Source organism: Pseudomonas rhodesiae (assembly GCF_007858255.1).
GTDB classification, from domain to species: Bacteria; Pseudomonadota; Gammaproteobacteria; order Pseudomonadales; family Pseudomonadaceae; genus Aquipseudomonas; species Aquipseudomonas rhodesiae.
In genome coordinates this window covers 57,672-111,821 of sequence record NZ_VFEU01000008.1, presented here as the reverse complement: position 1 = coordinate 111,821, position 54,150 = coordinate 57,672, and the positions used below count along the sequence as shown (strand labels likewise).

The window sequence follows — 54,150 nt, the reverse complement described above, 5'->3', positions numbered from 1 at the left end:
CGGTGCCTCGTCGATTTCCAGGCCCTGCTTGTTCAGCAGGCTGCCCAGCTCGACCATCACCCAGTTGGCCGCCAGTTTGGCGTCGCCGGCAATGCTCACGACTTTTTCGAAGTAGTTCGCTTGCTCGCGGCTGGAGGCCAGCACGCTGGCGTCGTAGACCGACAGGCCGAACTGCGCCTGGAAGCGCTCGCGCTTTTGCTGTGGTAATTCCGGCAGAGTGGCGCGGATGTCATTGAGGAACGAGTCCTCCAGCACCACCGGCAACAGGTCCGGGTCGGGGAAGTAACGGTAGTCGTTGGCTTCCTCTTTGCTGCGCATGGCGCGGGTTTCGTCTTTGTTCGGGTCGTACAGGCGCGTCTGCTGGATGACCTTGCCGCCGTCTTCGATCAGTTCGATCTGACGCCGCACTTCGCTGTTGATCGCTTTCTCGATGAAGCGGAACGAGTTGACGTTCTTGATCTCGCAGCGGGTGCCGAACTCGACCTGGCCCTTTGGCCGAATCGACACGTTGCAGTCGCAACGCAGCGAGCCTTCTGCCATGTTGCCGTCGCAGATGCCCAGGTAGCGCACCAGGGCGTGGATGGTCTTGACGTAGGCCACGGCTTCCTTGGCGCTGCGCATGTCCGGCTCGGAGACGATTTCCAGCAGCGGCGTACCGGCGCGGTTCAGGTCGATGCCGGTGGCGCCAGGGAATTCCTCGTGCAGGCTTTTGCCGGCGTCTTCCTCAAGGTGCGCGCGGGTCACTCCGACACGTTTGATGGTGCCGTCTTCCAGCGGGATATCCAGGTGGCCCTTGCCGACGATCGGCAACTCCATCTGGCTGATCTGGTAGCCCTTGGGCAGGTCCGGGTAAAAGTAGTTCTTGCGTGCAAATACGTTGTGTTGGCCGATTTCGGCGTCAATCGCCAGGCCGAACATCACCGCCATGCGCACCGCTTCTTCGTTCAGAACCGGCAACACGCCGGGCATACCCAGGTCCACCAGGCTGGCCTGGGTGTTGGGTTCGGCACCGAAAGTGGTGGCGCTACCGGAGAAAATCTTCGATTGGGTGGCGAGCTGGGTATGAATCTCCAGCCCGATCACGACTTCCCATTGCATAGTGTTCTCCTCAGAAGCCGGTAGGGGTGCGAGTGTGCCAGTCAGTCTGCAACTGGTACTGGTGCGCCACATTGAGCAGGCGGCCCTCCTGGAAATACGGGGCGAGCAATTGCACGCCTACCGGCAGACCGTCGACGAAACCGGCCGGCATGGACAAGCCTGGCAAGCCCGCGAGGTTGGCGGTGATGGTGTAGAGGTCTTCCAGGTACTCGGCGATCGGGTCGCCGGTCTTGGCGCCGATCTTCCAGGCCGGGTTCGGCGTGGTCGGACCGAGGATCACGTCGACTTCTTCGAAGGCGGCCATGAAGTCGTTCTTGATCAAACGACGGATTTTCTGCGCCTTGAGGTAGTACGCGTCGTAGTAGCCGGCCGACAGGGCATAGGCGCCGACCATGATGCGGCGCTGCACTTCGGCACCGAAGCCTTCGCCACGGGAGCGTTTGTACAGGTCGGTCAGATCCTTTGGATTCTCGCAGCGATAGCCGAAGCGCACGCCGTCGAAGCGCGACAGGTTGGAGGAGGCTTCCGCCGGCGCGATCACATAATAGGCAGGAATCGCGTGCTGGTTGTTCGGCAGGCTGATTTCCTTGATCACGGCGCCGAGTTTTTCCAGCTCCTTGATGCTGTTGTTCACCAGCTCGGCGATGCGCGGGTCGAGGCCGGCGCTGAAGTATTCCTTCGGCACGCCGATGCGCAAGCCCTTGATCGAAGTGTTGAGGCTGGCGCTGTAGTCCGGCACCGGTTCATTGATGCTGGTGGAATCCTGCGGGTCGAAGCCGGCCATGCCTTGCAGCAACAGTGCACAGTCTTCGGCGGTGCGTGCCAGCGGGCCGCCCTGATCGAGGCTGGAGGCGTAGGCGATCATGCCCCAGCGGGAAACGCGACCGTAGGTGGGCTTCAAACCGGTGAGGTTGGTGAACGCCGCCGGCTGGCGAATCGAGCCACCGGTGTCGGTGGCGGTGGCGGCCGGCAGGAAACGTGCGGCAACGGCGGCTGCCGAACCGCCGGAGGAGCCGCCCGGCACATGTTCCAGGTTCCACGGGTTTTTTACCGCGCCGAAGTAGCTGGACTCGTTGGCCGACCCCATGGCGAATTCGTCCATGTTGGTCTTGCCCAGGGTCACGGCCCCGGCTGTCGCCAGCTTGGACACCACGGTGGCGTCATAAGGCGCCTTGAAGTTGTCGAGCATCTTCGAGCCGCAGCTGGTGCGAATGCCCTGGGTGCAGAACAGGTCTTTGTGGGCGATCGGGGCGCCCAGCAGTACGCCGGTCTCACCGCTGGCGCGACGGGCGTCGGCGGCCTTGGCCTGGCTCAGGGCCAGTTCTTCGGTGAGGCTGATGAAGCTGTTGACCTTGGGGTCCAGCGCGGCGATACGCGCCAGCAGGGTCTTGGTCAGCTCTTCGGAGGAAAACTTTTTATCGGCGAGACCGCGGGCGATCTCGGCCAGAGTCATGTGATGCATGAAAGGCTCTTTCCCTTTAGTCGATGACTTTCGGAACCAGGTACAGGCCGTTTTCGACCGCTGGCGCGATGGACTGGTAGGCCTCGCGATTATTGCGCTCGGTCACCACGTCTGCGCGCAGGCGCTGGCTGGCTTCCAGCGGGTGAGCCAGGGGCTCGATGCCGTCGGTGTTTACGGCCTGCATTTGGTCAACCAGCCCGAGAATGCTGTTCAGGGCTGCGGTGGTCTGTGGAAGATCGGCTTCATTCAGGCCAAGCGAGGCCAGATGAGCGATTTTTTCCACGTCGGAGCGTTCAAGCGCCATGGGAATCTCCTGTGGAAAACAGAACGGAGGCTGTCCGTGTGTTAGATTGTCGGAACACTACCGCATTTCTACGGTCTTACGGCCGCGATTGTGGGGGTTGGTGCACAGAAAGTCGGCCAATTTAGCACATTGGCGCCTTGCCCAAAATCCCTGTCGTTGTTAGAGTTTGCCGCACTTTTTTACCCACGCGTTGCCTAGGGTCCCTTTCCCATGTTCAAGAAACTGCGTGGCATGTTTTCCAGCGATCTTTCCATTGACCTGGGCACTGCCAACACCCTTATTTACGTGCGCGAGCGCGGTATCGTTCTGAATGAGCCATCGGTTGTGGCCATTCGGACCCATGGTAATCAGAAAAGTGTCGTTGCCGTCGGCACCGAGGCCAAGCGCATGCTCGGCCGGACACCCGGCAATATTGCCGCCATTCGTCCGATGAAGGACGGCGTGATCGCCGACTTCAGCGTCTGCGAAAAGATGCTGCAGTACTTCATCAACAAAGTTCACGAAAACAGTTTTTTGCAGCCCAGCCCTCGTGTGCTGATCTGTGTGCCTTGCAAGTCCACCCAGGTGGAGCGTCGTGCCATCCGTGAATCGGCCCTCGGCGCCGGTGCCCGCGAAGTGTTCCTGATCGAAGAGCCTATGGCTGCCGCCATCGGTGCCGGCCTGCCGGTTGAGGAAGCGCGCGGTTCGATGGTGGTGGATATCGGTGGTGGTACTACCGAAATCGCCCTGATTTCCCTGAACGGAGTGGTGTACGCCGAATCCGTCCGCGTGGGCGGCGACCGTTTCGACGAAGCGATCATCACCTATGTGCGTCGTAACTACGGCAGCCTGATCGGCGAATCCACCGCCGAGCGCATCAAGCAGGAAATCGGTACGGCCTACCCGGGCGGCGAAGTGCGTGAAGTCGACGTTCGCGGTCGCAACCTGGCCGAAGGTGTTCCTCGCGCCTTCACCCTGAACTCCAATGAAGTGCTGGAAGCTCTGCAAGAGTCCCTGGCTACCATCGTTCAGGCGGTGAAAAGCGCCCTAGAGCAATCGCCGCCGGAATTGGCGTCCGATATCGCCGAGCGCGGCCTGGTCCTGACGGGTGGTGGCGCTTTGCTGCGCGACCTCGACAAGTTGCTGGCCCAGGAAACCGGCCTGCCGGTGATCGTTGCCGAAGACCCGCTGACCTGCGTTGCCCGGGGCGGTGGTCGTGCACTGGAAATGATGGATAAACACACCATGGACCTGCTCTCCAGCGAATAAGACATTGCTGGTTTGCCCATGCGTCGCCCGCAGGCAGCACTTTGCAGTGCTGCCTGTTGGCGTTTATCTTCTTCAATCTGCATCCAGGCCGGTTTGATGCCGTATGAATAAAGAGAATATTTGCCTGGGAGGAGCGGCCTATTAAACCGCTTTTCGCCAAAGGCCCCTCATTGGGCGTGCGCTTATTGGTGCTGGTCGTGCTTTCGGTCGCGCTGATGGTGGTGGATGCGCGCTTCGCACTGCTTAAGCCGGTGCGCAGTCAGATGTCGCTGGTGTTGATGCAGACTTACTGGATCACCGACCTGCCGCAACGTCTCTACCAAGGCGTGGCCAGCCAATTCGGCAGCCGCACCGAGCTGGTCGCCGAGAACGAAAAACTCAAGACTGAAAACCTGCTGCTGCAGGGGCGCATGCAAAAGCTCGCGGCCCTGACCGAGCAGAACGTTCGGCTGCGCGAGTTGCTCAATTCTTCTGCGCTGGTCAACGAAAAGGTCGAAGTGGCCGAGTTGATCGGCATGGACCCCAACCCCTTTACCCATCGCATCATCATCAACAAGGGTGAGCGCGACGGCGTGGTCCTGGGCCAGCCGGTGCTGGATGCGCGTGGCCTGATGGGCCAGGTGGTGGAGCTGATGCCCTACACCTCGCGGGTACTGTTGCTGACGGACACCACCCACAGCATCCCTGTGCAGGTCAACCGCAACGGGCTGCGCGCCATTGCCAGCGGCACCGGCAACCCCGAGCGCCTGGAGCTGCGTCACGTGGCCGATACCGCCGACATCAAGGAAGGCGACCTGTTGGTCAGTTCCGGCCTGGGTCAGCGCTTTCCGGCGGGTTACCCGGTGGCGACGGTCAAGGAAGTGATCCACGATTCCGGCCAGCCCTTCGCCATTGTGCGCGCCGTGCCCACCGCTGCCTTGAACCGCAGCCGCTACCTGTTGCTGGTATTCAGCGATAACCGCACCCCTGAAGAGCGCGCCAATGATGCCGCGCAGGCCCAGGAGGCGGAAGATCAAAAGAACGGCACCACGCCGATTGTCCCCGCAACGGTGCCCAAGCCCGCTTCGGCAACCCCCGCGGCTCCAGCAGCAGCCCCGGCAGCGACTGCCCCCGTGGCCACGCCGGCCAAGCCTGCGGCCCATGGCACGCATCCGGTCAAGCCCGCATCCACTAAAGTGCCCGCAACCGCCGCGCCGGCCGCCAAGCCCCCTGCGGCTCCAGCTACCACGCGGCAGAGGGAGGAATAATGGCCAGTCATCATTCGCGAAATGTGTGGATAGTGTGGTTGACCTTTGCCATTGGTTTGCTGCTCAGCGTGTCGCCGCTGCCTCAGTTCATGGAGATCCTGCGCCCGCTCTGGCTGGCGCTGTTGCTGGCGTTCTGGTCCCTGAACCTGCCGCATAAAGTGGGCATGGTCACCGCCATGTTTCTGGGCTTGGCGGAAGACGTGCTCTATGGCACCTTGCTGGGCCAGAACGCGTTGATCCTGACCCTGATTACGTTCCTGGTGTTGTCGTTGCAGCAGCGTCTGCGCATGTTTCCGATGTGGCAGCAATGCTTGGTGATTCTGGTGATTTTTGGCCTGGCGCAGTTGGTGCAGCTGTGGCTCAGTGCCCTGACCGGCAACCGTCAACCAACCCTGGCGCTGGTGTTGCCCGCGCTGGTCAGTGCCTTGCTGTGGCCGTGGATCAGTTTCGGTCTGCGCGGGTTACGTCGTCGCTACAAGATCAATTGAACGGATTGCGAGGCTCTGCCTGGTTATCGAACCCTACAGGGAGAGTCTGCAATGAATACCCTTTATCTGGCCTCCGGCTCTCCCCGGCGGCGTGAACTGCTGACTCAGATCGGTGTGCCTTTCACCGTCGTCAGTGCCGCTATCGATGAAACTCCCCATGCCAATGAATCCGCTGTTGCCTACGTCGAGCGTCTCGCGCGCGGCAAGGCCATGGCAGGTTTCGCCGCGCTTGGGCAAGCCTCGGCGGCCTGTGTATTGGGCGCCGATACCGCTGTGATCGTGGACGGCCTGATCCTCGGCAAGCCGGTGGATCAGGCCGACGCTTTGGCCATGTTGATGGCCTTGGCAGGGCGTGAGCATGAGGTTCTGACCGCGATTGCCCTGACTGACGGCCAGCGTTGTGAAACGCTATGTGTCAGCAGCCTGGTACGTTTTCGCGCAATTAGCGTGGAGGAGGCGACCGCCTATTGGCGCAGTGGCGAGCCCCAGGACAAGGCGGGCGGCTATGCTATTCAAGGGCTTGGATCGATTTTCGTCTCCGGGCTCAACGGCAGCTATTCCGCCGTGGTTGGCCTGCCGGTGTGCGAAACCGCACAACTGCTCGCCCAATTCGGCATACCCTGTTGGCAAAACCTTACTGTGCGCTGAACGCCTGACTCCAGCGCCCAGCCTTAAGCGATCGGTCACTATTGTGAAAACGCCTGAACGAGACCCAGCCATGAGTGAAGAGATTCTGATCAATATCACGCCGATGGAATCGCGCGTGGCGGTGGTAGAGAACGGTGTTCTGCAAGAAGTGCACGTCGAGCGTACTCAGAAACGCGGGATCGTAGGCAATATCTACAAGGGCAAAGTCGTGCGGGTATTGCCGGGGATGCAAGCGGCGTTCGTCGATATCGGCCTGGACCGTGCCGCGTTCATCCATGCCTCGGAGATCTCGCTGCGCGAGGGCCCGGCGGTCGAAAGCATCAGTGCCCTGGTGCACGAAGGGCAGAGCCTGGTGGTGCAAGTCACCAAGGACCCCATCGGCTCCAAAGGCGCACGCCTGACCACGCAACTGTCGATTCCGTCGCGCTACCTGGTGTATATGCCGCGTACCGCGCATGTCGGCATATCCCTGAAGATCGAAGACGAAGCCGAGCGTGAGCGCCTTAAAAAAGTGGTCAGCGACTGCGTGGCCGCCGAGGGCATCAAAGAAGCAGGTGGTTTTATCCTGCGCACTGCCGCCGAAGGGGCCGGCGCTGACGAGATCCTCATGGACATCCGTTACCTGCGGCGGTTGTGGGACCAGATCGGCGCACAGATCAAGACTATCGGCGCGCCCAGCGTGATCTATGAAGACTTGGGCCTGGCCCTGCGTACCCTGCGCGATTTGGTCAGCCCAAAAATTGAGAAAATTCGCATCGACTCGCGGGAAACCTTCCAGCGCACCACGCAATTCGTTGCAGAGCTGATGCCGGAAATCGCTGACCGCCTGGAGCACTACCCCGGTGAACGGCCGATTTTCGACCTGTATGGGGTCGAGGACGAAATCCAGAAAGCCTTGGAGCGCAAGGTGCCGCTCAAGTCCGGTGGCTATCTGGTGGTGGACCCGGCAGAGGCCATGACTACCATCGACGTCAACACCGGTGCGTTCGTCGGCCATCGCAACCTTGAAGAAACCATTTTCAAGACCAACCTCGAAGCGGCCACGGCTATCGCCCGCCAACTGCGCCTGCGCAACCTGGGCGGCATCATCATCATCGACTTCATCGACATGGAAGATGAAGAGCATCAGCGCCAGGTGTTGCGCACCCTCGAAAAACAGCTGGAACGCGATCACGCCAAGACCAATATCATCGGCATCACCGAGCTGGGCTTGGTGCAGATGACCCGCAAGCGCACCCGTGAGAGCCTGGAACAAGTGCTGTGCGAACCGTGCAGCAGTTGCCAGGGACGTGGAAAGCTGAAAACCCCTGAAACGGTTTGCTATGAGATTTTCCGGGAAATCTTACGAGAGGCGCGGGCTTACCAGGCCGAAGGTTATAGAGTGCTTGCCAATCAAAAAGTGGTCGACCGTTTGCTGGATGAAGAGTCCGGTAACGTCGCCGAACTTGAGGGGTTTATCGGTCGCACGATTCGCTTTCAGGTCGAAACCATGTATTCCCAGGAACAATACGACGTGGTGCTGCTCTGATCCCGCAATCGCTTCTTTTTAATGAGACCGGCGGCACTGGCCTGCCGCCCGACTACTGCCTTGAGGGTCGCCTGACATGGAGCGTCTGACACGCTTTTTTGCCGCCTTGACCCGTTGGGGCCTGGGCCTGTGCGCCTTGCTGCTGGTGTTGGCGGCGGTGTACGTAAGCCTTGGACGTGAATTGACCCCGCTGGTGGCCGAATATCGCGCCGAGGTCCAGGCCAAGGCCGAGGCCGCGCTGGGCATGTCCATGCACATCGGCAGCCTTGAAGGCCGCTGGAGCGGCTTCGCGCCCGTGCTGCTCGCCCATGACGTGATGGTGGGCGAGGGCAGCAGTGCCTTGCGCCTGGATCAGGTTGAAGTGGTGCCGGATATCTGGGCCAGCCTGACCGCCCGTGAAGTGCGAATCGCCCACCTGCAGCTCAGCGGGCTGCAACTGAGTGCCAAGGAAGACAAGGACGGCCATTGGGCCTTGCAGGGCTTGCCGCTACAAGACGATCAGCCCCTCGACCCGCAGCAACTGTTGACCCGCATGCAGATGGTCAAGCGTGTGTCGCTGCTCGACAGTCAGGTAACCTTGCAGCCGTTCGATCAGGCGCCGCTGACCCTGACTTACGTCGGTTTGAGCATACACACCGGCATGACCCGCCAGCGCCTCGACGCGCGCCTGACCCTGCCCGACGGCCAACCGCTGGCCATGAGCCTGCGCAGCCGCATCCGCGCCAGCCAGTGGAGGGATGCCGAGATCCAGGCGTACCTGAGCCTGCCTCAGAGCGACTGGGCCAAGTGGATTCCGGCTCGACTGACGCAGCAGTGGAAACTCACGCAATTGAAGGCCGGTGGCGAGTTCTGGCTGAACTGGGGCAACGGCACCGTGCAAAGCGCCGTCGCGCGCCTCAATTCGCCTCAGGTTAAAGGCAGCTACGCCGAACGCAAGCCGGTACATATCGAAAACCTTGCCCTTACCGCGTATCTGCAACGCAGCGAGACAGGCCTCAAAGTACTGTTCGATTCGCTGGCGATGAGCCTGGGGGAAACCCGCTGGGAATCGCGCCTGCAATTGCAGCAGACCTTGGCCACCGATAAGGACCAGGAAGTCTGGAAACTGCAGGCCGATCGGCTGGACCTGACCCCCATTACCCCGTTGCTCAACGCGCTGGCGCCGCTGCCGGAGGGTTTCGCCAAAACCGTCGAGCATCTCAAGGCGACGGGCTTGCTGCGTAATGTGCTGGTGGACTTCCGCCCCCAGGACAGCACCGATGAAAAAGTCAGTTTCGCCGCCAACCTCGAACGCGTGGGTTTCGATGCCTATTTCGGCGCGCCGGCCGCGCGCAATGTATCCGGCAGCATCAGCGGGAACCTGGGCCATGGCGAGCTACGCATGGACAGCAAGGATTTTTCCCTGCACCTGGACCCGATCTTCGCCAAGCCCTGGCAGTACATTCAGGCCAATGCGCGCCTCACATGGACCCTGGACAAGCAAGGTTTCACCCTGATTGCGCCTTACATCAAGGTGCTGGGGGAGGAAGGCAAGATCGCCGCCGACTTCCTGATCCGCCTGCATTTCGACCACAGCCAGGAAGACTACATGGACCTGCGCGTCGGCCTGGTGGACGGTGATGGACGCTTTACCCCCAAATACCTGCCGGCGGTGTTGAGCCCGGCCCTGGATGAATGGCTTCGCACGGCGATTCTCAAGGGGGCGGTGGACGAAGGCTTCTTCCAGTACCAGGGCTCGCTGAACCACGATGCGGTGCGGGCGGCGCGCAATATCAGCCTGTTTTTCAAAGTGCATGATGCGGAGCTGGCCTTCCAGCCGGGCTGGCCTCATGTGAGCAAGGTCGATGGCGAGGTGTTCGTCGAGGAGAGCGGCGTGCGCATTCTGGCCAGCAAGGGCCAGTTGCTCGACACTCAAGTCAAGGACATCTACGTCAGCATTCCTCACGCTCCGGCGGGCAAAGACAGCCACCTGCTGCTCACCGGCAATTTCGCCGGCGGCCTGGGCGACGGTTTGAAAATACTGCAAGAGGCGCCGATCGGCACGGCGTCGACATTCGCCGGCTGGAAGGGCGAGGGCGATCTGCAAGGTAAGCTCGACCTGGACATCCCCCTGGCCAAAGGCACCGAGCCCAAGATCGTGGTGGATTTCCAGACCGACAAGGCACGCCTGCAGTTGGCCGAGCCATCCCTGGACCTGACGCAGCTCAAGGGCGATTTCCGTTTCGACAGCGCCAAGGGGCTCAGTGGTCAGAACATCTCCGCCCAGGCGTTTGAGCGGCCGGTCACCGCGCAGATCTTCGCCGATGGCAAACCGGGCAATATCAGCACCCGCGTGGTTGCCAAGGGCCAGGTCACGGTCAAGCGGCTGACCGACTGGTTGAAAATCACTCAGCCGTTGCCCGTGTCCGGCGATATCCCCTACCAGTTGCAACTCAATCTGGATGGAGCCGACAGCCAACTGATGGTCAGTTCCAACCTCAAAGGGGTGGCGGTGGACTTGCCGGCACCGTTCGGCATGCCGGCCAGTCAGGGGCGTGACAGCACATTCCGCATGACCTTACAGGGCGCCGAGCGGCGTTACTGGTTCGACTACGGCGAGCTGGCGAACTTCACCTTCGCCGCGCCGCCGGACAAGTTCAGTGAGGGCCGCGGTGAGCTGTTCCTTGGTGACGGTGACGCGGTGCTGCCGGGTGGCAAGGGTTTACGAATTCGTGGCGTGCTCTCGGAGCTGGATATCGACCCTTGGAAAAAACTGGTCAATCAGTACGCCGGCAACGATCCAGGCGGCAGCGCCAAGCAACTACTGAGCAGTGTCGATTTCAAAATCGGCAAGCTCACCGGCCTGGGCACCCAGTTCGATCAGGTCAGTTTGCAATTGGACCGCAAACCCGCAGCCTGGGCCATGCAGCTCGACAGCCAGCAGGCCAAGGGCCGCGTGAGCCTGCCGGACGCCAAGGGCGCGCCGATTGTGGTCGACCTGCAGTACGTAAAACTGCCGGCCGTGGATCCGACCGTCCAGGCGGATGAAAATGCGCCGGACCCGTTGGCGAGCATCGATCCCAAGGATATTCCGGCGCTGGATATCAGCATCGATCAGTTGTTCCAGGGGCCTGACCTGATAGGGGCCTGGTCGCTGAAGATCCGGCCTACCGCCAAAGGCTTGGCCTTCAACAATCTGGATCTGGGCCTCAAGGGCATGCAGCTCAAGGGGGCCGGTGGTTGGGAAGGGGCGTCGGGCGATAGCAGCAGTTGGTATAAAGGCCGCTTGGACGGCAAAAACATCGCCGATGTGCTCAAGGGCTGGGGCTTTGCACCAACCGTGACCAGCGAGGACTTCCATCTGGATGTGGACGGTCGCTGGCCGGGTTCGCCGGCCTGGGTGGGGCCGAAGCGTTTCTCCGGCAGTCTGGACGCGACCTTCCGCAAAGGCCAGTTCGTCGAAGTGGAGGGCGGAGCCCAGGCCCTGCGAGTGTTTGGCCTGCTCAACTTCAACTCCATCGGCCGTCGACTGCGTCTGGACTTCTCCGACCTGCTCGGCAAGGGGTTGAGCTATGACCGCGTCAAAGGCCTGCTGGCGGCCAGCAATGGGGTATTCGTCACCCGTGAGCCGATCACCCTGACTGGGCCGTCGAGCAACCTGGAACTCAACGGCACGCTGGACCTGGTGGCCGATCGCGTCGACGCGAAGCTGCTGGTGACGTTACCGGTCACCAATAACCTTCCGATTGCCGCATTGATTGTCGGTGCGCCAGCGGTGGGCGGTGCCCTGTTCCTGATCGACAAGCTGATCGGCGACCGCGTGTCACGTTTCGCCAGCGTGCAATACAAGGTGGAAGGGCCCTGGAAGGACCCCAAAATCACCTTTGACAAGCCATTCGAAAAACCAAACTGAGTCCCTGCGCGGTAGCATGGGGCTCTATCTTCCTGGTGCATGTCCATTGCGGAGTAGGCCCCATGTCCTTTGCGGTAATTCAAATGGTCAGCCAGAGCGACGTGCTGGCCAACCTGGCGCAGGCTCGGCGCCTGCTTGAGCAAGCGGCGGCGGGCGGGGCGAAACTGGCGGTTTTGCCGGAAAACTTCGCTGCCATGGGCCGTCGCGATGTGGCGGACATCGGTCGCGCCGAGGCACTGGGCGAAGGCCCGATCCTGCCATGGTTGAAACAAGCCGCCCGCGACCTCACCTTATGGATAGTGGCCGGTACGTTGCCGTTGCCGCCGGAGGGCCAACCGCAGGCCAAGTCCAACGCCTGCTCGCTGTTGATCGATGACCATGGCGAAATCGTTGCCCGTTACGACAAGCTGCATCTGTTCGATGTGGACGTTGCCGATGCGCGAGGTCGCTATCGCGAGTCCGACGACTATGCTTTTGGGAGCAACGTGGTGGTGGCGGACACGCCGGTGGGGCGCTTGGGCTTGTCGGTGTGTTATGACCTGCGCTTCCCGGAGCTGTACAGCGAATTGCGTGCAGCGGGGGCCGAACTGATTACCGCGCCGTCGGCGTTTACCGCAGTGACCGGCGCTGCGCATTGGGATGTGCTGATTAGGGCACGGGCCATCGAGACCCAATGCTACCTGCTCGCGGCGGCTCAGGGCGGTATGCATCCGGGGCCACGGGAAACCTACGGCCACGCGGCGATTGTCGACCCGTGGGGACGGGTGCTGGCACAACAGGATCAAGGCGAAGCGGTGCTGTTAGCCGCTCGCGACAGCAGTGAACAAGCGTCGATTCGGGCGCGCATGCCGGTGGTCAACCACCGGCGCTTTTTCTCGCAGGGCGCACAGCGGCCTGCTTCGGAACGATGAATTTAAGGCCAAATCTATGAGCGAGTTGTTGTCCTCAGTCAGTGAACACCTCCTGGCACCCGGTGGCGTGACCATCGAAAACTTGCAGACGGTGCTGGGTGATCTGGCCGGGCCGGGCATCGACGCGGCCGACCTGTATTTCCAGGGGCAGATTTCCGAGTCCTGGTCCCTGGAAGACGGCATCGTCAAGGAAGGCAGTTTCAACCTTGACCAAGGCGTGGGCGTGCGTGCGCAGTCCGGTGAAAAAACCGGCTTTGCCTACAGCAACGCCATTACTCTGGAAGCCCTGGGTCTGGCGGCTCGCGCGGCGCGCTCGATTTCCCGCGCCGGCCAGCATGGCACGGTGCAGGCGTTCAGCACTCAGGACGTAGCCCAGCTATACGCACCGGATAACCCTTTGGAAGTGATCAGCCGTGCCGAGAAGGTCGAGCTGCTCAAGCGTGTCGACGCCGCCACTCGCGCCCTCGACCCGCGTATCCAGCAGGTCAGCGTCAGCATGGCCGGTGTGTGGGAGCGCATCTTGGTGGCGTCTACCGATGGCAGCCTGGCGGCGGATGTGCGGCCGCTGGTGCGCTTCAACGTCAGCGTGATCGTCGAGCAGAACGGCCGTCGCGAGCGCGGCGGCCATGGCGGTGGCGGGCGAACCGATTACCGTTATTTCCTCAGTGAGGATCGTGCCATGGGCTATGCCCGTGAAGCACTGCGTCAGGCATTGGTGAATCTGGAAGCCATTCCGGCGCCAGCGGGCACGTTGCCCGTAGTGCTGGGGTCGGGTTGGTCCGGGGTGTTGCTTCACGAAGCGGTGGGCCACGGCCTGGAAGGCGACTTCAACCGCAAGGGCAGCTCGGCCTACAGCGGGCGCATGGGCGAGCGCGTGGCGTCCACACTGTGCACCATCGTCGACGACGGTACCCTCGCCGGTCGCCGTGGTTCGCTGAGCGTGGACGACGAAGGCACCCCCACGGAGTGCACCACCCTGATCGAAAACGGCGTGCTCAAGGGCTATATGCAGGACAAGCTCAACGCGCGTCTGATGGGTGTGGCGCGCACCGGTAACGGTCGGCGCGAATCCTATGCGCACCTGCCGATGCCGCGCATGACCAACACCTACATGCTCGCAGGCGAAAGCGACCCGGCGGAGATCATCGCCTCGGTCAAACGCGGCATCTACTGCGCCAACCTTGGCGGCGGCCAGGTGGATATCACCAGCGGTAAGTTCGTGTTTTCCACCAGCGAGGCGTATTTGATCGAGGACGGCAAAATCACCGCACCGGTCAAAGGCGCCACGTTGATCGGCAACGGGCCGGAAGCCATGAGCAAGGTGTCCATGGTGGGTAACGATCTGTCCCTGGACAGCGGCGTGGGTACGTGCGGTAAAGATGGGCAGTCGGTGCCGGTGGGTGTCGGCCAGCCAACGCTGAAGATTGATGCGATCACCGTGGGGGGCACGGGCTCGTAAGCACGGGAGCTTCGGGTGGCGAGGCCGCCACCCGAGGAAGAGGATCAGCGCAGGCCGCGTTGAGTCTCGTCCAGCTCACGGATGTACTTGAAGATTTTACGGCTGGTGGCCGGCGCCTTGTTATGCGCCAGCTCGTGCTGGGCCTGACGGATCAGGGAGCGCAGTTGTTGGCGGTCCGCGTCCGGGTAGTCCAGCACGAACTTCTCCAGCACCGCGTCATCGCCCGTGATCAGGCGGTCACGCCAACGCTCCAGGTTATGGAAGCGTTCGTTGTACTGGCGAGTGGAGGCATCGGTTTGATCGAGCAAGGTGAGAATGGCGTCAATGTCCTGATCGCGCATCAGCTTGCCGATAAACGAGATATGCCGTTTGCGCGCGATATTCGAGGTGTGCTTGGGCGCATCCGCAAGCGCCCGGCGCATTTCGTCGGTCAGTGGCAATTTGGCAATCAAGTCTTTTTTGAGCGTTGTAAGGCGCTCGCCGAGGTCAACCAGAGCATGCAGCTCACGTTTGACCTGGGATTTGCTTTTCTCCCCATCGAGGGAGTCGTCGTAAGAATCAACCATGGTGGCAGTCCGCAAAGAAACGCCGCCATGATAACCAGTCGGGGGCCGCTTGTCCGGCCCGGTCGCTCGATGGCCTTAACCGAAAGCAGAATTTGAGTGGAGAAAACCATGAGTGCAGCCCAAAGCGTCGGTCCGCAAGCGTTACCGGCACTGCAGGAACAAGTCGAGCAGATTCTTGCCGAGGCCAAGCGCCAGGGGGCCAGTGCCTGTGAAGTCGCGGTGTCGCTGGAGCAGGGGCTGTCGACGTCGGTGCGTCAGCGGGAAGTGGAAACTGTTGAGTTCAATCGCGACCAGGGGTTTGGCATCACCTTGTATGTGGGGCAGCGCAAAGGTTCGGCGAGTACCTCGGCCAGTGGCGCGGAGGCTATCCGCGAGACGGTCGCCGCTGCATTGGCGATCGCCAAGCACACTTCCGAGGATGAAAGTTCGGGTCTGGCCGATAAAGCCCTGATGGCCAAGGATGTGAAGGACTTTGATCTGTTCCATGCCTGGGACATCACCCCGGAACGGGCCATCGAGCAGGCGCTGGTCTGTGAGGCCGCAGCGTTTGACGCCGATTCTCGGATCAAGAACGCCGATGGCACCACGCTCAATACCCACCAAGGCTGCCGTGTATACGGCAACAGCCACGGTTTTATCGGCGGTTACGCGTCCACTCGCCATAGTTTGAGCTGCGTGATGATCGCCGAGGCCAATGGCCAGATGCAGCGGGATTACTGGTATGACGTGAACCGTCAGGGCGAACTCCTGGCTGACCCTGTCAGCATCGGCCAGAAGGCCGCGCAGCGTGCCGCGAGCCGCCTGGGCGCGCGTCCGGTGCCGACCTGCGAAGTGCCGGTCCTGTTTTCTGCGGAACTGGCCGGCGGTTTGTTCGGCAGTTTCCTCGGGGCGATTTCCGGCGGCAATCTGTATCGCAAATCCTCGTTCCTGGAAGGGGCAATCGGCCAAACGCTGTTTCCAGAATGGCTGACCATCGATGAACGCCCGCACTTGATGCGTGCCATGGGCAGCACCTCGTTCGACGGTGATGGCCTGGCGACCTATGCCAAGCCGTTCGTCGAGAAAGGCGAGTTGGTGTCCTATGTGCTGGGTACTTATTCCGGTCGCAAGCTCGGTTTGCCCAGCACCGCGAATGCGGGGGGCGTGCATAACCTGTTCGTGACCCACGGCGATGAAGATCAGGCAGCGCTGTTGCGGCGTATGGGCCGTGGCCTGCTGGTCACCGAGTTGATGGGCCATGGCCTGAACATGGTCACCGGTGACTATTCGCGCGGCGCGGCGGGGTTCTGGGTGGAGAACGGCGAGATTCAGTTTGCCGTCCAGGAAGTCACCATTGCTGGCAATATGCGTGACATGTTCAAGCAAATCATTGCGGTGGGAAATGACGTAGAGCGGCGCAGCAACATCCACACCGGTTCGGTATTGATTGAGCGGATGACGGTCGCCGGCAGCTGATCCTTCCGACTGACCGCCCACAAAAAAGGCGCGCCATCTTAGAGATGGCGCGCCTTTTTTGTGGGCGGCTGAAAACTCGACTTAACGCTCGCGCTTGTTTTGATTCTCAATATCATTTAATAATAAATATCATTATCGAGCGAGCGTGGATCATGAATTCTGTCCTGCACGAGGATCCTTACCTGGAAAGTTGGCGCTGGATGAGCCGTCAGATCCGCTGCGGTCTGGACCCCAACGAGCCGCGGCTGATCGAACATTACCTCAGCGAGGGTCGATACCTGGCGTGCTGCACGGCAACGCACCCGTGGACCATCGCTGAAACCTCGTTTCGCCTGTTGATCGACACCGCCAGTGATATCGCCTTGCCCTGGCACTGGCGATCACTGTGTCTGGATCAAGCCTGGCGCCCGTTGCGCGACCTGGAAAAACTCTCTCATTGCGCCTGTCGCCTCAAGCGCTGGCAGGCCTTTGCCTGGCAGTTGGCAACGTGCCAGTTGCTGCCTTCCCTTTCTGTTTCTGACCTGGTGCAAGGATCTTCCGATGAGTAACACCCGTATCGAACGCGACAGCATGGGCGAACTGCATGTCCCCGCCGACGCCCTGTATGGCGCCCAGACCCAACGCGCGGTGAACAATTTCCCGATCAGCCATCAGCCAATGCCCGCGCAGTTCATTCGCGCGCTGATCCTGGCCAAAGCGGCGGCTGCCAAGGTGAACGTGGAGCTCAAGCAAATCAGCGAAGGGCAGGGCAAGGCCATCGTCGATGCCGCCCAGGGCTTGCTGGAAGGCGATTACATGCGCCATTTCCCGGTGGATATCTTCCAGACCGGCTCCGGCACCAGCTCCAATATGAATGCCAATGAAGTGATTGCAACCTTGGCCAGCCGTTTGCTGGGTGAGGCGGTCAACCCCAATGACCATGTGAACTGTGGCCAGAGCAGCAACGACATCATTCCCACCACCATCCACGTGAGTGCCGCGCTGGTCCTGCATGAGCAAACGCTGCCGGCCCTGCTGCATCTGGTGCAGGTGATCGAACACAAGGCTGAAGAGGTTCACCCCTTTATCAAGACCGGCCGTACGCACCTGATGGACGCTATGCCCGTGCGCATGAGCCAGGTACTCAACGGTTGGGCGCAGCAACTCAAGGCCAATATCGGCCACTTGCAGGATTTGCTGCCCAGCCTGCAAGCCTTGGCCCAAGGCGGGACTGCGGTGGGCACTGGCATCAACGCGCATCCGCAATTCGCGGCGCGCTTCAGCCAGCAACTCAGCAGCCTGACCGGCGTTAAGTTCACGCCGGGCAAGGACCTGTTTGCATTGATTGGCTCCCAGGACACCGCCGTCGCCGTTTCAGGCCAGTTGAAAGCCACTGCGGTGTCGCTGATGAAAATCGCCAATGACCTGCGCTGGATGAACTCCGGTCCGCTGGCAGGTCTGGGTGAGATCGAGTTGGAGGGGCTGCAACCGGGCTCGTCGATCATGCCGGGCAAGGTCAATCCGGTGATTCCGGAAGCAACCGCCATGGTCGCAGCGCAGGTGATCGGCAATGACACGGTAATCACCGTCGCCGGTCAGTCCGGCAATTTCGAGTTGAACGTTATGTTGCCGGTCATTGCCCAGAACCTGCTCAATAGCCTGCAACTGCTGGCCAACTCCAGCCGCCTGCTGGCCGATAAAGCCATCGCCAGCTTCAAGGTCAACGAAGCCAAGCTCAACGAGGCGTTATCGCGCAATCCCATTCTGGTGACAGCGCTCAACCCGATCATCGGTTACCAGAAAGCCGCTGAAATCGCCAAGAAGGCCTATCAGCAGGGGCGTCCGGTGCTCGATGTGGCGCTTGAACACACCGATTTGCCGCGCAGCCAATTGGAAACGCTGTTGGACCCGGAAAAACTCACCGCCGGCGGCGTGTAATCACCCGCCCTGCTTTGGAGGCTCACCATGGAGCACTGGAAACGCACGATCGAACGGGCTAATCGATGCTTCATGCAGGGCGAATGGGTGGACGCGCGCGAGGCGTATCTGCAGGCCCTTGCCCTGGCCCAGGTGCTGTTTGAACGCTGGGCGGACGCCGATGAGGCCGTGGCGGCCTGCGTGATTTCCCATCACAACCTCGCGGACCTGCACCTGCGCCTCAACCAGCCGGAAGAAAGCGCGGAGTATTTGTGCGCCATTCACCAACGCTTGCTGCAGACCATGCAGGACCCACGCCTCACCCCGCAACTGCGTGAGGCCGCAGCGCGCCAGAGCAGCAAAACCTACGTTGAACTGTTGAATTTCATCAGCGAGCACGGCGAGTACCCGCGTACCCATCGCTTGCTCGGAGGTGCCGCAGCCCAACCGACCACGCCTCACTACGGAGCACACTGATATGGCTTACACCTTGCCTGCCTTGCCTTATGCCTATGATGCCCTGGAGCCGCACATTGATGCGCAAACCATGGAAATTCACTACACCAAGCACCATCAGACTTATATCAATAACCTCAACGCAGCGGTGCAAAGTACTGAGTTCGCTGAATGGCCGGTAGAAAAACTGGTCGCCAGCGTACAACAACTGCCGGAAAAACTGCGTGCGGCTGTGATCAACCAAGGAGGCGGGCACGCCAACCATTCTTTGTTCTGGGAAGTGATGTCGCCCCAGGGCGGCGGCAAACCGGAGGGTGTGCTGGGTCAGGCAATTGACCAGCAGTTGGGCGGTTTCGAGCGTTTCAAAGAGGCGTTTACCAAAGCGGCGCTGACCCGCTTCGGCAGTGGCTGGGCCTGGTTGAGCGTCACCCCGCAGAAGACACTGGTGGTGGAAAGCAGCGGCAATCAGGACAGCCCGCTGATGAATGGCAACACGCCGATCCTTGGCCTGGACGTCTGGGAGCACGCGTATTACCTGCGCTATCAGAACCGCCGCCCGGAATACATCAATGCCTTCTACAGTGTTATCAACTGGCCAGAAGTCGCCGCCCGCTATCAGGCTGCCATGGCTTGATGCGTCTCTCCATGACAAGCACTAAGGCCGACTATGGGCACTGAAACTCTGGCGATCGGCAGCGTGCGATTGTTTCGTTATGCATTTGGCTCGCTGCTGCTGTTGGCAGGTACTGCATTGCTGGTGGCCCATGGTCTGGCCTGGCTCGACTTGGAACCGCGCATCCTGCGGGCGCTGCAGGGTGGTTCGATTTGCGCCCTGGGCACTGCACTGGGCGCGGTGCCGGTATTGGTGATAAAGCGCATGCCGGCTGCCTTGAACGATACGTTGCTAGGCTTCGGGGCGGGTGTGATGCTGGCTGCCACCGCGTTTTCGCTGGTGGTGCCGGGCATCGCGGCAGCTGAAAGCCTCGGGCTTTCGCCCTGGGGGGCCAGTGGCCTGGTCAGCTTCGGGATCATGCTGGGGGCATTCGGGCTTTATTTGGTTGACCGCAAGGTCTCAGGCGCCAGCCCGGAAATGCTGGTGGGTACGCCGGAGCACCCGGTGATTGCGCCACGCATCTGGCTGTTTGTGTTTGCGATCATTGCCCACAACATTCCGGAAGGCATGGCGGTGGGCGTATCGGCGGGGGGCGGTATGCCGGATGCCGATAGCCTGGCCATGGGCATTGCTTTGCAGGATGTACCCGAAGGCTTGGTGATTGCGTTGGTGCTGGCGGGTGCGGGCATGTCGCGGGTCAAGGCCTTCATGATCGGCGCCGCGTCGGGGTTGGTCGAACCGGTATTTGCCGTGCTCTGCGCCTGGCTGGTAAGCCTGGCGGAAATGCTGCTGCCCCTTGGGCTGGCGCTGGCCGCTGGGGCGATGCTGCTGGTGGTCACTCACGAAGTGATCCCGGAGTCGCGGCGCAATGGCCACGAAAAGCTAGCCAGCTTGGGCCTATGTATCGGGTTTTGCGTGATGATGGCGATGGATACCGCGTTGGGATAAAGCGCCGGGAGGTTATTCCCCTTCGTCGAAGAAGTTGTTGATCAACTCCACCAAGGCGTCCATTGCCTCTTTTTCTTGATCGCCTTCGGTCTCCAGGTGAATCGTAGTGCCCTTGCCGGCCGCCAGCATCATCATCGCCATGATGCTTTTGCCATCAACCATCGACTCCGGCGTGCGTCCTGCGCGGATTTTGCAGGGGTATTTTCCAGCAACGCCGACAAATTTTGCCGAGGCTCGGGCGTGGAGGCCCAGCTTGTTGATGATTTCAATTTCACGAGCGGGCATCGCGTGAGTGTTCCTTTCAGCTGAGGTCGCGGTGGCGAACCTGGACGTTCTTGAGGGTTTGTTGCAGCACCTGACCCAAGCGCTCCGTCAGGTAAACCGAGCGGTGATGGCCGCCGGTGCAGCCGATGGCGATGGTCACATAGGCTCGGTTGCTTGCGGCAAAACGTGGCAGCCACTTGAGCAGGTAAGTGGAGATGTCCTGGAACATCTCCTCCACATCCGGTTGCGCCGCCAGGTAATCAGCGACCGGCTGATCCAGCCCGGATTGATCACGCAATTCCGGCTTCCAGTAAGGGTTCGGCAGGCAACGCACATCGAACACCAGATCGGCGTCTACCGGCATGCCGCGCTTGAACCCGAAGGACTCCACCAGAAAGGCCGTACCAGGCTCCGGCTGGTTCAGCAGCCGCAGCTTGATGGCATCGCGCAGTTGATACAGGTTGAGACTGGTGGTGTTGATCTTCAGGTCGGCCAGATCGATGATCGGCCCCAGCAGCTTGGTCTCGTCCTCGATCGCTTCGGCAAGGGAGCGATGGGGGCTGCTGAGCGGGTGGCGCCGCCGGGTTTCGGAGAAGCGCTTGAGCAGGGTCTCCTCGTCGGCATCCAGGTACAGCACATCGCAGTGAATATGCTTGGCGCGCACTTCCTCCAACAGCTCAGGGAACCGGGAAAGGTGGCTGGGCAAGTTGCGGGCATCGATCGACACGGCAACCAGCGGCTGCGCTAGCTCAGTGTGGATCAGTGCGCGTTCGGCCAGTTCCGGCAGCAACCCGGCGGGCAGGTTGTCGATGCAATAAAAGCCACTGTCCTCCAGAACATTCAGGGCAGTACTTTTACCAGAGCCGGAGCGGCCACTGACGATGATCAAACGCATGATTACTTCTCGTTTTGTTCATCCAGAACAACCTGATAGAGCGCTTCATTGCTGCTGGCGCTGCGTAGTCTGTTACGTACTTCCTTGCGATCAAGCATGCTGGCGATCTGCCGAAGCAGTTCCAGATGCGCATCGGTGGCAGCTTCCGGGACCAGCAGGACAAACAGCAGGTCGACCGGTGCGCCGTCGATGGCGTCGAAATCGATGGGGGCTTCCAGATGTATCAGAGCGCTTATCGGATCTGCGCAGCCTTTGAGGCGGCAGTGTGGAATCGCGATGCCGTTACCAAAACCGGTGGAGCCCAGTTTTTCACGGGCGACGAGCGCCTCGAAGACATCTTGCATCTCCAGATCCGGCACTTCGCGGGCGATCAGGTTGGCAATTTGTTCGAGGGCTTTTTTCTTGCTGCCGCCCGGCACGTTCACGAGGGAACGGCCGGGGGTCAGGATAGTTTCAAGTCGGATCATGGGGGGGAGAGTTAACGACCTGTACCTTGCATCAGGTGCAGATTCTTTTCCTTATGCTTTATGAGTTGGCGGTCGAGCTTTTCGTACAGCGAGTCAATCGCGGCATACATGTCGTCATGTTCGGCATTGGCGACGACTTTGGCATTCGGTATGTGCAGGGTGGCCTCGATTTTCTGCTTGAGCTTATCGACCTCCATGATGACCTGCACATTGGTAATTTTGTCGAAATGCCCCGCAAGCTTGTTCAGCTTGCTCTCGGTGTACTCACGCAGGGGCTTGGTGACTTCCAGCTGGTGTCCACTGATGTTGACTTGCATACAGCTTCTCCTTCGTTGCCAGTGCATAAAGCGGCAGGCCGGGATGCCTGCCACTGGAACGCTATGGCCCGCCCGTCACATCAAACGCTTACGCTCGCTGGAAGGCGCGATCCCAAGGGATTCGCGATATTTGGCGACGGTTCGACGGGCGACCTGAATGCCTTGTGCCTCCAGTAAACCAGCGATCTTGCTGTCACTCAACGGCTTTTTCTGATTTTCCGCGGCAACCAGTTTTTTGATGATCGCGCGGATCGCCGTGGACGAGCATTCGCCGCCTTCGGAAGTGCTGACATGGCTGGAGAAAAAGTATTTCAGCTCATAAATACCCCGTGGGGTATGCATGAATTTCTGCGTGGTCACCCGTGAAATTGTCGACTCGTGCATGCCGACCGCCTCGGCGATGTCATGCAGCACCAGCGGTTTCATCGCTTCGTCGCCGTATTCCAGGAAGCCGCGCTGATGCTCGACGATCTGGGTGGCGACTTTCATTAGGGTTTCATTGCGGCTTTGCAGGCTCTTGATGAACCAGCGCGCTTCTTGCAGCTGATTGCGCATGAAGGTGTTATCGGCGCTGGTATCGGCGCGGCGCACGAACCCGGCATATTGCGGGTTGACGCGCAGGCGCGGCACCGATTCCTGATTCAGCTCCACCAGCCAGCGTTCGTTGTCCTTGCGTACGATAACGTCCGGGACAACGTATTCGGCTTCGCTGGACTCGATCTGCGAGCCCGGGCGAGGGTTGAGGCTTTGCACCAGCTCGATGACCTGGCGCAGCTCGTCTTCCTTGAGCTTCATGCGTCGCATCAGTTGGCTGTAGTCGCGGCTGCCCAGCAGATCGATGTAATCGGTGACCAAACGCTGGGCTTCGCTGAGCCAAGGGGTCTTGGCGGGCAACTGACGCAATTGCAGCAGCAGGCACTCGCTGAGGCTGCGGGCGCCAATGCCGGCAGGCTCGAACTGCTGGATGCGGTGCAGGACGGCTTCGATTTCGTCCAGCTCGATATCCAGTTCCGGGTCGAAGGCCTCAAGGATCTCCTCAAGGGTTTCGTCCAGATAGCCCTGGTTGTTGATGCAGTCGATCAGGGTCACGGCGATCAGCCGATCGGTGTCCGACATCGGCGCCAGGTTCAACTGCCACAACAGGTGGCTTTGCAGGCTTTCGCCGGCGGACGTCCGGGTGGTGAAATCCCACTCGTCATCGTCGCTGCTGGGCAGGCTGCTGGCGCTGGTCTGGTAGACGTCTTCCCAGGCAGTGTCCACGGGAAGCTCATTGGGAATACGCTCGTTCCATTCACCTTCCTCCAGGTTATCCACCGTCGGGGCGGTTTCCTGATAGGAGGGTTCCTGCACATCGGAGTTGGGTTTTTGCTCGATGTTGTCAGCCAACGGATCTGCATTATCGAAGTCGTCGCCTTCTTCCTGGCGTTCGAGCATCGGATTGGACTCCAGAGCTTCCTGGATCTCCTGTTGCAGGTCCAAGGTCGACAATTGGAGCAGGCGGATGGCCTGTTGCAGCTGCGGTGTCATCGTCAGCTGCTGGCCCATTCTCAGGACTAGCGATGGTTTCATGGCAGGGGCTTAACACCTTATTCGCCGGCGCAATGCGCCATCCACGACAGGGCGCGTGAGCGCCAAACATAAGCAAATTATATGCCTGATATCGAGGGCTTTGCCTAGAGCGCGGTAACAATAAAAATCCAGAGGCTTTCATTGCATCCGCGCACCAGGTTAACGTCCTGCCAACGCCTTGTTAAAGGCTGTTTACAGGCGGAACTCGTGGCCCAGGTACACTTCCTTGACCAGTTCGTTGGCCAGGATGGTGGCGGCATCGCCTTCGGCGATCAGTTGACCATCGTTGACGATATAGGCGGTTTCGCAGATATCGAGGGTCTCACGTACGTTATGGTCGGTAATCAATACCCCGATGCCCTTGGCCTTGAGGTGATGGATGATCTGTTTGATATCGCCAACCGAAATAGGGTCGACGCCGGCAAACGGTTCGTCCAGCAAGATGAACTTGGGCGCGGTGGCCAGTGCGCGAGCAATTTCCACGCGACGACGCTCACCACCGGACAGGCTCATGCCAAGGTTGTCGCGAATGTGGTTGATGTGGAACTCCTGCAGCAGGCTTTCCAGCTCCGCGCGACGGCCATCGCGGTCAAGCTCCTTGCGAGTCTCCAGGATCGACATGATGTTGTCGGCGACCGAGAGTTTGCGGAAGATCGACGCTTCTTGCGGAAGATAGCCGATACCGGCGCGGGCGCGACCGTGCATCGGTTGGTGGCTGACGTCCAGATCGTCAATCAGCACGCGGCCTTGGTCCGCTTGAACCAGGCCGACGATCATGTAGAAACAGGTGGTCTTGCCGGCACCGTTGGGGCCGAGCAAGCCGACGATCTGGCCGCTGTCGATCGACAGGCTGACATCGCGCACGACCTGACGGCTTTTATAGGCCTTGGCCAGATGCTGGGCTTTCAGAGTTGCCATTACTCGGCCTTCTTCTTCGGCTGGATAACCATGTCGATGCGTGGGCGCGGTGCGCTGACCTTGGTACCGTTGGCGCGGCCCGCCTGGGCGACCTGAGTCTTGGTGTTGTACACGATCTTCTCGCCTTCGGTGGAGTTACCGTCGGCGCTCAGCACCTTGGCCTGATCGATCAGCACAATGCGGTTTTGCTGCGCATGATACTGGATGGTCTTGCCATAGCCCTTCATCGGGCCTGGATCTTCTGCCTTTTGCTTCTGTTCGAAGTAGGCAAGGTTGCCCACCGACGTCACCACGTCGATGTCGCCTGCCGGGGTGCGCGTCAGAGTTACCGTGTTGCCGGTGATCTTCATCGAGCCCTGGATAATGATCACGTCGCCCTTGTAAGTGGCAACGCCTTGCTTGTCATCCAGCTGAGCATCGTCAGCCTGGATGCGGATAGGCTGCTCGCTATCGTTCGGCAGAGCCCAGGCGCTCACGCTTCCCAGTGCTGCGCCAAGACCGAGCAAAATCGGGAGAGTTTTAACGAGCCTCATACTGTCCTCTTACGTTCGATAGCAGGTGTATCCTGCTTTCTTTCAAATACGCTTTCATTCCCTTGCCAGTCGATACACCGCCAGCGCCGTCGATTCTAACGTCTTGCTCGGTCTGCGCATATTGCTTCTGTGGGAATACGGTCATGCGACTGCTGGTAATAATGGTGTCGCGGTTCTGCGCATCGGTACGCGCGACGCGCACTGAGTCGATCAGTTCGACTTCGGTGCCGTCGGGGTTCACCTCGCCACGCTTGCTAGTGACGTGCCACGGAAACTCCGTGCCGCGATACAGGTTCAAGTCCGGGTTGGTCAGCAGGGTCACCTCGCTGGCCTTCAAATGCTCGACTTTGTCCGAGGTCATTTCATATTGCACCTTGCCATCGGGCAGGAACTGCACGCTGTAGGCGTTGGTGGCGTAATAGTCGATAGCCCCATCGTCGACCTGCGCCACAGGTCGGTCGAGAAACCGCTCCGGGCTGATATTCCAGTAGCCCACCGCCAGGAACAGCGCGGCGATGACTCCGAATAACAGGAAGTTGCGAATCTTTTTGCTCAGCATAAAACGCTCTATAGGTAGGCGGCGTGGGCCGCTTCAAGACGGTCTTGGGCGCGCAGTATCAGCTCGCAGAATTCGCGGGCGGCACCTTCGCCGCCACGGGCAGTGGTGATGCCATGAGCGTGCTCGCGAACGAACGCCGCCGCGTTGGCCACCGCCATGCCCAGCCCGACCCGGCGGATTACCGGCAAGTCGGGCAGGTCGTCACCGAGGTAGGCGACCTGTTCATAGCTTAGGTTGAGTTGGCCCAACAGTTCGTCCAGAACCACCAGTTTATCCTCGCGGCCCTGATACAGGTGAGCAATCCCCAGGTTTTGCGCGCGACGTTCCACCACTGGAGTCTTGCGACCGCTGATAATGGCGGTCTGTACCCCGGCCGCCATCAGCATCTTGATGCCTTGACCGTCCAGCGTGTTGAATGTTTTAAATTCGCTGCCATCTTCCAGGAAATACAAGCGGCCGTCGGTCAGCACGCCGTCAACGTCGAAGACGGCCAACTTGATGTGCTTGCCGCGCTGCAACAGGTCGTTGCTCATTTACATCACTCCCGCACGCAGCAAGTCGTGCATGTTCAAGGCGCCGATCGGGCGGTCGTCACTATTGACCACCACCAGCGCGCCGATTTTGTGGTCTTCCATGATCTTCAGCGCTTCGGCTGCCAGCATGTCAGGGCGCGCGGTCTTGCCATGGGGCGTCATCACCGCATCGATGGTGGCGGTATGGATATCGATGGTGCGGTCCAGGGTCCGACGCAAATCACCGTCGGTGAATACGCCGGCCAGGCGGCCATCGGCTTCGAGGATCACCGTCATGCCCAGGCCCTTGCGGGTCATTTCCATCAATGCGTCCTTGAGCAGAGTGCCGCGTTGGACGTGGGGCAGTTCATCGCCCGAATGCATGACGTTCTCGACCTTCAACAGCAGGCGACGGCCCAGCGCACCACCCGGGTGGGAAAACGCGAAGTCCTCGGCGGTAAACCCGCGGGCTTCCAGCAGCGCCACAGCCAGGGCATCACCCATGACCAGCGCGGCAGTGGTGGAGGAGGTCGGGGCCAGGTTCAGTGGGCAGGCTTCGTGGGCTACATGCACGTTCAGATTGACTTCGGCAGCCCTCGCCAGGGTCGATTCGGGGTTGCCGGTGATGCTGATCATCTGGATGCCCAGGCGTTTGATCAACGGCAACAGCGTCACGATTTCGTTGGTGGTGCCTGAATTAGATAGGGCCAGGATGATGTCATACTTGGTGATCATGCCCATGTCACCGTGGCTGGCTTCGGCCGGATGCACGAAAAACGCCGTGGTGCCGGTGCTGGCCAGGGTGGCGGCGATCTTGTTGCCGACATGGCCGGATTTGCCCATGCCCACCACGACAACGCGACCCTTGCTGGCCAGAATCATCTCGCAGGCGCGTACGAAATCCGCGTCGATATGGGCCAGCAAACCTTCTACGGCTTCAAGCTCGAGGCGGATAGTGCGTTGTGCGGATTGAATAAGGTCGCTGGATTGGCTCATGTCTGAAATCGTATAGCCTGACGAAAAGTCGGCGATTATAGCGGTAATGTTCAATTCCCTCACGCAAGTTCGTCAGGGTTTGTTCGGTAGTCGCCTGAGATTCATGCTCAGCAACGTTTTTTCCTGGCCCCGAAACTGAACTGGCGCTGTTCCGGCCTTGGGGGCGTTGTACCAGCAGTGATATAGTTCGCGGCCAGTTCGGTCCGCTCAGTCCCTGTGGCTATCTATATTGCGCAGCCGTTGCAAACGTTTGTCGCATAGATGGTGTCTGAGTGAGAAGCTGCATCCCAAGGAGTTTAGATGAGTGCCGATAACGCCTACGCGGTCGAGCTGAAGGGACTGACCTTCAAGCGCGGGACGCGCAGCATCTTCAATAACGTCGATATTCGCATTCCCCGCGGCAAGGTCACCGGCATCATGGGACCTTCCGGTTGCGGCAAGACCACCCTGTTGCGTTTGATGGGCATGCAATTGCGCCCGAACGCCGGTGAAGTATGGGTCAACGGCCAGAACCTGCCGACGCTGTCGCGCAGCGATCTGTTCGATGCGCGCAAGCACATGGGCGTATTGTTCCAGAGCGGGGCACTGTTCACCGACCTCGATGTTTTCGAGAACGTGGCGTTTCCGCTGCGGGTGCATACGCAACTGTCCGATGAAATGATTCGTGACATTGTTTTGTTGAAGCTCCAGGCCGTGGGCCTGCGCGGCGCCATCGACCTGATGCCTGACGAGCTGTCCGGCGGCATGAAGCGTCGCGTCGCACTGGCGCGCGCCATTGCCCTTGATCCACAGATCCTTATGTACGACGAGCCCTTTGTTGGTCAGGACCCGATCGCCATGGGGGTGCTGGTGCGCCTGATCCGCCTGCTCAACGACGCATTGGGGATCACCAGTATCGTGGTCTCCCACGACCTGGCGGAAACCGCGAGCATCGCCGACTACCTGTATGTCGTCGGCGATGGTCAGGTGCTGGGGCAGGGCACGCCTGAGGAATTGATGAATGCCGACAACCCGCGCATTCGTCAATTCATGACCGGCGATCCCGACGGCCCTGTGCCTTTTCACTTTCCGGCGGCGGACTACCGCGCAGATCTTCTGGGGAAGCGCTGATGCGCAAGACATCTCTTATCGACAAGGTTCGCCTTTTCGGTCGCTCGGGCATCGACATCGTCGAAGTGCTGGGTCGCTCGACGATTTTTCTATTTCACGCGTTACTGGGCCGCGGCGGCATTGGTGGCGGTTTTGGTCTGTTGATCAAGCAGTTGCACGCAGTGGGTGTGATGTCCCTGGTGATCATCGTGGTCTCCGGGGTGTTCATCGGCATGGTATTGGCGTTGCAAGGCTTCAATATCCTGTCCAGTTACGGCTCGGAGCAGGCGGTGGGGCAGATGGTGGCCCTGACACTGTTGCGCGAGCTGGGGCCGGTGGTTACGGCATTGCTGTTCGCCGGGCGCGCGGGTTCCGCGCTGACTGCCGAAATCGGCAATATGAAGTCCACCGAGCAGTTGTCCAGCCTGGAAATGATCGGCGTGGACCCGCTCAAATACATTGTTGCCCCGCGCCTGTGGGCTGGCTTCATTTCTCTTCCATTGCTGGCGATGATCTTCAGCGTGGTAGGCATCTGGGGCGGTTCATGGGTCGCAGTGGACTGGCTGGGCGTCTATGACGGCTCCTACTGGGCCAACATGCAGAACAGCGTGACCTTCAACGGTGACGTGCTCAACGGCATCATTAAGAGCATCGTATTTGCCTTTGTAGTGACCTGGATCGCCGTATTCCAAGGCTATGACTGTGAACCCACCTCAGAAGGGATCAGTCGCGCCACCACCAAGACCGTTGTGTACGCCTCGCTGGCGGTACTGGGCCTTGACTTCATTTTGACCGCCTTGATGTTTGGAGATTTCTGATGCAAAACCGCACTGTGGAAATCGGTGTCGGCCTTTTCTTACTGGCTGGCATCCTGGCTTTACTGTTGCTGGCCCTGCGGGTCAGCGGCCTGTCGGCCAGCCCTACCGCCGACACATATAAACTTTACGCATATTTCGACAATATCGCCGGTTTGACTGTCAGAGCCAAGGTGACCATGGCCGGCGTGACGATCGGCAAGGTCACGGCAATCGATCTGGATCGTGACAGTTTCACGGGGCGAGTGACGATGCAGTTGGATAAGAAGGTCGATAATCTGCCGACCGACTCCACTGCGTCCATCCTCACCGCGGGTCTGTTGGGCGAGAAATACATCGGTATCAGCGTGGGCGGTGACACAGAGCTGCTCAAGGATGGTTCGACCATCCACGATACGCAGTCGTCGCTGGTACTCGAAGACCTGATCGGTAAATTCCTGCTCAATACGGTCAATAAAGACGCCAAATGAGGAATCTGTACATGATCTCTACCTTGCGACGTGGCCTTCTGGTGCTGCTTGCAGCGTTGCCTTTGATGGCTAACGCGGCGGGTTCTGCGCACGATCTGGTGCAGGACACGACCAACAAAATGTTGGCTGACCTGACGGCTAACAAAGAACAGTACAAGCAAGACCCGAGTAAGTTTTACGACGCACTCAATTCTATTGTTGGTCCGGTGGTGGATGCTGAAGGCATCTCCCGCAGCATCATGACGGTCAAGTATTCGCGTAAGGCGACGCCTGAGCAGATGCAGCGCTTCCAGGAAAACTTCAAGCGCGGCCTGTTTCAGTTCTATGGCAACGCATTGCTTGAGTACAACAACCAGGGCATTACCGTTGCGCCAGCCGGCGACGAATCGGGTAATCGCACCAGCGTCAATATGAGCGTCAAAGGCAACAACGGCGCGATCTACCCGGTGCAATACACCCTGGAGAAGATCCAAGGCGAGTGGAAGCTGCGTAACGTGATCATCAACGGCATCAATATCGGCAAGCTGTTCCGTGATCAGTTCGCCGATGCGATGCAGCGCAATGGCAATGACCTGGACAAGACCATCAATGGCTGGGCCGGGGAAGTCGCCAAGGCCAAGGAAACATCCGACAAAGAAGCCGGGAAGACTGTGCAATGATCGAGTCGGCTGTTCGTCTTGGCGATGCTGGCGAGCTGTTTCTCAGCGGCGTGCTGGATTACCGCACCGGGCCTGACCTGCGCAAGCAGGGCCAGGCACTGATCAAGACCAGTACCGCGCCCGCGCTGGTGCTGGATTGCTCGGCAGTGACCAAGTCCAGCAGCGTCGGCTTATCGTTGTTGCTGTGCTTCATGCGCGATGCCGAGGCGGCCAAGAAGTCGGTCAGCATTCGGGCGTTACCCGACGACATGCGCGAAATTGCCGAAGTTTCTGGTCTGACCGAGCTGTTGGCGCATCCTTAATACACATTTTCAAGCAAGCCCCCCGTCAGAGTCCTGCTATGCGGGGTTCGCAGGCGCGGGGCTTTTTTGTATGATGTGCGACCCGCGCGCACTGGGCGCCGATAGAGGTTGAGCATGCAGGCCCTAGAAGTTAAGAGCTTCCTTGAAGGAAAGCTGCCGAATACTGAGGTTGTAGTTGAAGGCGAAGGCTGCAATTTCCAGCTGAACGTGATTAGCGATGAACTGGCGGCATTGAGCCCGGTCAAGCGTCAGCAGCAGATCTATGCCCATTTGAACCCGTGGATCACCGATGGCAGCATCCATGCGGTCACTATGAAATTTTTCAGCCGCGCGGCCTGGGCCGAGCGCACCTGAGCCCCCAAGGCGTCGAGATTCTTATGGATAAATTGATTATTACCGGCGGTGCCCGCCTTGATGGCGAGATCCGCATCTCCGGTGCGAAAAACTCCGCCTTGCCGATTCTGGCTGCGACCCTGCTGTGCGATGGCCCGGTGACCGTGGCCAACCTGCCGCATCTGCACGATATCACCACCATGATCGAGCTGTTCGGTCGCATGGGTATCGAGCCGGTGATTGACGAGAAACTGGCTGTCGAAATCGACCCGCGTACTATCAAAACCCTGATCGCTCCGTACGAATTGGTGAAAACCATGCGTGCATCGATCCTGGTGCTGGGCCCGATGGTTGCCCGTTTCGGCGAAGCCGAAGTGGCACTGCCTGGCGGTTGCGCCATTGGCTCGCGTCCGGTGGACCTGCACATCCGTGGTCTGGAAGCGATGGGCGCGATCATCGACGTCGAAGGCGGCTACATCAAGGCCAAGGCACCTGAAGGCGGCCTGCGTGGCGCGAACTTCTTCTTCGATACCGTCAGCGTGACCGGTACTGAGAACATCATGATGGCCGCTGCCCTGGCCAACGGCCGCAGCGTGCTGCAAAACGCCGCCCGCGAGCCGGAAGTAGTCGACCTGGCTAACTTCCTGAACGCCATGGGGGCGAAGGTTTCCGGCGCTGGCACCGACACCATCACCATTGATGGCGTGGAGCGTCTGCACACCGCAACCTACAAGGTTATGCCCGACCGCATCGAGACCGGCACCTACTTGGTCGCCGCCGCCGTCACCGGTGGTCGTGTCAAGGTCAAGGATACCGATCCGACCATCTTGGAAGCGGTCCTGGAAAAACTCCGTGAAGCCGGTGCCGAAATCACCTGCGGCGAAGACTGGATCGAACTGGACATGCACGGCAAGCGGCCAAAAGCCGTCAACGTGCGTACCGCTCCGTACCCGGCGTTCCCAACCGACATGCAGGCGCAGTTCATTTCCTTGAACGCGATTGCCGAAGGCACCGGTGCCGTGATCGAGACCATCTTCGAAAACCGCTTCATGCACGTATACGAGCTGCACCGCATGGGCGCGAAGATCCAGGTTGAAGGCAACACTGCCATCGTGACCGGGATCGACAAGCTCAAGGGCGCGCCAGTGATGGCCACCGACCTGCGTGCCTCGGCCAGCCTGGTGATCTCCGCGTTGTGTGCGGACGGTGACACCTTGATCGACCGCATCTACCACATAGACCGCGGTTACGAGTGCATCGAAGAAAAACTGCAGATGCTCGGCGCAAAAATTCGCCGCGTACCGGGCTAGTCCTGGAACTGAAAACACCGCCACTGTAGTGAGCGGGCTTGCTGTGGTGAGTGGGCTTGCTGTGGTGAGCGGGCTTGCCCCGCGCTGGACTGCGCAGCAGTCCCCGCTTTGGGGGCGCTACGCAACCCAGCGCCGGGCATACCCGCTCGCTACAGACGGTGTTAGCTTGCGATATGCTGAGTTTGTTTCAAATCGAGGCTGTCATGGCCTCGATCTGTGTCTGGCGCCGTTTGCGACCGGACAGCAATAGCCTGATGAAGGATTGACGTTTCCCATGTTGACCATCGCACTGTCCAAGGGCCGTATCCTTGACGACACTTTGCCGCTTCTGGCTGAAGCGGGCATCGTGCCGACCGAGAATCCGGACAAGAGCCGCAAGCTGATCATCCCCACGACCCAGGACGACGTTCGTCTGTTGATCGTGCGGGCTACTGACGTGCCGACCTACGTTGAGCATGGCGCGGCCGACCTCGGCGTCGCCGGCAAGGACGTGCTGATGGAATATGGTGGTCAGGGCCTGTATGAGCCGCTGGACCTGCGCATTGCCTTGTGCAAGCTGATGACCGCCGGTCGCGTCGGTGACGTTGAACCCAAGGGCCGGCTGCGCGTGGCCACCAAGTTCGTCAACGTCGCCAAGCGCTACTACGCTGAACAGGGCCGTCAGGTCGACATCATCAAGCTCTACGGCTCGATGGAGCTGGCGCCGCTGATCGGCCTGGCCGACAAGATCATCGACGTGGTCGATACCGGCAATACCCTGCGTGCCAACGGTCTCGAACCACAGGAATTTATCGCTGACATCAGCTCCCGCCTGATCGTCAACAAGGCATCGATGAAGATGCAGCACGCCCGTATCCAGGCGTTGATCGACACCCTGCGCAAGGCAGTGGAGTCTCGACACCGCGGTTGACCCACCCGCGCGGCCTTAGGCTGCGCCCGTCTATCCGCCTCATAGCCAGAATTCTCAGGTGCCCAAGCGGAGCGAACGGTAGTTTAGGGCGCCTGAGTTTTTTGCCAATCCTATGAGGCCCTCGCTATGACCACGTCCACTGCAATTGCCCGACTCAACGCTGCCGATCCGGATTTCGCCCATCATCTGGATCATCTGCTGAGCTGGGAAAGCGTGTCCGACGATTCGGTCAACCAGCGGGTGCTCGACATTATCAAGGCGGTGCGCGAGCGTGGCGACGCGGCATTGGTGGACTTCACCCGACAGTTCGACGGTCTGGACGTCCAGTCCATGTCCGATCTGATCCTGCCTCGCGAACGCCTGGAGCTAGCCCTGACCCGCATCACCGCCCCCCAGCGCGAAGCCTTGGAAGTGGCGGCGGCAAGGGTGCGCAGTTACCACGAAAAACAGAAGCAGGATTCCTGGAGCTACACCGAAGCCAATGGCACGGTGCTGGGCCAGAAGGTCACGCCGCTGGACCGTGCAGGCCTGTACGTGCCGGGCGGCAAAGCGTCGTACCCGTCGTCGGTCCTGATGAATGCGATCCCGGCCAAAGTTGCCGGCGTGGCTGAAGTGGTCATGGTGGTGCCGACCCCGCGCGGTGAAATCAACGAATTGGTGCTGGCCGCCGCGTGCATCGCCGGTGTCGACCGCGTCTTCACCATCGGTGGCGCCCAGGCCGTGGCGGCCCTGGCCTATGGCACCGAGAGCGTGCCAAAGGTCGACAAGGTGGTCGGCCCCGGCAATATCTACGTGGCTACTGCCAAGCGCCACGTCTTTGGCCAGGTCGGTATCGACATGATCGCCGGCCCGTCGGAGATCCTGGTGGTGTGCGACGGCCAGACCGATCCGGACTGGATCGCCATGGATTTGTTCTCCCAAGCCGAGCATGACGAAGACGCTCAGGCGATCCTGGTCAGCCCGGATGCCGAGTTCCTCGATAAGGTCGCGGCCAGCATCGATAAGCTGCTGCCGACCATGGAGCGCGCCGAGATCATCGAGAAGTCGATCAATGGCCGCGGTGCGTTGATCCTGGTGCGTGATATGGAGCAAGCCATCGAAGTGGCCAACCGCATCGCGCCCGAGCACTTGGAGCTGTCCGTGGCTGACCCACAGGCCTGGCTGCCGTCGATTCGCCACGCCGGTGCGATCTTCATGGGGCGCCACACCAGCGAAGCCCTGGGCGACTACTGCGCCGGCCCCAACCACGTACTGCCCACCTCCGGCACCGCGCGCTTCTCGTCGCCGCTGGGGGTGTATGACTTCCAGAAACGTTCTTCGATCATCTTCTGCTCGCCACAGGGCGCGTCCGAGCTGGGCAAGACCGCTTCGGTGCTGGCCCGTGGTGAATCGCTGAGCGCCCACGCGCGCAGCGCCGAATATCGCATCGCCAAGGGAGAGTAAGACATGAGCAAATTCTGGAGCCCTTTCGTCAAGAACCTCGTGCCTTACGTGCCCGGCGAGCAGCCGAAAATGACCAAACTGGTCAAACTCAACACCAACGAGAATCCCTACGGTCCATCGCCCAAGGCATTGGCTGCGATGCAAGCCGAGTTGAACGACAACTTGCGCCTGTATCCGGACCCCAACAGCGACCTGCTCAAGCAGGCGGTGGCCACGTATTACGGGATCGACGCCAGCAAAGTATTCCTCGGCAACGGTTCCGACGAGGTGCTGGCGCACATTTTCCACGGCCTGTTCCAGCACGAGCTGCCGCTGCTGTTTCCGGATATCAGCTACAGCTTCTACCCGGTCTACTGCGGCCTCTACGGCATCCAGTCGGCGCCGGTGCCATTGGACGAGCAGTTCCAGATCCGCGTGGAAGACTACGCCAAGCCTAACGGCGGGATCATTTTTCCCAACCCTAACGCGCCAACCGGCTGCGTCCTGGCGCTGGACGCCGTGGAACAGATACTCAAGGCCAGCCCGGATTCGGTGGTGGTGGTCGATGAAGCCTATATCGACTTCGGCGGCGAAACCGCCATCAGCCTGGTGGACCGCTACCCGAACCTGCTGGTGACCCAGACCCTGTCCAAATCGCGCTCACTGGCCGGTTTGCGCGTGGGCCTGGCGGTGGGCCACCCGGACTTGATCGAGGCGCTGGAGCGGGTCAAGAACAGCTTCAACTCCTACCCCCTGGATCGCCTGGCGATTGTCGGCGCGGCGGCCGCATTCGAGGACCGTGAATACTTCGAGAAGACCTGCCGACAGGTGATCGACAGCCGCAACCAGTTGGTCGCGCAGTTGGAAGATAAGGGTTTTGAGGTGTTGCCGTCGGCGGCCAACTTTATCTTTGCCCGCCACCCACGGCACGACGCGGCTGGTCTGGCGGCGAAGTTGCGCGAGCAAGGCGTGATCGTGCGGCACTTCAAGCAGGAGCGGATTGCCCAGTTCCTGCGGATCAGCATTGGTACGCCGGAGCAGAATCAGGCGTTGATCGATGGCTTGGGTGACCTCTAAAACTCAGTGAAATCAAATGTGGGAGGGGGCAATCCCCTCCCACATTGGTTGGTGCTTTGGCAGTCAGATCAATGGCTCATCTGGCTTCTTGTTCTTCCAGCTATCATTGCCCGGCAGCAGCAGGTTCAACCCGATCGCTACCACGGCGCACAGGGCGATGCCCTTGAGACCGAAATCATCCGGGCCGGTGCCGGTTCCCACCAGCACGCCGCCAATGCCGAACACCAAGGTCACCGACACAATCACCAGATTGCGCGCTTCGCCCAGGTCGATCTTATGGCGAATCAACGTGTTCATCCCCACAGCAGCAATCGAACCGAACAACAGGCATAGAATTCCGCCCATCACCGGCACTGGAATGCTTTGCAGCAGCGCGCCGAATTTGCCGATAAACGCCAGGCTGATGGCAAAGATAGCCGCCCAGGTCATGATTTTCGGGTTGTAGTTCTTGGTCAGCATCACCGCACCGGTCACTTCGGCGTAAGTGGTGTTCGGCGGGCCGCCAAACAGGCCGGCGGCCGTGGTAGCGATGCCGTCACCCAGCAAGGTGCGATGCAGGCCAGGTTTTTTCAGATAGTCGCGCCCGGTCACGCTGCCCACCGCAATCACACCACCGATGTGTTCGATCGCCGGGGCCAGGGCCACCGGGACGATAAACAGGATCGCCTGCCAGTTGAATTCCGGCGCGGTGAAGTGGGGCAGGGCGAACCACGGAGCGGCCGCGATCCTGGCCGTGTCGACCACTCCAAAGTAGAACGACATGGCAAAGCCCACCAGCACGCCGGAGATAATCGGCACCAGGCGGAAAATGCCTTTGCCGAATACCGCCACGATCAGCGTGGTCAGCAGCGCCGGCATCGAGATCATCATCGCCGTCTGGTAATGAATCAGCTCGGCACCGTCGCCGGACTTGCCCATGGCCATGTTCGCGGCAATCGGCGCCATGGCCAGGCCGATGGAAATGATCACCGGGCCTATCACCACCGGCGGCAGCAAGCGGTCGATAAAACCGGTGCCCTTGATCTTCACCGCCAGGCCCAGGAACGTATAAACGAAACCGGCCGCCATCACGCCGCCCATGGTCGCCGCGAGGCCGAACTGGCCCTTGGCGAGGATGATCGGGGTGATGAAGGCGAAGCTCGAAGCCAGGAATACCGGCACCTGACGCCCGGTCACCACTTGGAACAGCAAGGTGCCTAGACCTGCGGTGAACAGCGCAACGTTTGGATCAAGACCTGTGATCAGCGGCATCAACACCAGCGCGCCAAATGCCACGAAGAGCATTTGTGCGCCAGACAGGATCTGGCGCCAAAGCGGGTCGTTGAATTCATCCTGCATGCTCACGCGTCCTTCTGCTTGGTGCCGAAGATCTTGTCACCGGCATCGCCCAGGCCTGGGATGATGTAGCCGTGTTCGTTCAAGCGTTCATCGATGGAGGCGGTGTAGATCTGCACGTCCGGGTGGGCGCTCTCGACGGCGGCGATGCCCTCCGGCGCGGCTACCAGCACCATGGCGCGGATGTCCTTGCAACCGGCCTTCTTCAGCAGGTCGATGGTGGCGACCATGGAGCTGCCGGTGGCGAGCATCGGGTCGATAATCATTGCCAGGCGCTCGTCGATTTCCGGAACGAGTTTTTCCAGGTAAGTGTGGGCTTGCAGTGTCTCTTCATTACGGGCCACGCCCACGGCGCTGACCTTGGCGCCCGGGATCAGGCTGAGTACGCCTTCGAGCATGCCAATGCCGGCGCGCAGGATCGGCACCACGGTGATTTTCTTACCGGCGATTTTCTCGACCTGGACAGGACCGGCCCAACCGGGAATCTCATAATTCTCCAGGGGTAAATCCTTGGTGGCTTCGTAAGTGAGCAGCGCTCCGACTTCCTGAGCAAGCTCACGGAAGTTCTTCGTGCTGATGTCGGCGCGGCGCATAAGGCCGAGTTTGTGTCGGATCAGCGGGTGGCGGATCTCGCGAGTGGGCATGGGAAAGGCTCCGGCGGCGGGCAAAAAAACCGGCCTAGATTAATCTATCCGAGGGTGTTGTCCTATAGACATGTAGCACGTTAGTCCATAAAGGCTTGCCCGGAGCGCATGAGAAGCGTACCTTCGCCCGCTTTTCTTGCCACAGCACCCCTTGGAGAGCGCCATGTCCGCTGATCTCGAGCATATCCGTCAAATCATGCGCGAGGCTGACTGCCTGTACACCGAAGCGCAAGTCGAAGAAGCGATCGCCAAGGTCGGCGCCCACATCACTCGCGAAATGGCCGATACCAACCCGGTGGTGTTCTGTGTGATGAACGGTGGTCTGATCTTCGCCGGCAAATTATTGACTCACCTGCAATTCCCGCTGGAAGCGTCTTACCTGCACGCCACCCGCTATCGCAATGAAACCAGCGGCGGCGACCTGTTCTGGAAGGCCAAGCCGGAAGTCTCGTTTATTGACCGTGACGTGCTGATCATCGACGACATCCTCGATGAAGGTCACACCCTGGGCGCAATCATCGACTTCTGCAAACACGCCGGCGCACGCAAAGTGCACACTGCCGTGCTGATCGACAAAGACCACGACCGCAAGGCCCGCCCTGAGCTGAAAGCCGATTTCGTCGGTCTGCCGTGCATCGACCGTTACATCTTCGGTTACGGCATGGATTACAAGGGTTACTGGCGCAACGCCAATGGCATCTATGCCGTCAAAGGGATGTGATACGTGGCGCGCTTTCTGGATCAGACACTGTTTACCGAGCTGGCCGAGAAAGCGAACGCCAGCACCCGTGGGCGGCATCATCACAATTTCCATGAGATGGACGAGCCGTGTCATCGCATGGCAGTGGGCCTGCAACCGAGCACCTACGTGCCCCCTCATCGCCACCTCAGTGCGGACAAGGCCGAAACCTTGCTCGTGCTCAAGGGCCGTCTGGGCCTGCTGGTGTTTAATGACCGCGGCGAGGTAATCGCCAAGCGCGTGATGCAGGCTGGCGGCGAGTGCGCCGGCGTCGATCTGCCGCCGGGCGTGTTCCATGGCCTGGTGGTGCTGCAGCCCGATACGGTGATGTTCGAATGCAAGGCAGGGCCTTATCGGCCGGTTGGCGAGGGCGAACTGGCCGAGTGGGCACCGCGCGAAGGCGACGCCGGCGTGGCGGCGTATCAACGTTGGATGCTTGCGCAGTTCGATTGAGCTACAGTGCTGGGCCCCTTGCCGTGGAGTGGCTCATGAGCCGGTTGATACGCAGTTGCGCCATGCTGGCGTTGTCCTTCAGTTTGCCCTTGGCCGCAGCGCCCGCGCCGATGCACGGCCAATTCCTGCCGCCGGATGACCTTGCCCTGCGTGCCGAAGCTCCTGATCAGCAGCAATTGCTGCAGGTCACCGAGTACGCGGTGGTGGTGGGCAATCAGCGTCAGTCCAATCAACAGCCGATCCCGGTTACGTCACCGCTGATGATCCGCCTCAAGGGCAAGCCCCTGAACAAAGGCGCGACCATCGCCCAAGTGATGCTCAACTTCGATGCCGAAAGCAAAAGCCTGAAAAAGCCGGTATTCGACGAGAAAACCCGCACGCTGACCTTGTCGTACCCGGTGGCTCAATACCGTGTAATCGTCGATCTGCTGCGCAATGACACTTTGTATGTGCAGTTCCTCAGTTATGCCAACGGTCATATCTGGGCGGATTTGCATACCGGCACGGTCAAGTCCAGATAGGCCGGCGCCTACACAAGCCCGTGCCCCGCAGGTAGACTTCAAGCCCCGTGTAAATGTCTGCAGGCTGGAGTCGGTAATGCGTAAAGATAAGAAACAGGTGATTGGCGACGAGATCGGCGACGATCAGATCAAGTTGTTCCTGGACTTCGAGCCAGTCGACGCGACTTCACCGTCCCTGCACAAACTGATCAAGGCTTACCGTGGCCTGCGCATCGACGACTTCGAGCGCTTCCTGGGCTTTTTCAAGGCCGCCGGCTTGGACCTGGATGGCAAGGATGAGCACGGCCAGACCTTCGTCGACCTGATCAAAGACCAGCGTAACGCCGCCGAATACATCGAGCTGATCGACAACGCTCGCGGCTGATTATTCCAGGCAAAAAAACGCCCCGTTCTCCTCGTGAGAGCGGGGCGTTTTTTATTGCAGCAAGGCCTTAGGCGAAGCTCTCGGCCTCGTTGTTCTGCTCAACCAATTGCAGGCTGATGTTGTTCTGGGCGTTGATCTTGCGATACAGCTCGGCATCGGTCTCCAGCACTTTTTCCCGCGCCGGGAAGATTTCATGCAGCTTGGCCGCCCACTCCCCACTGGCCTTGTCCGGGAAGCAGCGCTCGATCAGTTCCAACATGATCGAGACGGTCACCGAAGCGCCTGGCGAGGCGCCCAGCAGGGCCGCCAGCGACCCGTCCTTGGCTGCGACCAGCTCGGTACCGAATTGCAGCACGCCGCCTTTCTTCGGGTCTTTCTTGATGATCTGCACCCGCTGACCGGCCACTTCCAGGCGCCAGTCCTCGGCTTTCGCTTCCGGGTAGAAGCGGCGCAGGGATTCCAGGCGCTGTTCCATGGACTGCATCACTTCGCTGACCAGGTACTTGGTCAGGTCCATGTTGTCGCGAGCCACGGCAAGCATCGGGCCGATGTTGCCGGCGCGAACCGACAGCGGCAGGTCGAGGAACGAACCGTGCTTGAGGAACTTGGTGGTGAAGCCGGCATAAGGCCCGAACAGCAGAGATTTCTTGCCATCCACCACGCGGGTATCCAGGTGCGGCACCGACATTGGCGGCGAACCCACGGCGGCCTGGCTGTAGACCTTGGCCTGGTGATGCTTGACCACTTCAGGGTTATCGCAGCGCAGCCACTGGCCACTGACCGGGAAACCGCCGAAACCTTTGCTTTCTTCGATGCCCGAGGCTTGCAACAGCGGCAGGGCCGCGCCGCCGGCACCAAGGAACACGAACTTGGCATCCACTTCACGGCTGTTGCCGCTGTTGACGTCCTTGATGCTCACGGTCCAGCCAGCGCCGTTGCGCTTGAGGCCGGTGACGCGCTTGCAATACTTGACCTGGGCGTCGGCCGAGCTGGTCAGGTGGTTGAGCAGTTGATTGGTCAGGGCGCCAAAGTTGACGTCGGTGCCGTTCATGACGCGTGTGGCGGCGATTTTTTCGTCGAGCGGGCGGCCCGGCATCATCAGCGGCATCCATTCGGCCATTTCGCTGCGGTCTTCGGTGTAGTGCATGTCCGAAAACGCGTGGTGCTGGCTCAGGGTCTCAAAGCGCTTCTTGAGGAACTCCACGCCTTTGTCGCCTTGCACGAAGCTCAGGTGCGGTACAGGGCTGATGAAGGATCTGGACGAGCCAAAGGTGCCCTTTTTGGTCAAGTACGCCCAGAACTGCTTCGACACCTCAAACTGGGTGTTGATGTGCACGGCTTTCTTGATGTCGATGGAGCCATCGGCGGCCTGAGGTGTGTAATTCAGCTCACACAGGCCGGCGTGACCGGTACCGGCGTTGTTCCATGGGTTGGAACTTTCCGCGGCACCCGAGTCCATCAGCTCAACGACTTCCAGCTTGAGGCCGGGGTCGAGCTCTTTGAGTAGTACGGCCAGGGTGGCACTCATGATGCCGGCCCCTACCAGTACTACATCGACTGCTTCGTTATGCGCCATTTAACGCGTCTCCAAAATCTGCAGCACCAAATTGACGGCATGGCTGCCAGGAGTGACGGGGCGGTTCACGTATTGCCCCAGGTTACCCATGGCCAGGATCGCCATGTCCGTTTCGCAATTCTTTGCAACTCAGCACACGCTTGCTGCCTGGCCTGATCTGCCTATGAACGCATTCATGGGCGGCTGTGGCAATTCGACTTATGGTCAAAGCGTGCGATGCGTGCAATCAATCCGTAGCGGACAGGCTCAAGCTCCAGTGGTTGATGGGTGCTCGGTCCTGTGCGGTTGGGCTGTTCCAGACGCTGATGGTGCTTGTACAAACGCCAAACTATTCATTTGCTCGCCACACTCTTGTGAAGTTGTGAAAACCCGTTTTTTCACGCTCTTTTGAAGACGTGAACCTCAAAAAAGGGCTGCCCCAGCCTGGCACCTGGCCCGTAAACCTCTGCCGATAGGCAGCAAAACGGGCAAACAACTCAAGTGGCCGAGCGCAATGGCAGCTCTGGCAGATTCGGTAAAGGCGGGTGGTTTGCAAAGGAACAGCAAGCGCGCCGGCTTCACTCGATCTGTGTGGGCGGCTCTCTGTGGGCGATTCTTGGGGGTTAATACCGAGGCATTAACGATGCTGCGAGGCCCGATCAGGAGACGTCCTTATAATCGGGGGGAGATTGTAGCGAAGAACGTCAGGGAAATGGGCGTGTTTTATGACTTTTATTAGGCGTTTGGTCAGGCGGCCAACACTGGGTGGCGCGATGACCGTGTCGCGCGTGGGCTGACACGGGCCCGGGCCGGCAGCGGGCGATGCATCCAGCTCAGGCGGATTTCTTCGATTTCCACCCAGCCTTGGCCCACCGGCGGCTGGCTGCATTCTTTGAAGGCTTGGCAGCGGCCCTGGGAATCGAGCAAGGCAAACTGACGAAGCGCGGGCTTGCGAGTAAACAACGACCAGAGATATTGCATGGCGATCAACCTCCTGTGAATGAGGCCAAGCATGCCGATGCGGGATGACGCGGCGATGTATCGGCTGTGACACATCGGTGACAGCGAACCGCGCACAGTGCCGTGAGTCATAGGTTGTAACTGATGCTGGTTCCCTGGGATGACGCCCCGTTATACTGCCGGCCTGTCGGTACCTGATTTCTGGAGAGAAGCGCATGTTGCAACGCCTGTTGTTCGGTTTGATCACTGTGACCACGTTGTCCCTGGTTGGCTGCGCCAACAGCCCGCAACAACTCAGCCCGCAACCGAAACTCACCACGCAGTTGGCCCCGGTGGGTCATGGTCAGCCGGTGTCGGTGCGGGTGGTGGATGGCCGTCCGTCGCCGACGTTGGGTTCCCGTGGGGGCCTGTATCCGGAGACTGCGCTGATTTCGGTCAACGCCCAGGATGTGCTGCCCAAGCTGCAGGCCCAAGCCGAGGCGGCCGTGCGTCTGCTGGGCTTTACCCCCTCCAACTCGCCGGGCGTGCCGCAGTTGACGGTCACCCTGGCTGAGCTGAAATACCAGTCGCCCAAGGAAGGTTTGTATGTGACCGAGGCGTCCATCGGCGCGACCTTCAAGTCCGACGTCAACGCCGGCACCCGTCGCTACAGCGGCCGCTACGCCGCATCCCTGAACCAGCGCTTTGGCATGTCGCCGAACCAGGAGACCAACACCAAGCTGGTCAGCGACGTCCTGAGCGATGCCTTGACCCGTCTGTTCAAGGACCCGAGCATCGGCCAGTTGCTCAGCTCGCAATAAGCGCACCACAAAAAACCGGGCTCGCTAGGGCCCGGTTTTTTTACGTCTCCGGTTTCATGCCGCCGTATCGATACAGAAGTCCAGCAGGCTGATCCCGGTCAGCAGATCGGTTTCCGGCAAGTCCGCATGGGGATGCCCGCCCAGGGCGCAGTACACCAGCCAATGGCGGTCTTGAACGTTGAACGCCAAGCCGTCGATCAGCGCCTCCTGTTCATCGCTTTGAGCGATCAGATACAGCCGATCCTGGTTTTGTGCATGCAGCATGACAAGCTCCCGAACGTCCGAAGGGCCACAGAGTGGACTGTTAAGGTGACGTTCAGGTGACGCCGTAAATTACTGGATAGATTAGCCGTCCATGGGGTGGGACCGTTCACGCGCGGCAGGGGAGGTGCGCGTGCGGTTGTATCCAAACTGTTACCCAGGCACCGTTTTACCGAGGTTTGCGATGGCACTGCCCGCACTATTGATTAACACTGTCGCGCTGGCAATTGCCTGCCCAGGCGCCGCGCTGCTGTATGTCACCCGCCTGCGCGAGCAGCGCGCCTTGACCAAGCTCGCCGCCCAAAGCGAAGAACGCGCAATCGATCAGCCGATGCTGTTTCTGGATGTACGCCTTGTACGGGCGCATCGTGTGGCTTATCGCATCGGGTTCGCCTGTTTGGGGCTGGCACTGCTGACCTCGTGGGTCAGCACTCACCTTTAAAACACCGCAAAGCAAGCGTGGGAGGTGCAGGCCGCCCATTTTTTGCCCGATGTTTACAGCGGGATTCCAGCCTTGACCCGATACTGATTGCGCACCGGCGTTGCATATTGCACCACCAGGAATGGCCGGTGTTCCGCCGGGCATTCGCTTAAGCGCCGCTCCCACTCGGCCTTCGCCTTGGCCAACTCATCGGCGGGGAACAGCTCCTCGGCCTTGGGCACCTGCAATTGCGGGTCGGCGTCACTCCATTGGGCATAAGCCAGGTAGTGCACCGGAAACAAACGGTAGCCGCCGAGAATCTGCCGGTCCATTTCCACCGCCAGCACCTTGGTGTCTTCGAAGCGCTCGGTAATCGGCGGGGCGAAGTTGATATGCACCCGGCCCTTGTAGCCGGTGATGCCCAGGGCAATGCTCACGTCGTCCTCGCCCGGTGCCTTGGTGTAGGTGCCGGTGGTGGCGCGGATATACAGTTCGCGCGCTTTGGCCGCATCGCAGGGGTCGTATTCGTAGCTGATGGACACCGGCGTCAGGTTTAGCGACTGGATCACTTCGGCGAACGGTTCGTCCTTGCGGCTGACGTGGAACATCTTGAGGATCGCCGATTCGGTGCGATCGTCGCCGTCCTTGGCGCGGCCTTCGGCCTGGGCGATCCAGATCGATTGGCCGTCATTGAGGATCGAATGGTTGATGTAGGCCGACAGCAGGTTGAACGCCGCCATCTTTTCCTTCCGCCCGGTGATCGAGCGGTGCACGATGAAGCTCTTGTTCAGGCGCATCAGATCGCTGACGAACGGCTTTTGCAGCAGGTTGTCGCCGATGGCGATGCGCGGCGTCGGCAGGCCGGCGTGGTACACGGCGTAGTTGACGAAGGCCGGGTCCATCACGATATCGCGATGGTTGGCCAGAAACAGGTAGGCGGTGCCCGATTTGAGCTGCTCGACCCCGGTGTAGGTGACGCCGTCGGTCGCCCGGTCGATGGTGTGGTCGACGTAATACTCGACTTTGTCCTGCAGCGTCGCCACGGTGGTGACGCCGGCGAATTCGCGGCGCAATTTGCGGGCGATCATCGGCTTGAGCAGCCAGCCAAGGGTGCCGGCGAAGCGGGGGAAGCGGAAGTGGGTCAGGATGTCCAGAAAGGCCTTGTCACTGAACAGCCGCGCCAGCACCGCCGGGACTTCGCTGTCGTTGTAAGGTCGGATGGTATCGAATTCGCCCATCATGCTCTCTTGTTAGAAACGGCTAGGGTAAGTAGAAGAAATACCAGGGTACGGCCCGAGTCATTGGCTCAGCCGGGGTATAACCCTGTAAATAGACCGGCGATTATACGCACAAGTCACCTGGGAGACTGCGATGCTGGAAACTGCGCTGTACGATTGTCCTTATTGTGGCGAGTCGGTTGAAACATCGGTGGATTTGTCTGGTGGCGATCAGATTTACATTGAAGACTGCCAGGTGTGTTGCAGACCGATCATTTTCAATCTGCAGGTGCATGGCGACGAGTGGATGCTCGACACCCGCAGCGAGAACGAATAACAGGTACGCCTATGCAGCGAGTCTACGAACCGGAAAACCTGATGGAAGGCGAGCTGCTGCAGCAGATGCTCGCCAGCGAGGGTATCGAGGCGCACTTGGTGGGCCGCCATTTGCTCGGCGGCACCGGCGAATTGCCGATCTTCGGCCTGCTTGGCCTGGAAGTGGACAACGACCGCGCACTCGACGCCCGCGAGCTGATCACTGCCTATGTCGGCGCGCAACCGCTGCCCGGCGATGAACCCGACAGCTTCCCCGACGTGCTGGTCTGTTAGGCTGTCGGCCGGTTTATCCAAGAGTCGTGTTGCCCCATGTGTGGACGTTATGCCCTGTTTCGCTGGAACCCCACCTTCGCTGCCTTGCCGGGCTTTCCGGCCGATCAGCAGGCGCAGTGGAACATTTCGCCGAACGATTCGGTGCTGATCCAGCGCCTGGAAGGCGAGCAGCTCACCCTGGCCCGCGCTCGCTGGGGGCTGACGCCGCCCTGGCTCACCGACCTGTCCCGCACCCCGGCCCATGCCCGCGCCGAAACCCTGGCCGAGCAACCGATGTTTCGCGAAGCGTTTCGCCAGCGCCGCTGCCTTTTGCCAGCCAACGGTTTCTACGAATGGCGCGGAACCCAGCGCAAACGCCCGTACTGGCTGACGCCGGGGGAGGGCTCCTCGTTGTTTTTTGCCGCAATCTGGGAAGCCTACCCCGTGCAGGAACAGGTGTGGCTGAGCACGGCGGTGGTGACGCAGGCCGCACAAAGTCAGCGCCGGCCGTTGATCCTGGATGCAGCAGGGCAAGCGGCCTGGCTCAACCCCGACACACCGCTGCCGGCGTTGCAGGCATTGCTGGCCAGTGAACCGAGCGCGTTGCGCGAGCGGGTCCTGGCCAACCTGGTCAACGATCCCAAGCTCAATGGGCCGGAGTGCCTGACCCCGGCGTGAGCCTGTCGGCGCGCCCTACACCTTGAACTGATTGATCAGCCGCCGCTGCTGCTCCGCCAGCTTGGTCAAGTCCGCACTGGCCGCGCTGGACTCGTCGGCGCCGCCCGCCACTTCATTGGCCACCTGGCCGATATTAATCACGTTGCGATTGATGTCCTCGGCCACTGCGCTCTGCTCCTCGGCCGCACTGGCAATCTGAGTGTTCATGTCGTTTATCACCGACACTGCCTGAGTAATAGTCTCCAGCGCTTCAGCCGCCTTGGCCGCGTGTTGTACGCTTTCGTCGGTGCGGTTCTGACTGTCTTCCATCACTCGTACCACGTCCCGTGTGCCTTGTTGCAACTGCTGGATCATGGCCTGGATTTCTTCGGTGGCCTGCTGGGTTTTTTGCGCCAGGTTGCGCACTTCGTCGGCGACCACGGCAAACCCGCGACCTTGTTCGCCGGCGCGCGCGGCTTCGATGGCAGCGTTCAGCGCCAGCAGGTTGGTCTGTTCGGCAATCCCGCGAATGGCAGTCAGGATCGCGTTGATGTTTTCACTGTCCTTGGCCAGCGTTTGCACCACCGCCACCGCTTTGCCGATTTCCTCGGCCAGCACACCGATGGAGGCCGAGGTGTCGCGCACAATGCGCATGCCCTGACTCGCGGCCTGATCGGCGTGGCTGGCGGCTTGCGCGGCCTGGGTGGCATTGCGCGCCACGTCCTGGGCGGTGGCGGTCATCTCATGCACGGCAGTGGCGACCTGGTCGATTTCCACCATCTGCTTATGCACGCCCTGGTTGGTGCGGATCGCAATATCGGCGGTGTGCTCCGACGAATCGCTGACCTTCTGCACCGAGCTCACCACCTGGGTAATCATGGCCTGCAATTTGATCAGAAAGGTGTTGAACCCGCTGGCAATTGCGCCCAACTCGTCGGCGCGGTCGCTGGTCAGGCGGCGTGTCAGGTCGCCTTCGCCTTGGGCGATGTCATTGAGCATGGCCACCATCTGTTTGAGCGGGCGTGCAATCCCATGCCCAACCAGCCAGATCACCAGCAGGCCGAGCCCGGCCACCACCAGGCCGGCGATCGCCATGCCGACGGTATCGGTTTTGCGCTGGGCTTGCAGGTCGCTTTGCAGTTTCTGCGAGTCGGCCATCACCGCCGCCAATGGCAATTGCATCATCAAGGTCCAGCGTGCGTCGGTCTGGCCGATGCCGAAGGGCAGGAACAACTCGATATGGCCGTGCTCGCGGTCGATGTCGTAGCGCACTTCGCCGGGTTTGAGCTGGTTGAGGTTGGCCAGTTCGCTGGCGTCGAGCAGGTCGCTGGCCTTTTCGCCGAGCTTGCTGGCGTCCTTGGTGTAGGCCACCAAGCGGCCGTTGCTGGAGATCAGCGCCAGTTCGCCGGCGCCGTTATAGAGCTTCTGGTCGGCACTGGTGAGCATGTCCTGAATGAAGTTCACCGACAGATCGGCCCCCACAATGCCCTGGAACTTGCCATCGACCATGATCGGTTCGATAAACGAGGCCAGCATCACCATCACGTCGCCGACTTTATACGGGGCGGGGTCGATGGCGCAGGGCTTCTGGTTTTCCTTGGAGCACAGGTAGTACTCGCTGGCGCGCACGCCGGTGGAGAGCATTTTCTGGTCGGCCACGTCGGCGAGCTTATCCAGGCCCAGGCTGCCGTCCGCGTTGCGATACCACCACGGGATAAAGCGGCCGTCGGCGCCCATGCCGACGATGGGGCTGTTCACGTAGGCGGCGTCGTTATGATCGATTGCGTTAGGTTCCCAGCCGATGTAGGCGCCGAGGATTTTTGGGTTGCGCACCACACTTTCACGCAGCAGGTTGATCAATTGCTCACGGCCGATCTGCAGCGCGGGCTCGCCCTTGGCGTCCTTCATCGCAATCAGGGCGTTGGCGGTGGCCAAACCTTTGGCGGTCACCAGTGGCGCCTCCAGCTCACGCTGGATCTGGGTGGCCTGGGTTTGCGCCAGGGACGTCAGGCGCTGCTCGATGATCTGCTCGAACTGCGCCTGAGTGCGTTGCTGGACCATCTCTTGGGTGCGCGCGCCGGCGAACAACGCGTAGAGCACCAGCACCGCGACCACGGTCAGCGCAATGGCCCCGGCCAATGCGGCGACCGAAAACTGAATCGACTTGAATTTCATGAGCACTCCACGCGCAGAAGAGATGGGCTGCCCGTTGTATCGGCCTGGGGCGTGCAGGTCATGAGCGGTGGGCGATCAAAAGCCGGCCGTTTGTCGCAAACGGGACAGCCGCCGCCGCAGCGGGAGGTGTGAGATGTATCCGAAATTCAGCGGTTACACGTCTGGTGTATCTGGCGTCGATACAGTTGAACGCCTACGATACGCGCCATGTTTTCAGGGCGTCTTTTCAGGGAGAGTGTATTGATGAAGAAATCACTGGCGGTAAGTGTATTGGCGGCAGCGGTCCTGCTGGCCGGGTGTCAATCGGTCAACACCACCAGCGGCGGCGCCGTTGGGGTAGAGCGCAAGCAGTACATGTTCAGCATGCTGTCGAGCCAGGAAGTCGACCAAATGTATGCTCAGTCCTACCAGCAGACCCTGGGTGAGGCCAGCGGCAAAGGCTTGGTGGATAAAACCAGTGCCAACGCCAAGCGCGTGCAGGCCATTGCCAAGCGTCTGATCGCCCAGGCACCGACCTTCCGTGCGGATGCGGCGCAGTGGAACTGGGAAGTGAACCTGATCAAAAGCGATGAGATGAACGCCAACTGCGGGCCTGGCGGCAAGATCTTCGTGTACAGCGCGCTGATCGACAACCTCAAGCTCACCGATGACGAATTGGCCGCGGTAATGGGCCATGAAATCGCCCATGCCCTGCGTGAGCATGGTCGCGAAGCCATGTCCAAGGCTTACGGCATCGAAATGGCCAAGCAGGGCGCCGGTGCGCTGTTTGGCCTGGGTCAGGACAGTCTGGCGCTGGCCGACACCGTAGCCAACTACGGCATGACCTTGCCCAACAGCCGCAGCAATGAAAACGAAGCGGACCTGATCGGCCTGGAACTGTCTGCCCGCGCCGGCTACAACCCGAACGCCGCGATCACGTTGTGGAACAAGATGGCCAAGGCGTCCGAGGGCGCGCCGCCGGAGTTCATGAGCACGCACCCGGCGTCTGACAGCCGCATCGCCTCGCTGCAGGCGGCCATTCCAAAGGTCATGCCGCTCTATCAGCAGGCCAAAAAATCTTGACCCTGTGACGATCCAACGGTGGGAGAGGGTTTGCCCCCCTCCCACGTTGGATTGGGTTTGCAGGTTGAGACTCTTAGATCCAGCCACTGCTCTGCATGGCCTTGTACACCGCTACGATCGCCAGGATGAAAAACGCTGAGGCGGCCAGTCGGCGAATCAACGTCAGCGGCAGTTTCTCTGCGGCGAAATTCCCCGCCAATACCACCGGCACGTTGGCAATCAGCATGCCCAGAGTGGTACCGATAATCACCAGCCACAGTTCCGGATATTGCGCGGCGAGCATCACCGTGGCGATCTGCGTCTTGTCACCGATTTCCGCGAGGAAAAACGCAATCAGCGTGGTCAGGAAAGGCCCGAACTTGCGCGTGGTGCTGGCTTCGTCATCGTCGAGTTTGTCCGGCACCAAGGTCCACAGTGCGGTGGCGCAGAAGCTGGCCGCGAGGATCCAGTGCAGCACCGCATCCGAGAAGAAACTGCCGAACCAGGCGCCCACGGCACCGGCGGCGGCGTGGTTGGCCAGGGTGGCGGCGACGATACCGGCGATGATCGGCCAGGGTTTGCGAAAGCGGGCGGCCAGGATGAGGGCGAGCAGTTGCGTCTTGTCGCCGATTTCGGCCAAGGCAACGATTGCGGTGGGAACGAGCAATGAATCCAGCATCAGGTAGGTTTCCAGGGGCGGGTCGACACGGCTATGACACGTACAGCCTTCCCGCCCCGGGTAAGGTGTGCGTGTCATAGGTCTTGTCAAACCCCGGTCCGTCTGTGCGGACTCCTGAGTCGCATACGCCATGGTCTGCTGACCAAGTATGTTGACGTATGCCGGACGAGCGTGGTGCTCGTGGGAGACTACTCCCCTAGGACGGAGCGGATTCTGCCTAGGCAAATTCCATTCGGCAAGCGTTCTTTGCTAAACCTCGATCAGCCGCGCTTGGCGCGGTAGATACGAAAACCATTGCCCTCAGCCTTGATCGCACACACGCCCAGGTGCTCTTCGATCAACGGCTGGTACTTCAGGAAACTGTTGGCCACCAAGCGCAGTTCGCCGCCTTTTGCCAGATGTTTGGCCGCTTTTCGCAGCAAGTTCTCGGTGGCGAAATAGTCAGTGTGCACGCCAACATGGAACGGTGGATTGCTCAGAATCGCATTCAATCCCATCGGCGCGGCGTCGATGCCATCACCGGTCAGCACCTCGGCTTCCAGGCCGTTGGCGGCCAGGGTCAGGCGGCTGCTGGCGGCGGCGAAGGCGTCCACGTCGAGCAAAGTGACGGTGTTGTGCGGGTAGCGACGTTTGATTGCGGCTCCCAATACGCCAGCCCCACAGCCAAAGTCCAGCAGGTGACCGCTCGGCAATTTATCCAGATGCGCCAGCAATAACTCGGTGCCGCGATCCAGGCGACCGTGGCTGAACACGCCCGGCAGGCTCACCACCTTCAACGGCCCTTCGGCCAGCGGTACGTCGAACGTCTGTGCCAGGCTCTCCAACGCCACCGCCTGCGGGGCATTGGCCACGGTGACTTGCCACAGCTGACAATGCCGCGCGTTGTCGAGCTTGCGCGGTTTGCCCAAGGGGATCATTTGCTTGGCGGCGCTTTCGATACCGGCTTTTTTCTCGCCCACCAGGAACAGCTCGGCGCCGGGAAGGCGTGCGGCCACGGCCTTGAGCAGGTAGTCGGTCAGGTCCTTGGATTTGGGCAGAAAGATTACCGCCGCGTCGAACGCACGCTCCGGCACGCTGACGCCGAACTGGCTGCGCTCGGGGAAACGGGCGTCCAGCGCCGCCTGGTCGCCGGCATGCCAGCACCAGCCGTGGGCATTGGGCAGGCGCCCCAGCAAGTCGTCGGCGGGCAACCCCACCAATAGCAGGTTGCCTTGAAAAAGTTCGGCCTGGCGAAGCAGTACTTCACTGCGCGGATCCATGGTCTGCTCCTTGAAAAGGGGCGCAGTTTATCAACTCACAACCCGCAGCGGGGCACCGCTGAAAAAGCCACGGGCGTTTTGCGCCAGTTGACCGACGATACGCTGGCGCGCCTCGCGGCTGCCCCAGGCATTGTGTGGGGTGACGATCAAGCGCGGAATATCATCGGCCAGCAGCGGATTACCGTCGACCGGCGGCTCCACGCTCAACACATCGGTAGCCGCGCCGCCCAGATGGCCGCTGCGCAACGCGTGGGCCAGGGCTTGCTCGTCGATCAAACCGCCGCGCGCGGTGTTGACCACCAGCGCGCCGGGCTTGAGCAGCGCCAGTTCGCGGGCGCCGATCAAATGGCGGGTGTGCTCGTTGAGCGGGCAGTGCAAGGTCAGCGCGTCGACCTGGGGCAGCAGTTCATCCAACGGCACGCGGTCGGCCCGGGCAGGGCGCCCCGGAATCGCGCCCAGCACCACGCGCATGCCAAAGGCTTCGGCCAGACGCGCCACGGCGCTGCCCAATTCACCGTGGCCAAGCAGGCCGAGGGTTTTGCCCTCCAGTTCGATGATCGGATGATCCAGCAGGCAGAATTGTTTGGCCTGTTGCCATTTGCCGGCGGCTACATCCTGCTGATAGTCCTTCAGCCGCGTCGCCAGGTTGAGCAGCAGCATCATCGTGTGCTGCGCCACCGATGGCGTGCCGTAGCCCTGGCAGTTGCTCACCGTGATGCCCTGGGCGCGGGCGGCGGCCAGATCAATGTTGTTGGTACCGGTGGCCGACACCAGGATCAGTCTGAGATCGGGGCAAGCCGCCAGGGTTTGCGCGTTGAGCACGATCTTGTTACTGATGGCCACTTGGGCACCTAGCAGGCGTTCCAACACATTTTGCGGCGTCGTGTCCGAAAACAGCTGCAACTCTGTGAAGCTGTCTCGCAATTGGCTGAGGTCGAGGTCCCCCAAGTCCAGGGAAGGGTGATCAAGGAAGACGGCGCGGCGATTGTCAGTCATCAACTGTACCTTTTGCGACAGAGTTCGAAGGCGTAATCTGCCGAGCCTATCAGATGAAATAATCAGTTACTTAATGGAGTGAGCATGTACCTCGCCGAGTTTTTGACCGTAGCCTTGATTCACTTGTTGGCGGTGGCCAGTCCCGGGCCGGACTTCGCCGTGGTGGTGCGTGAGAGCGTGACTCACGGCCGCCGCGCCGGCACCTGGACCGCGCTGGGCGTGGGTTCGGCGATTTTCCTGCATGTGGGCTATTCGTTGCTGGGTATCGGGCTGATCGTGTCCCAGTCCATCGTGCTGTTCAACGCCCTCAAGTGGGCCGCGGCTGCTTACCTGTTGTACATCGGCTTCAAAGCCCTGCGTGCCCAGCCGGCCAAACCCGCCGCCGAGGGCGAGCTGCATCGCGAAGCCGGTGAACGCACCCCGCGCGGCGCTTTCACCGCCGGTTTCGTGACCAATGGCTTGAACCCCAAGGCCACATTGTTCTTCCTCTCGTTGTTCACCGTGGTGATCAATCCACACACGCCGTTGGCGGTGCAGGCCGGCTACGGCGTCTACCTGGCGGTGGCGACGGCGCTGTGGTTCTGCCTGGTGGCGATGCTGTTCAGCCAGCAACGCGTGCGCGCCGGGTTTGCGCGGATGGGGCATTGGTTCGACCGGACCATGGGCGCGGTATTGATTGCCATAGGTGTGAAGCTGGCTTTTACCAGCATGAAATAACATTGGCCCACCCGGTGCGCATGGCCAGTAATCGGTGCAAATGCTGGCGCAAAGCTAGCATTTGCTGAGGTCTGCAAATCATTCCTTTGGCTGATTTAGCGCACACATAACGTCTCTACAGTGCAGGTCTTCAAGCCAAGACCGTGCAGTCATAAAAGGGATTCGTATGTTGCAGACCCGTGTTATCCCGCCCGCCGAAGGTGCGTACCAATACCCACTGTTGATCAAGCGCCTGCTGATGTCCGGCACCCGTTACGAGAAGACCCGGGAAATCGTCTACCGTGACAAATTGCGTTACACCTACCCCACCTTGATCGAACGCGTCGCGCGCCTGGCCAATGTGTTGACCGAGGCCGGTGTGAAGGCCGGTGACACGGTGGCGGTGATGGATTGGGACAGCCATCGCTATCTGGAATGCATGTTCGCCATCCCGATGATCGGCGCGGTGATCCACACCATCAACGTGCGCCTGTCGCCGGAACAGATCCTGTACACCATGAACCACGCCGAAGACCGCTTCGTGCTGGTCAACAGTGAGTTTGTCGGGCTCTATCAAGCCATCGCCGGGCAGCTCACCACCGTGGACAAGACCCTGCTTCTCACCGACGGAGAAGCCAAAACCGCCGATCTGCCTGACCTGGTGGGCGAGTATGAAACCCTGCTGGCCGCCGCCAGCCCCCAGTACGACTTCCAGGATTTCGACGAACACTCGGTCGCCACCACGTTCTATACCACCGGCACCACCGGTAACCCCAAGGGCGTGTACTTCACCCATCGCCAGCTGGTGCTGCATACCATTGGCGTGGCGACCATCATGGGCAGCGTCGACAGCGTGCGATTGCTGGGCACCAACGACGTGTACATGCCGATCACGCCGATGTTTCACGTGCATGCCTGGGGTTTGCCGTATGTGGCTACCATGCTTGGTCTCAAGCAGGTCTACCCTGGCCGCTACGACCCGGAATTGCTGGTGGAGCTGTGGCGCAAGGAAAAGGTCACGTTCTCCCATTGCGTGCCGACCATCCTGCAGATGGTACTCAACGCCAAGGCCGCTCAGGGGGTGGATTTTGCCGGTTGGAAAATCGTCATCGGTGGCAGTGCGCTGAATCGTTCGCTGTATGAAGCTTCCAAG

60 protein-coding genes, 1 pseudogene and 1 riboswitch (2 of these 62 running past the window's edge) are annotated in these 54,150 nt (G+C 60.4%); of the genes and pseudogenes, 36 read left to right on the top strand and 25 right to left on the bottom strand.

From position 1 onward, the window contains the following. The 3 genes in view from gatB to gatC are tightly spaced (at most 16 nt apart) and all read right to left on the bottom strand, a layout consistent with a single transcriptional unit that may run on beyond the window. Window positions 1-1,098: the 5' portion of an Asp-tRNA(Asn)/Glu-tRNA(Gln) amidotransferase subunit GatB gene (gene gatB / locus FIV35_RS14475; protein ID WP_034095893.1), read on the bottom strand. 348 nt of this gene lie to the left of the window's left edge; the window shows 1,098 of its 1,446 coding nt (coding positions 1-1,098); its start codon is at window positions 1,096-1,098; its stop codon lies off the left edge, out of view. Window positions 1,099-1,108: 10 nt separating this feature from the next. Next, on the bottom strand, window positions 1,109-2,560 hold the full coding sequence (gene gatA / locus FIV35_RS14470) for an Asp-tRNA(Asn)/Glu-tRNA(Gln) amidotransferase subunit GatA (RefSeq protein WP_034136977.1): 1,452 nt from the start codon (window positions 2,558-2,560) through the stop codon (window positions 1,109-1,111). A gap of 16 nt (window positions 2,561-2,576) precedes the next feature. Then, the gene (gatC, locus tag FIV35_RS14465) at window positions 2,577-2,864 is read right to left on the bottom strand and encodes an Asp-tRNA(Asn)/Glu-tRNA(Gln) amidotransferase subunit GatC (protein WP_003171764.1); all 288 of its coding nucleotides are present in this window, start codon (window positions 2,862-2,864) and stop codon (window positions 2,577-2,579) included. A gap of 210 nt (window positions 2,865-3,074) precedes the next feature. Here gatC and mreB point away from each other — a divergent pair, with 210 nt between their 5' ends. The 8 genes from mreB (at window position 3,075) to tldD (ending at window position 14,285) form a co-directional block, all read left to right on the top strand. Further along, window positions 3,075-4,112 carry a rod shape-determining protein MreB gene (mreB, locus tag FIV35_RS14460; RefSeq protein WP_002555108.1) on the top strand — a complete coding sequence of 346 codons (1,038 nt, stop codon included), beginning with the start codon at window positions 3,075-3,077 and terminating at the stop codon, window positions 4,110-4,112. A 140-nt stretch (window positions 4,113-4,252) separates the two neighbouring features. Beyond that, a complete protein-coding gene (gene mreC, locus FIV35_RS14455) occupies window positions 4,253-5,359 on the top strand; it encodes a rod shape-determining protein MreC (protein ID WP_080761391.1) in 1,107 nt (368 codons plus the stop codon). After that, on the top strand, window positions 5,359-5,847 hold the full coding sequence (gene mreD, locus FIV35_RS14450) for a rod shape-determining protein MreD (protein WP_034136979.1): 489 nt from the start codon (window positions 5,359-5,361) through the stop codon (window positions 5,845-5,847). The genes mreC and mreD overlap by 1 nt, the downstream gene beginning before the upstream one ends. Before the next feature lie 51 nt (window positions 5,848-5,898). After that, window positions 5,899-6,495 (top strand): Maf family protein, encoded by a 597-nt coding sequence (locus FIV35_RS14445; protein ID WP_034136980.1) that lies wholly within the window; start codon window positions 5,899-5,901, stop codon window positions 6,493-6,495. A 70-nt stretch (window positions 6,496-6,565) separates the two neighbouring features. Further along, entirely contained in the window at window positions 6,566-8,023 is a 1,458-nt protein-coding gene (rng, locus tag FIV35_RS14440) for a ribonuclease G (protein WP_010213134.1), read from the top strand. 76 nt (window positions 8,024-8,099) lie between these two features. Beyond that, a complete protein-coding gene (locus tag FIV35_RS14435; protein WP_034136981.1) occupies window positions 8,100-11,915 on the top strand; it encodes a YhdP family protein in 3,816 nt (1,271 codons plus the stop codon). A gap of 62 nt (window positions 11,916-11,977) precedes the next feature. Continuing rightward, window positions 11,978-12,826, top strand: coding sequence for a carbon-nitrogen hydrolase family protein (locus tag FIV35_RS14430; protein WP_034136982.1), 849 nt, complete (start codon window positions 11,978-11,980; stop codon window positions 12,824-12,826). A gap of 16 nt (window positions 12,827-12,842) precedes the next feature. After that, a complete protein-coding gene (gene tldD / locus FIV35_RS14425; RefSeq protein WP_034136983.1) occupies window positions 12,843-14,285 on the top strand; it encodes a metalloprotease TldD in 1,443 nt (480 codons plus the stop codon). 44 nt (window positions 14,286-14,329) lie between these two features. On the opposite strand, the gene yjgA is transcribed toward tldD, so the two are convergent. After that, complete coding sequence (yjgA, locus tag FIV35_RS14420) at window positions 14,330-14,851, bottom strand: ribosome biogenesis factor YjgA (RefSeq protein WP_034095902.1); 522 nt, start codon at window positions 14,849-14,851, stop codon at window positions 14,330-14,332. A gap of 108 nt (window positions 14,852-14,959) precedes the next feature. Here yjgA and pmbA point away from each other — a divergent pair, with 108 nt between their 5' ends. The 6 genes from pmbA (at window position 14,960) to FIV35_RS14390 (ending at window position 20,219) form a co-directional block, all read left to right on the top strand. Next, complete coding sequence (gene pmbA / locus FIV35_RS14415; RefSeq protein ID WP_034136984.1) at window positions 14,960-16,306, top strand: metalloprotease PmbA; 1,347 nt, start codon at window positions 14,960-14,962, stop codon at window positions 16,304-16,306. Between the two features lie 152 nt (window positions 16,307-16,458). After that, window positions 16,459-16,854: a hypothetical protein gene (locus FIV35_RS14410; protein WP_034095904.1), complete on the top strand. Its 396-nt coding sequence runs from the start codon at window positions 16,459-16,461 to the stop codon at window positions 16,852-16,854. Then, window positions 16,847-18,223, top strand: a complete 1,377-nt coding sequence (locus FIV35_RS14405) for a class II fumarate hydratase (protein WP_034136985.1) — start codon at window positions 16,847-16,849, stop codon at window positions 18,221-18,223. Before FIV35_RS14410 ends, FIV35_RS14405 begins: the two co-directional genes overlap by 8 nt. A 27-nt stretch (window positions 18,224-18,250) precedes the next feature. Next, window positions 18,251-18,679 carry a DUF2753 family protein gene (locus tag FIV35_RS14400; protein WP_034136986.1) on the top strand — a complete coding sequence of 143 codons (429 nt, stop codon included), beginning with the start codon at window positions 18,251-18,253 and terminating at the stop codon, window positions 18,677-18,679. Between the two features lies 1 nt (window position 18,680). Then, window positions 18,681-19,292, top strand: a complete 612-nt coding sequence (locus FIV35_RS14395; RefSeq protein ID WP_034136987.1) for a superoxide dismutase — start codon at window positions 18,681-18,683, stop codon at window positions 19,290-19,292. A gap of 33 nt (window positions 19,293-19,325) precedes the next feature. Beyond that, window positions 19,326-20,219 carry a ZIP family metal transporter gene (locus FIV35_RS14390; protein ID WP_034095908.1) on the top strand — a complete coding sequence of 298 codons (894 nt, stop codon included), beginning with the start codon at window positions 19,326-19,328 and terminating at the stop codon, window positions 20,217-20,219. Between the two features lie 12 nt (window positions 20,220-20,231). Here FIV35_RS14390 and FIV35_RS14385 read toward each other — a convergent pair whose 3' ends face one another. The 10 genes from FIV35_RS14385 to FIV35_RS14340 all read right to left on the bottom strand — a co-directional run bounded on the left by FIV35_RS14385 (window position 20,232) and on the right by FIV35_RS14340 (window position 27,249). Then, window positions 20,232-20,504, bottom strand: a complete 273-nt coding sequence (locus FIV35_RS14385; protein WP_034095909.1) for an HPr family phosphocarrier protein — start codon at window positions 20,502-20,504, stop codon at window positions 20,232-20,234. A 16-nt stretch (window positions 20,505-20,520) separates the two neighbouring features. Next, on the bottom strand, window positions 20,521-21,378 hold the full coding sequence (rapZ, locus tag FIV35_RS14380; RefSeq protein WP_034095910.1) for an RNase adapter RapZ: 858 nt from the start codon (window positions 21,376-21,378) through the stop codon (window positions 20,521-20,523). A 2-nt stretch (window positions 21,379-21,380) separates the two neighbouring features. After that, window positions 21,381-21,845 carry a PTS IIA-like nitrogen regulatory protein PtsN gene (gene ptsN / locus FIV35_RS14375; RefSeq protein WP_034095911.1) on the bottom strand — a complete coding sequence of 155 codons (465 nt, stop codon included), beginning with the start codon at window positions 21,843-21,845 and terminating at the stop codon, window positions 21,381-21,383. An 11-nt stretch (window positions 21,846-21,856) separates the two neighbouring features. Next, window positions 21,857-22,162 (bottom strand): ribosome hibernation-promoting factor, HPF/YfiA family, encoded by a 306-nt coding sequence (gene hpf / locus FIV35_RS14370; protein WP_034095912.1) that lies wholly within the window; start codon window positions 22,160-22,162, stop codon window positions 21,857-21,859. A 75-nt stretch (window positions 22,163-22,237) separates the two neighbouring features. After that, window positions 22,238-23,731, bottom strand: coding sequence for an RNA polymerase factor sigma-54 (locus FIV35_RS14365; RefSeq protein WP_034111779.1), 1,494 nt, complete (start codon window positions 23,729-23,731; stop codon window positions 22,238-22,240). Between the two features lie 192 nt (window positions 23,732-23,923). Next, window positions 23,924-24,649, bottom strand: coding sequence for an LPS export ABC transporter ATP-binding protein (lptB, locus tag FIV35_RS14360; RefSeq protein WP_034136988.1), 726 nt, complete (start codon window positions 24,647-24,649; stop codon window positions 23,924-23,926). Next, on the bottom strand, window positions 24,649-25,182 hold the full coding sequence (gene lptA / locus FIV35_RS14355; RefSeq protein ID WP_034095915.1) for a lipopolysaccharide transport periplasmic protein LptA: 534 nt from the start codon (window positions 25,180-25,182) through the stop codon (window positions 24,649-24,651). Before lptA ends, lptB begins: the two co-directional genes overlap by 1 nt. Beyond that, window positions 25,169-25,741, bottom strand: coding sequence for an LPS export ABC transporter periplasmic protein LptC (gene lptC / locus FIV35_RS14350; protein WP_034095916.1), 573 nt, complete (start codon window positions 25,739-25,741; stop codon window positions 25,169-25,171). Before lptC ends, lptA begins: the two co-directional genes overlap by 14 nt. Before the next feature lie 8 nt (window positions 25,742-25,749). Continuing rightward, entirely contained in the window at window positions 25,750-26,274 is a 525-nt protein-coding gene (locus tag FIV35_RS14345; protein ID WP_034136989.1) for a KdsC family phosphatase, read from the bottom strand. Continuing rightward, on the bottom strand, window positions 26,275-27,249 hold the full coding sequence (locus tag FIV35_RS14340) for a KpsF/GutQ family sugar-phosphate isomerase (protein WP_034136990.1): 975 nt from the start codon (window positions 27,247-27,249) through the stop codon (window positions 26,275-26,277). It abuts the gene before it with no gap. Window positions 27,250-27,549: 300 nt separating this feature from the next. Between FIV35_RS14340 and FIV35_RS14335 the strand changes: the two genes are divergently transcribed. From FIV35_RS14335 to hisC, 10 genes are all read left to right on the top strand, one after another. Continuing rightward, window positions 27,550-28,359: an ATP-binding cassette domain-containing protein gene (locus FIV35_RS14335; RefSeq protein ID WP_034095919.1), complete on the top strand. Its 810-nt coding sequence runs from the start codon at window positions 27,550-27,552 to the stop codon at window positions 28,357-28,359. Beyond that, window positions 28,359-29,156 (top strand): lipid asymmetry maintenance ABC transporter permease subunit MlaE, encoded by a 798-nt coding sequence (mlaE, locus tag FIV35_RS14330; RefSeq protein WP_034136991.1) that lies wholly within the window; start codon window positions 28,359-28,361, stop codon window positions 29,154-29,156. Before FIV35_RS14335 ends, mlaE begins: the two co-directional genes overlap by 1 nt. Next, window positions 29,156-29,623, top strand: coding sequence for an outer membrane lipid asymmetry maintenance protein MlaD (mlaD, locus tag FIV35_RS14325; protein ID WP_034136992.1), 468 nt, complete (start codon window positions 29,156-29,158; stop codon window positions 29,621-29,623). The genes mlaE and mlaD overlap by 1 nt, the downstream gene beginning before the upstream one ends. An 11-nt stretch (window positions 29,624-29,634) precedes the next feature. Continuing rightward, window positions 29,635-30,282, top strand: coding sequence for an MlaC/ttg2D family ABC transporter substrate-binding protein (locus tag FIV35_RS14320; RefSeq protein WP_034136993.1), 648 nt, complete (start codon window positions 29,635-29,637; stop codon window positions 30,280-30,282). After that, the gene (locus FIV35_RS14315) at window positions 30,279-30,584 is read left to right on the top strand and encodes an STAS domain-containing protein (RefSeq protein ID WP_034095923.1); all 306 of its coding nucleotides are present in this window, start codon (window positions 30,279-30,281) and stop codon (window positions 30,582-30,584) included. The genes FIV35_RS14320 and FIV35_RS14315 overlap by 4 nt, the downstream gene beginning before the upstream one ends. A 114-nt stretch (window positions 30,585-30,698) precedes the next feature. Then, window positions 30,699-30,938 (top strand): BolA family protein, encoded by a 240-nt coding sequence (locus FIV35_RS14310; protein WP_034095924.1) that lies wholly within the window; start codon window positions 30,699-30,701, stop codon window positions 30,936-30,938. Window positions 30,939-30,961: 23 nt separating this feature from the next. Next, entirely contained in the window at window positions 30,962-32,227 is a 1,266-nt protein-coding gene (gene murA, locus FIV35_RS14305; protein WP_034095925.1) for a UDP-N-acetylglucosamine 1-carboxyvinyltransferase, read from the top strand. A gap of 274 nt (window positions 32,228-32,501) precedes the next feature. Beyond that, on the top strand, window positions 32,502-33,137 hold the full coding sequence (gene hisG / locus FIV35_RS14300; RefSeq protein ID WP_010213102.1) for an ATP phosphoribosyltransferase: 636 nt from the start codon (window positions 32,502-32,504) through the stop codon (window positions 33,135-33,137). Between the two features lie 126 nt (window positions 33,138-33,263). Then, window positions 33,264-34,580 carry a histidinol dehydrogenase gene (hisD, locus tag FIV35_RS14295; RefSeq protein ID WP_034136994.1) on the top strand — a complete coding sequence of 439 codons (1,317 nt, stop codon included), beginning with the start codon at window positions 33,264-33,266 and terminating at the stop codon, window positions 34,578-34,580. A 3-nt stretch (window positions 34,581-34,583) separates the two neighbouring features. Beyond that, the gene (gene hisC / locus FIV35_RS14290; protein ID WP_034136995.1) at window positions 34,584-35,636 is read left to right on the top strand and encodes a histidinol-phosphate transaminase; all 1,053 of its coding nucleotides are present in this window, start codon (window positions 34,584-34,586) and stop codon (window positions 35,634-35,636) included. Between the two features lie 63 nt (window positions 35,637-35,699). Here hisC and FIV35_RS14285 read toward each other — a convergent pair whose 3' ends face one another. Then, complete coding sequence (locus FIV35_RS14285; protein ID WP_034136996.1) at window positions 35,700-36,974, bottom strand: uracil-xanthine permease family protein; 1,275 nt, start codon at window positions 36,972-36,974, stop codon at window positions 35,700-35,702. A gap of 2 nt (window positions 36,975-36,976) precedes the next feature. Next, on the bottom strand, window positions 36,977-37,615 hold the full coding sequence (upp, locus tag FIV35_RS14280; protein WP_034095929.1) for a uracil phosphoribosyltransferase: 639 nt from the start codon (window positions 37,613-37,615) through the stop codon (window positions 36,977-36,979). Between the two features lie 163 nt (window positions 37,616-37,778). Between upp and FIV35_RS14275 the strand changes: the two genes are divergently transcribed. The 4 genes from FIV35_RS14275 to FIV35_RS14260 all read left to right on the top strand — a co-directional run bounded on the left by FIV35_RS14275 (window position 37,779) and on the right by FIV35_RS14260 (window position 39,692). Beyond that, window positions 37,779-38,336: a hypoxanthine-guanine phosphoribosyltransferase gene (locus FIV35_RS14275; RefSeq protein ID WP_012722254.1), complete on the top strand. Its 558-nt coding sequence runs from the start codon at window positions 37,779-37,781 to the stop codon at window positions 38,334-38,336. Between the two features lie 3 nt (window positions 38,337-38,339). Further along, complete coding sequence (locus FIV35_RS14270; RefSeq protein ID WP_034095930.1) at window positions 38,340-38,807, top strand: WbuC family cupin fold metalloprotein; 468 nt, start codon at window positions 38,340-38,342, stop codon at window positions 38,805-38,807. Between the two features lie 35 nt (window positions 38,808-38,842). Further along, window positions 38,843-39,328, top strand: coding sequence for a hypothetical protein (locus FIV35_RS14265; protein WP_034136997.1), 486 nt, complete (start codon window positions 38,843-38,845; stop codon window positions 39,326-39,328). A 76-nt stretch (window positions 39,329-39,404) separates the two neighbouring features. Continuing rightward, window positions 39,405-39,692: a PA4642 family protein gene (locus FIV35_RS14260; RefSeq protein WP_017845962.1), complete on the top strand. Its 288-nt coding sequence runs from the start codon at window positions 39,405-39,407 to the stop codon at window positions 39,690-39,692. A gap of 67 nt (window positions 39,693-39,759) precedes the next feature. Here FIV35_RS14260 and mqo read toward each other — a convergent pair whose 3' ends face one another. Next, window positions 39,760-41,268, bottom strand: a complete 1,509-nt coding sequence (mqo, locus tag FIV35_RS14255; RefSeq protein WP_034136998.1) for a malate dehydrogenase (quinone) — start codon at window positions 41,266-41,268, stop codon at window positions 39,760-39,762. 726 nt (window positions 41,269-41,994) lie between these two features. Then, complete coding sequence (locus FIV35_RS14250) at window positions 41,995-42,228, bottom strand: hypothetical protein (protein WP_034095933.1); 234 nt, start codon at window positions 42,226-42,228, stop codon at window positions 41,995-41,997. A 194-nt stretch (window positions 42,229-42,422) separates the two neighbouring features. On the opposite strand from FIV35_RS14250, the gene FIV35_RS14245 reads away from it, so the two are divergent. Continuing rightward, complete coding sequence (locus FIV35_RS14245) at window positions 42,423-43,007, top strand: YajG family lipoprotein (RefSeq protein ID WP_034111785.1); 585 nt, start codon at window positions 42,423-42,425, stop codon at window positions 43,005-43,007. 54 nt (window positions 43,008-43,061) lie between these two features. On the opposite strand, the gene FIV35_RS14240 is transcribed toward FIV35_RS14245, so the two are convergent. Continuing rightward, window positions 43,062-43,271: a hypothetical protein gene (locus FIV35_RS14240; protein WP_034136999.1), complete on the bottom strand. Its 210-nt coding sequence runs from the start codon at window positions 43,269-43,271 to the stop codon at window positions 43,062-43,064. Window positions 43,272-43,452: 181 nt separating this feature from the next. Here FIV35_RS14240 and FIV35_RS14235 point away from each other — a divergent pair, with 181 nt between their 5' ends. Next, entirely contained in the window at window positions 43,453-43,710 is a 258-nt protein-coding gene (locus tag FIV35_RS14235) for a hypothetical protein (protein ID WP_034137000.1), read from the top strand. A gap of 53 nt (window positions 43,711-43,763) precedes the next feature. Here the strand turns inward: FIV35_RS14235 and FIV35_RS14230 are convergent, their stop codons facing one another. Further along, on the bottom strand, window positions 43,764-44,927 hold the full coding sequence (locus tag FIV35_RS14230; RefSeq protein WP_173603373.1) for a 1-acyl-sn-glycerol-3-phosphate acyltransferase: 1,164 nt from the start codon (window positions 44,925-44,927) through the stop codon (window positions 43,764-43,766). A 133-nt stretch (window positions 44,928-45,060) separates the two neighbouring features. On the opposite strand from FIV35_RS14230, the gene FIV35_RS14225 reads away from it, so the two are divergent. The 3 genes from FIV35_RS14225 to FIV35_RS14215 are packed head-to-tail and all read left to right on the top strand — an operon-like array spanning window position 45,061 to window position 46,172. Then, window positions 45,061-45,243 carry a CPXCG motif-containing cysteine-rich protein gene (locus tag FIV35_RS14225; RefSeq protein WP_034137002.1) on the top strand — a complete coding sequence of 61 codons (183 nt, stop codon included), beginning with the start codon at window positions 45,061-45,063 and terminating at the stop codon, window positions 45,241-45,243. Between the two features lie 11 nt (window positions 45,244-45,254). Beyond that, window positions 45,255-45,515 (top strand): putative signal transducing protein, encoded by a 261-nt coding sequence (locus FIV35_RS14220; protein ID WP_034137003.1) that lies wholly within the window; start codon window positions 45,255-45,257, stop codon window positions 45,513-45,515. A gap of 36 nt (window positions 45,516-45,551) precedes the next feature. Continuing rightward, on the top strand, window positions 45,552-46,172 hold the full coding sequence (locus FIV35_RS14215) for an SOS response-associated peptidase (protein ID WP_034095940.1): 621 nt from the start codon (window positions 45,552-45,554) through the stop codon (window positions 46,170-46,172). A 15-nt stretch (window positions 46,173-46,187) separates the two neighbouring features. Here the strand turns inward: FIV35_RS14215 and FIV35_RS30300 are convergent, their stop codons facing one another. Both FIV35_RS30300 and FIV35_RS30295 read right to left on the bottom strand, forming a co-directional pair. After that, entirely contained in the window at window positions 46,188-46,931 is a 744-nt protein-coding gene (locus tag FIV35_RS30300; RefSeq protein ID WP_390899604.1) for a methyl-accepting chemotaxis protein, read from the bottom strand. Window positions 46,932-47,045: 114 nt separating this feature from the next. Beyond that, window positions 47,046-47,246 (bottom strand): annotated as a pseudogene (locus tag FIV35_RS30295) (HAMP domain-containing protein); the annotation flags it as partial. A 1,323-nt stretch (window positions 47,247-48,569) separates the two neighbouring features. On the opposite strand from FIV35_RS30295, the gene FIV35_RS14205 reads away from it, so the two are divergent. After that, complete coding sequence (locus FIV35_RS14205; RefSeq protein WP_034095942.1) at window positions 48,570-49,388, top strand: M48 family metallopeptidase; 819 nt, start codon at window positions 48,570-48,572, stop codon at window positions 49,386-49,388. Window positions 49,389-49,461: 73 nt separating this feature from the next. Here the strand turns inward: FIV35_RS14205 and FIV35_RS14200 are convergent, their stop codons facing one another. From FIV35_RS14200 to FIV35_RS14190, 3 genes are all read right to left on the bottom strand, one after another. Continuing rightward, a complete protein-coding gene (locus tag FIV35_RS14200) occupies window positions 49,462-50,046 on the bottom strand; it encodes a TMEM165/GDT1 family protein (protein WP_016978300.1) in 585 nt (194 codons plus the stop codon). A 108-nt stretch (window positions 50,047-50,154) separates the two neighbouring features. Continuing rightward, a riboswitch (yybP-ykoY riboswitch) is annotated at window positions 50,155-50,256 on the bottom strand. Window positions 50,257-50,306: 50 nt separating this feature from the next. Beyond that, complete coding sequence (locus tag FIV35_RS14195; RefSeq protein WP_034137005.1) at window positions 50,307-51,305, bottom strand: methyltransferase; 999 nt, start codon at window positions 51,303-51,305, stop codon at window positions 50,307-50,309. A 30-nt stretch (window positions 51,306-51,335) separates the two neighbouring features. Beyond that, window positions 51,336-52,301 (bottom strand): 2-hydroxyacid dehydrogenase, encoded by a 966-nt coding sequence (locus FIV35_RS14190; RefSeq protein ID WP_034137006.1) that lies wholly within the window; start codon window positions 52,299-52,301, stop codon window positions 51,336-51,338. 84 nt (window positions 52,302-52,385) lie between these two features. Between FIV35_RS14190 and FIV35_RS14185 the strand changes: the two genes are divergently transcribed. Then, complete coding sequence (locus FIV35_RS14185) at window positions 52,386-53,018, top strand: LysE family translocator (RefSeq protein WP_034095946.1); 633 nt, start codon at window positions 52,386-52,388, stop codon at window positions 53,016-53,018. 166 nt (window positions 53,019-53,184) lie between these two features. Beyond that, a protein-coding gene (locus tag FIV35_RS14180; RefSeq protein ID WP_034137007.1) for a fatty acid--CoA ligase crosses the window boundary here: on the top strand, window positions 53,185-54,150 show its 5' portion. 717 nt of this gene lie beyond the right edge of the window; only the first 966 of its 1,683 coding nucleotides appear in the window; it begins with the start codon at window positions 53,185-53,187; the stop codon falls past the right edge of the window.

Bases quoted from the DNA above. Each gene is read 5' to 3' on its own strand.
- gatA (WP_034136977.1), bottom strand. From the start codon at position 2,560: ATGCATCACATGACTCTGGCCGAGATCGCCCGCGGTCTCGCCGATAAA.
- gatC (WP_003171764.1), bottom strand. From the start codon at position 2,864: ATGGCGCTTGAACGCTCCGACGTGGAAAAAATCGCTCATCTGGCCTCG.
- mreB (WP_002555108.1), top strand. From the start codon at position 3,075: ATGTTCAAGAAACTGCGTGGCATGTTTTCCAGCGATCTTTCCATTGAC.
- mreD (WP_034136979.1), top strand. From the start codon at position 5,359: ATGGCCAGTCATCATTCGCGAAATGTGTGGATAGTGTGGTTGACCTTT.
- FIV35_RS14445 (WP_034136980.1), top strand. From the start codon at position 5,899: ATGAATACCCTTTATCTGGCCTCCGGCTCTCCCCGGCGGCGTGAACTG.
- rng (WP_010213134.1), top strand. From the start codon at position 6,566: ATGAGTGAAGAGATTCTGATCAATATCACGCCGATGGAATCGCGCGTG.
- FIV35_RS14435 (WP_034136981.1), top strand. From the start codon at position 8,100: ATGGAGCGTCTGACACGCTTTTTTGCCGCCTTGACCCGTTGGGGCCTG.
- FIV35_RS14430 (WP_034136982.1), top strand. From the start codon at position 11,978: ATGTCCTTTGCGGTAATTCAAATGGTCAGCCAGAGCGACGTGCTGGCC.
- tldD (WP_034136983.1), top strand. From the start codon at position 12,843: ATGAGCGAGTTGTTGTCCTCAGTCAGTGAACACCTCCTGGCACCCGGT.
- yjgA (WP_034095902.1), bottom strand. From the start codon at position 14,851: ATGGTTGATTCTTACGACGACTCCCTCGATGGGGAGAAAAGCAAATCC.
- pmbA (WP_034136984.1), top strand. From the start codon at position 14,960: ATGAGTGCAGCCCAAAGCGTCGGTCCGCAAGCGTTACCGGCACTGCAG.
- FIV35_RS14410 (WP_034095904.1), top strand. From the start codon at position 16,459: ATGAATTCTGTCCTGCACGAGGATCCTTACCTGGAAAGTTGGCGCTGG.
- FIV35_RS14405 (WP_034136985.1), top strand. From the start codon at position 16,847: ATGAGTAACACCCGTATCGAACGCGACAGCATGGGCGAACTGCATGTC.
- FIV35_RS14400 (WP_034136986.1), top strand. From the start codon at position 18,251: ATGGAGCACTGGAAACGCACGATCGAACGGGCTAATCGATGCTTCATG.
- FIV35_RS14395 (WP_034136987.1), top strand. From the start codon at position 18,681: ATGGCTTACACCTTGCCTGCCTTGCCTTATGCCTATGATGCCCTGGAG.
- FIV35_RS14390 (WP_034095908.1), top strand. From the start codon at position 19,326: ATGGGCACTGAAACTCTGGCGATCGGCAGCGTGCGATTGTTTCGTTAT.
- FIV35_RS14385 (WP_034095909.1), bottom strand. From the start codon at position 20,504: ATGCCCGCTCGTGAAATTGAAATCATCAACAAGCTGGGCCTCCACGCC.
- rapZ (WP_034095910.1), bottom strand. From the start codon at position 21,378: ATGCGTTTGATCATCGTCAGTGGCCGCTCCGGCTCTGGTAAAAGTACT.
- ptsN (WP_034095911.1), bottom strand. From the start codon at position 21,845: ATGATCCGACTTGAAACTATCCTGACCCCCGGCCGTTCCCTCGTGAAC.
- hpf (WP_034095912.1), bottom strand. From the start codon at position 22,162: ATGCAAGTCAACATCAGTGGACACCAGCTGGAAGTCACCAAGCCCCTG.
- FIV35_RS14365 (WP_034111779.1), bottom strand. From the start codon at position 23,731: ATGAAACCATCGCTAGTCCTGAGAATGGGCCAGCAGCTGACGATGACA.
- lptB (WP_034136988.1), bottom strand. From the start codon at position 24,649: ATGGCAACTCTGAAAGCCCAGCATCTGGCCAAGGCCTATAAAAGCCGT.
- lptA (WP_034095915.1), bottom strand. From the start codon at position 25,182: ATGAGGCTCGTTAAAACTCTCCCGATTTTGCTCGGTCTTGGCGCAGCA.
- lptC (WP_034095916.1), bottom strand. From the start codon at position 25,741: ATGCTGAGCAAAAAGATTCGCAACTTCCTGTTATTCGGAGTCATCGCC.
- FIV35_RS14345 (WP_034136989.1), bottom strand. From the start codon at position 26,274: ATGAGCAACGACCTGTTGCAGCGCGGCAAGCACATCAAGTTGGCCGTC.
- FIV35_RS14340 (WP_034136990.1), bottom strand. From the start codon at position 27,249: ATGAGCCAATCCAGCGACCTTATTCAATCCGCACAACGCACTATCCGC.
- FIV35_RS14335 (WP_034095919.1), top strand. From the start codon at position 27,550: ATGAGTGCCGATAACGCCTACGCGGTCGAGCTGAAGGGACTGACCTTC.
- mlaE (WP_034136991.1), top strand. From the start codon at position 28,359: ATGCGCAAGACATCTCTTATCGACAAGGTTCGCCTTTTCGGTCGCTCG.
- mlaD (WP_034136992.1), top strand. From the start codon at position 29,156: ATGCAAAACCGCACTGTGGAAATCGGTGTCGGCCTTTTCTTACTGGCT.
- FIV35_RS14320 (WP_034136993.1), top strand. From the start codon at position 29,635: ATGATCTCTACCTTGCGACGTGGCCTTCTGGTGCTGCTTGCAGCGTTG.
- FIV35_RS14315 (WP_034095923.1), top strand. From the start codon at position 30,279: ATGATCGAGTCGGCTGTTCGTCTTGGCGATGCTGGCGAGCTGTTTCTC.
- FIV35_RS14310 (WP_034095924.1), top strand. From the start codon at position 30,699: ATGCAGGCCCTAGAAGTTAAGAGCTTCCTTGAAGGAAAGCTGCCGAAT.
- murA (WP_034095925.1), top strand. From the start codon at position 30,962: ATGGATAAATTGATTATTACCGGCGGTGCCCGCCTTGATGGCGAGATC.
- hisG (WP_010213102.1), top strand. From the start codon at position 32,502: ATGTTGACCATCGCACTGTCCAAGGGCCGTATCCTTGACGACACTTTG.
- hisD (WP_034136994.1), top strand. From the start codon at position 33,264: ATGACCACGTCCACTGCAATTGCCCGACTCAACGCTGCCGATCCGGAT.
- hisC (WP_034136995.1), top strand. From the start codon at position 34,584: ATGAGCAAATTCTGGAGCCCTTTCGTCAAGAACCTCGTGCCTTACGTG.
- FIV35_RS14285 (WP_034136996.1), bottom strand. From the start codon at position 36,974: ATGCAGGATGAATTCAACGACCCGCTTTGGCGCCAGATCCTGTCTGGC.
- upp (WP_034095929.1), bottom strand. From the start codon at position 37,615: ATGCCCACTCGCGAGATCCGCCACCCGCTGATCCGACACAAACTCGGC.
- FIV35_RS14275 (WP_012722254.1), top strand. From the start codon at position 37,779: ATGTCCGCTGATCTCGAGCATATCCGTCAAATCATGCGCGAGGCTGAC.
- FIV35_RS14265 (WP_034136997.1), top strand. From the start codon at position 38,843: ATGAGCCGGTTGATACGCAGTTGCGCCATGCTGGCGTTGTCCTTCAGT.
- FIV35_RS14260 (WP_017845962.1), top strand. From the start codon at position 39,405: ATGCGTAAAGATAAGAAACAGGTGATTGGCGACGAGATCGGCGACGAT.
- mqo (WP_034136998.1), bottom strand. From the start codon at position 41,268: ATGGCGCATAACGAAGCAGTCGATGTAGTACTGGTAGGGGCCGGCATC.
- FIV35_RS14250 (WP_034095933.1), bottom strand. From the start codon at position 42,228: ATGCAATATCTCTGGTCGTTGTTTACTCGCAAGCCCGCGCTTCGTCAG.
- FIV35_RS14245 (WP_034111785.1), top strand. From the start codon at position 42,423: ATGTTGCAACGCCTGTTGTTCGGTTTGATCACTGTGACCACGTTGTCC.
- FIV35_RS14240 (WP_034136999.1), bottom strand. From the start codon at position 43,271: ATGCTGCATGCACAAAACCAGGATCGGCTGTATCTGATCGCTCAAAGC.
- FIV35_RS14235 (WP_034137000.1), top strand. From the start codon at position 43,453: ATGGCACTGCCCGCACTATTGATTAACACTGTCGCGCTGGCAATTGCC.
- FIV35_RS14230 (WP_173603373.1), bottom strand. From the start codon at position 44,927: ATGGGCGAATTCGATACCATCCGACCTTACAACGACAGCGAAGTCCCG.
- FIV35_RS14225 (WP_034137002.1), top strand. From the start codon at position 45,061: ATGCTGGAAACTGCGCTGTACGATTGTCCTTATTGTGGCGAGTCGGTT.
- FIV35_RS14220 (WP_034137003.1), top strand. From the start codon at position 45,255: ATGCAGCGAGTCTACGAACCGGAAAACCTGATGGAAGGCGAGCTGCTG.
- FIV35_RS14215 (WP_034095940.1), top strand. From the start codon at position 45,552: ATGTGTGGACGTTATGCCCTGTTTCGCTGGAACCCCACCTTCGCTGCC.
- FIV35_RS30300 (WP_390899604.1), bottom strand. From the start codon at position 46,931: ATGGTGGAAATCGACCAGGTCGCCACTGCCGTGCATGAGATGACCGCC.
- FIV35_RS14205 (WP_034095942.1), top strand. From the start codon at position 48,570: ATGAAGAAATCACTGGCGGTAAGTGTATTGGCGGCAGCGGTCCTGCTG.
- FIV35_RS14200 (WP_016978300.1), bottom strand. From the start codon at position 50,046: ATGCTGGATTCATTGCTCGTTCCCACCGCAATCGTTGCCTTGGCCGAA.
- FIV35_RS14195 (WP_034137005.1), bottom strand. From the start codon at position 51,305: ATGGATCCGCGCAGTGAAGTACTGCTTCGCCAGGCCGAACTTTTTCAA.
- FIV35_RS14190 (WP_034137006.1), bottom strand. From the start codon at position 52,301: ATGACTGACAATCGCCGCGCCGTCTTCCTTGATCACCCTTCCCTGGAC.
- FIV35_RS14185 (WP_034095946.1), top strand. From the start codon at position 52,386: ATGTACCTCGCCGAGTTTTTGACCGTAGCCTTGATTCACTTGTTGGCG.